General features: G+C 71.8%; 59 protein-coding genes (2 of these 59 running past the window's edge). 38 read left to right on the top strand and 21 right to left on the bottom strand.

Annotation, left to right across the window (positions count from 1 at the left end; genetic code table 11):
• The 3 genes from IAI59_RS17190 to ctrA form a co-directional block, all read left to right on the top strand.
• Positions 1-155, top strand: partial view of an alpha/beta fold hydrolase gene (locus IAI59_RS17190; protein ID WP_237180394.1) — the 3' portion only. The gene continues 844 nt to the left of window position 1, outside the view; 155 of the gene's 999 nt are visible here — the last part of the coding sequence; its start codon lies beyond the left edge, outside the window; the stop codon is at positions 153-155.
• 76 nt (positions 156-231) lie between these two features.
• A complete protein-coding gene (locus IAI59_RS17195) occupies positions 232-1,404 on the top strand; it encodes an acetyl-CoA C-acetyltransferase (protein WP_207414890.1) in 1,173 nt (390 codons plus the stop codon).
• 328 nt (positions 1,405-1,732) lie between these two features.
• Positions 1,733-2,482: a response regulator transcription factor CtrA gene (ctrA, locus tag IAI59_RS17200; protein ID WP_207414889.1), complete on the top strand. Its 750-nt coding sequence runs from the start codon at positions 1,733-1,735 to the stop codon at positions 2,480-2,482.
• Positions 2,483-2,591: 109 nt separating this feature from the next.
• On the opposite strand, the gene IAI59_RS17205 is transcribed toward ctrA, so the two are convergent.
• From IAI59_RS17205 to IAI59_RS17230, 6 genes are all read right to left on the bottom strand, one after another.
• Positions 2,592-3,416 carry a CheR family methyltransferase gene (locus IAI59_RS17205; RefSeq protein ID WP_207414888.1) on the bottom strand — a complete coding sequence of 275 codons (825 nt, stop codon included), beginning with the start codon at positions 3,414-3,416 and terminating at the stop codon, positions 2,592-2,594.
• Complete coding sequence (gene cheB / locus IAI59_RS17210) at positions 3,413-4,519, bottom strand: chemotaxis-specific protein-glutamate methyltransferase CheB (RefSeq protein ID WP_237180344.1); 1,107 nt, start codon at positions 4,517-4,519, stop codon at positions 3,413-3,415. Before cheB ends, IAI59_RS17205 begins: the two co-directional genes overlap by 4 nt.
• A complete protein-coding gene (locus IAI59_RS17215; RefSeq protein ID WP_207414887.1) occupies positions 4,516-4,905 on the bottom strand; it encodes a response regulator in 390 nt (129 codons plus the stop codon). Before IAI59_RS17215 ends, cheB begins: the two co-directional genes overlap by 4 nt.
• Positions 4,906-4,916: 11 nt before the next feature.
• Positions 4,917-5,408, bottom strand: a complete 492-nt coding sequence (locus tag IAI59_RS17220) for a chemotaxis protein CheW (protein ID WP_207414886.1) — start codon at positions 5,406-5,408, stop codon at positions 4,917-4,919.
• Positions 5,409-5,420: 12 nt separating this feature from the next.
• Positions 5,421-8,045 carry a hybrid sensor histidine kinase/response regulator gene (locus IAI59_RS17225; RefSeq protein WP_207414885.1) on the bottom strand — a complete coding sequence of 875 codons (2,625 nt, stop codon included), beginning with the start codon at positions 8,043-8,045 and terminating at the stop codon, positions 5,421-5,423.
• Positions 8,046-8,117: 72 nt separating this feature from the next.
• Entirely contained in the window at positions 8,118-8,711 is a 594-nt protein-coding gene (locus IAI59_RS17230; protein WP_207414884.1) for a histidine phosphotransferase family protein, read from the bottom strand.
• Positions 8,712-8,849: 138 nt separating this feature from the next.
• On the opposite strand from IAI59_RS17230, the gene IAI59_RS17235 reads away from it, so the two are divergent.
• From IAI59_RS17235 to IAI59_RS17265, 7 genes are all read left to right on the top strand, one after another.
• Complete coding sequence (locus IAI59_RS17235; protein WP_207415478.1) at positions 8,850-8,993, top strand: DUF3553 domain-containing protein; 144 nt, start codon at positions 8,850-8,852, stop codon at positions 8,991-8,993.
• A gap of 5 nt (positions 8,994-8,998) precedes the next feature.
• On the top strand, positions 8,999-9,754 hold the full coding sequence (locus tag IAI59_RS17240; RefSeq protein WP_237180343.1) for a sulfite exporter TauE/SafE family protein: 756 nt from the start codon (positions 8,999-9,001) through the stop codon (positions 9,752-9,754).
• Positions 9,755-9,877: 123 nt separating this feature from the next.
• Positions 9,878-10,870 carry a GTP 3',8-cyclase MoaA gene (gene moaA, locus IAI59_RS17245; protein ID WP_207414882.1) on the top strand — a complete coding sequence of 331 codons (993 nt, stop codon included), beginning with the start codon at positions 9,878-9,880 and terminating at the stop codon, positions 10,868-10,870.
• Between the two features lies 1 nt (position 10,871).
• Positions 10,872-11,291: a hypothetical protein gene (locus IAI59_RS17250; protein ID WP_207414881.1), complete on the top strand. Its 420-nt coding sequence runs from the start codon at positions 10,872-10,874 to the stop codon at positions 11,289-11,291.
• 61 nt (positions 11,292-11,352) lie between these two features.
• Positions 11,353-11,826, top strand: a complete 474-nt coding sequence (locus IAI59_RS17255; protein ID WP_207414880.1) for a hypothetical protein — start codon at positions 11,353-11,355, stop codon at positions 11,824-11,826.
• 77 nt (positions 11,827-11,903) lie between these two features.
• The gene (locus IAI59_RS17260) at positions 11,904-13,349 is read left to right on the top strand and encodes an MBOAT family O-acyltransferase (RefSeq protein ID WP_207414879.1); all 1,446 of its coding nucleotides are present in this window, start codon (positions 11,904-11,906) and stop codon (positions 13,347-13,349) included.
• A gap of 2 nt (positions 13,350-13,351) precedes the next feature.
• A complete protein-coding gene (locus IAI59_RS17265) occupies positions 13,352-14,545 on the top strand; it encodes an alginate O-acetyltransferase AlgX-related protein (protein ID WP_207414878.1) in 1,194 nt (397 codons plus the stop codon).
• Positions 14,546-14,580: 35 nt separating this feature from the next.
• Here the strand turns inward: IAI59_RS17265 and IAI59_RS17270 are convergent, their stop codons facing one another.
• The 3 genes from IAI59_RS17270 to IAI59_RS17280 all read right to left on the bottom strand — a co-directional run bounded on the left by IAI59_RS17270 (position 14,581) and on the right by IAI59_RS17280 (position 16,720).
• Complete coding sequence (locus IAI59_RS17270) at positions 14,581-15,210, bottom strand: hypothetical protein (protein ID WP_207414877.1); 630 nt, start codon at positions 15,208-15,210, stop codon at positions 14,581-14,583.
• A 5-nt stretch (positions 15,211-15,215) separates the two neighbouring features.
• Positions 15,216-15,842 carry a YjbE family putative metal transport protein gene (locus IAI59_RS17275; protein WP_207414876.1) on the bottom strand — a complete coding sequence of 209 codons (627 nt, stop codon included), beginning with the start codon at positions 15,840-15,842 and terminating at the stop codon, positions 15,216-15,218.
• Positions 15,843-16,063: 221 nt separating this feature from the next.
• A complete protein-coding gene (locus tag IAI59_RS17280) occupies positions 16,064-16,720 on the bottom strand; it encodes a TerC family protein (RefSeq protein WP_207414875.1) in 657 nt (218 codons plus the stop codon).
• A 125-nt stretch (positions 16,721-16,845) separates the two neighbouring features.
• Between IAI59_RS17280 and purB the strand changes: the two genes are divergently transcribed.
• The 3 genes from purB (at position 16,846) to IAI59_RS17295 (ending at position 19,917) form a co-directional block, all read left to right on the top strand.
• Positions 16,846-18,177: an adenylosuccinate lyase gene (gene purB / locus IAI59_RS17285; protein ID WP_207414874.1), complete on the top strand. Its 1,332-nt coding sequence runs from the start codon at positions 16,846-16,848 to the stop codon at positions 18,175-18,177.
• A 12-nt stretch (positions 18,178-18,189) separates the two neighbouring features.
• Entirely contained in the window at positions 18,190-19,416 is a 1,227-nt protein-coding gene (locus tag IAI59_RS17290) for a DUF2254 domain-containing protein (protein ID WP_207414873.1), read from the top strand.
• A 153-nt stretch (positions 19,417-19,569) separates the two neighbouring features.
• Positions 19,570-19,917, top strand: a complete 348-nt coding sequence (locus tag IAI59_RS17295; RefSeq protein ID WP_207414872.1) for a hypothetical protein — start codon at positions 19,570-19,572, stop codon at positions 19,915-19,917.
• Between the two features lie 49 nt (positions 19,918-19,966).
• Here IAI59_RS17295 and IAI59_RS17300 read toward each other — a convergent pair whose 3' ends face one another.
• Positions 19,967-20,353, bottom strand: a complete 387-nt coding sequence (locus IAI59_RS17300; RefSeq protein ID WP_237180342.1) for an accessory factor UbiK family protein — start codon at positions 20,351-20,353, stop codon at positions 19,967-19,969.
• A 159-nt stretch (positions 20,354-20,512) separates the two neighbouring features.
• On the opposite strand from IAI59_RS17300, the gene rfaD reads away from it, so the two are divergent.
• From rfaD to IAI59_RS17330, 6 genes are all read left to right on the top strand, one after another.
• Positions 20,513-21,505 carry an ADP-glyceromanno-heptose 6-epimerase gene (gene rfaD, locus IAI59_RS17305; RefSeq protein ID WP_207414871.1) on the top strand — a complete coding sequence of 331 codons (993 nt, stop codon included), beginning with the start codon at positions 20,513-20,515 and terminating at the stop codon, positions 21,503-21,505.
• A 10-nt stretch (positions 21,506-21,515) separates the two neighbouring features.
• Positions 21,516-22,316, top strand: a complete 801-nt coding sequence (lgt, locus tag IAI59_RS17310) for a prolipoprotein diacylglyceryl transferase (RefSeq protein WP_207414870.1) — start codon at positions 21,516-21,518, stop codon at positions 22,314-22,316.
• A gap of 201 nt (positions 22,317-22,517) precedes the next feature.
• Positions 22,518-23,486: a class I SAM-dependent methyltransferase gene (locus IAI59_RS17315; RefSeq protein ID WP_237180391.1), complete on the top strand. Its 969-nt coding sequence runs from the start codon at positions 22,518-22,520 to the stop codon at positions 23,484-23,486.
• 2 nt (positions 23,487-23,488) lie between these two features.
• Positions 23,489-24,274 carry a peptidoglycan editing factor PgeF gene (gene pgeF / locus IAI59_RS17320; protein ID WP_207414868.1) on the top strand — a complete coding sequence of 262 codons (786 nt, stop codon included), beginning with the start codon at positions 23,489-23,491 and terminating at the stop codon, positions 24,272-24,274.
• A gap of 67 nt (positions 24,275-24,341) precedes the next feature.
• Positions 24,342-25,343: a hypothetical protein gene (locus IAI59_RS17325; RefSeq protein WP_207414867.1), complete on the top strand. Its 1,002-nt coding sequence runs from the start codon at positions 24,342-24,344 to the stop codon at positions 25,341-25,343.
• Positions 25,344-25,354: 11 nt separating this feature from the next.
• Entirely contained in the window at positions 25,355-26,170 is an 816-nt protein-coding gene (locus IAI59_RS17330) for a shikimate 5-dehydrogenase (protein ID WP_207414866.1), read from the top strand.
• A 1-nt stretch (position 26,171) separates the two neighbouring features.
• On the opposite strand, the gene IAI59_RS17335 is transcribed toward IAI59_RS17330, so the two are convergent.
• Positions 26,172-27,047, bottom strand: coding sequence for an exonuclease domain-containing protein (locus IAI59_RS17335; protein WP_207414865.1), 876 nt, complete (start codon positions 27,045-27,047; stop codon positions 26,172-26,174).
• A gap of 229 nt (positions 27,048-27,276) precedes the next feature.
• On the opposite strand from IAI59_RS17335, the gene IAI59_RS17340 reads away from it, so the two are divergent.
• The 8 genes from IAI59_RS17340 (at position 27,277) to IAI59_RS17375 (ending at position 34,534) form a co-directional block, all read left to right on the top strand.
• Positions 27,277-28,209, top strand: a complete 933-nt coding sequence (locus tag IAI59_RS17340) for a ribose-phosphate pyrophosphokinase (RefSeq protein WP_207414864.1) — start codon at positions 27,277-27,279, stop codon at positions 28,207-28,209.
• 107 nt (positions 28,210-28,316) lie between these two features.
• Positions 28,317-28,940, top strand: a complete 624-nt coding sequence (locus IAI59_RS17345; protein ID WP_207414863.1) for a glutathione S-transferase family protein — start codon at positions 28,317-28,319, stop codon at positions 28,938-28,940.
• A complete protein-coding gene (locus IAI59_RS17350) occupies positions 28,937-29,533 on the top strand; it encodes a histidine phosphatase family protein (protein ID WP_207414862.1) in 597 nt (198 codons plus the stop codon). Before IAI59_RS17345 ends, IAI59_RS17350 begins: the two co-directional genes overlap by 4 nt.
• A 175-nt stretch (positions 29,534-29,708) precedes the next feature.
• Positions 29,709-30,353, top strand: a complete 645-nt coding sequence (locus IAI59_RS17355; protein ID WP_207414861.1) for a 50S ribosomal protein L25/general stress protein Ctc — start codon at positions 29,709-29,711, stop codon at positions 30,351-30,353.
• 13 nt (positions 30,354-30,366) lie between these two features.
• Complete coding sequence (gene pth / locus IAI59_RS17360) at positions 30,367-30,939, top strand: aminoacyl-tRNA hydrolase (protein WP_207414860.1); 573 nt, start codon at positions 30,367-30,369, stop codon at positions 30,937-30,939.
• Between the two features lie 5 nt (positions 30,940-30,944).
• A complete protein-coding gene (locus IAI59_RS17365; RefSeq protein ID WP_207414859.1) occupies positions 30,945-31,364 on the top strand; it encodes a hypothetical protein in 420 nt (139 codons plus the stop codon).
• 60 nt (positions 31,365-31,424) lie between these two features.
• A complete protein-coding gene (ychF, locus tag IAI59_RS17370) occupies positions 31,425-32,519 on the top strand; it encodes a redox-regulated ATPase YchF (RefSeq protein ID WP_207414858.1) in 1,095 nt (364 codons plus the stop codon).
• 119 nt (positions 32,520-32,638) lie between these two features.
• Complete coding sequence (locus IAI59_RS17375; protein WP_207414857.1) at positions 32,639-34,534, top strand: ATP-binding protein; 1,896 nt, start codon at positions 32,639-32,641, stop codon at positions 34,532-34,534.
• Between the two features lie 11 nt (positions 34,535-34,545).
• Here the strand turns inward: IAI59_RS17375 and IAI59_RS17380 are convergent, their stop codons facing one another.
• The gene (locus IAI59_RS17380) at positions 34,546-34,743 is read right to left on the bottom strand and encodes a DUF4169 family protein (protein ID WP_207414856.1); all 198 of its coding nucleotides are present in this window, start codon (positions 34,741-34,743) and stop codon (positions 34,546-34,548) included.
• A 68-nt stretch (positions 34,744-34,811) separates the two neighbouring features.
• Between IAI59_RS17380 and IAI59_RS17385 the strand changes: the two genes are divergently transcribed.
• Both IAI59_RS17385 and IAI59_RS17390 read left to right on the top strand, forming a co-directional pair.
• Positions 34,812-35,474, top strand: a complete 663-nt coding sequence (locus IAI59_RS17385) for a dienelactone hydrolase family protein (protein ID WP_207414855.1) — start codon at positions 34,812-34,814, stop codon at positions 35,472-35,474.
• A complete protein-coding gene (locus IAI59_RS17390; protein WP_207414854.1) occupies positions 35,471-35,632 on the top strand; it encodes a hypothetical protein in 162 nt (53 codons plus the stop codon). The genes IAI59_RS17385 and IAI59_RS17390 overlap by 4 nt, the downstream gene beginning before the upstream one ends.
• 36 nt (positions 35,633-35,668) lie before the next feature.
• On the opposite strand, the gene guaD is transcribed toward IAI59_RS17390, so the two are convergent.
• From guaD to petA, 5 genes are all read right to left on the bottom strand, one after another.
• Positions 35,669-36,976 (bottom strand): guanine deaminase, encoded by a 1,308-nt coding sequence (guaD, locus tag IAI59_RS17395; RefSeq protein WP_207414853.1) that lies wholly within the window; start codon positions 36,974-36,976, stop codon positions 35,669-35,671.
• Between the two features lie 252 nt (positions 36,977-37,228).
• Entirely contained in the window at positions 37,229-38,119 is an 891-nt protein-coding gene (locus tag IAI59_RS17400) for an S-methyl-5'-thioadenosine phosphorylase (RefSeq protein WP_207414852.1), read from the bottom strand.
• A 99-nt stretch (positions 38,120-38,218) separates the two neighbouring features.
• Positions 38,219-38,992 (bottom strand): cytochrome c1, encoded by a 774-nt coding sequence (locus IAI59_RS17405; protein ID WP_207414851.1) that lies wholly within the window; start codon positions 38,990-38,992, stop codon positions 38,219-38,221.
• 1 nt (position 38,993) lies between these two features.
• Entirely contained in the window at positions 38,994-40,262 is a 1,269-nt protein-coding gene (locus IAI59_RS17410) for a cytochrome b (protein WP_207414850.1), read from the bottom strand.
• Between the two features lie 11 nt (positions 40,263-40,273).
• Positions 40,274-40,849: a ubiquinol-cytochrome c reductase iron-sulfur subunit gene (gene petA, locus IAI59_RS17415; RefSeq protein WP_207414849.1), complete on the bottom strand. Its 576-nt coding sequence runs from the start codon at positions 40,847-40,849 to the stop codon at positions 40,274-40,276.
• 235 nt (positions 40,850-41,084) lie between these two features.
• Here petA and hemF point away from each other — a divergent pair, with 235 nt between their 5' ends.
• Positions 41,085-41,966, top strand: a complete 882-nt coding sequence (gene hemF, locus IAI59_RS17420; protein WP_207414848.1) for an oxygen-dependent coproporphyrinogen oxidase — start codon at positions 41,085-41,087, stop codon at positions 41,964-41,966.
• Positions 41,966-42,676: a tyrosine-protein phosphatase gene (locus IAI59_RS17425; protein WP_207414847.1), complete on the top strand. Its 711-nt coding sequence runs from the start codon at positions 41,966-41,968 to the stop codon at positions 42,674-42,676. The genes hemF and IAI59_RS17425 overlap by 1 nt, the downstream gene beginning before the upstream one ends.
• 127 nt (positions 42,677-42,803) lie before the next feature.
• On the opposite strand, the gene IAI59_RS17430 is transcribed toward IAI59_RS17425, so the two are convergent.
• The 3 genes from IAI59_RS17430 to IAI59_RS17440 form a co-directional block, all read right to left on the bottom strand.
• Complete coding sequence (locus tag IAI59_RS17430) at positions 42,804-43,217, bottom strand: lysozyme inhibitor LprI family protein (protein WP_207414846.1); 414 nt, start codon at positions 43,215-43,217, stop codon at positions 42,804-42,806.
• Positions 43,214-44,965 (bottom strand): ABC transporter ATP-binding protein, encoded by a 1,752-nt coding sequence (locus IAI59_RS17435; protein ID WP_207414845.1) that lies wholly within the window; start codon positions 44,963-44,965, stop codon positions 43,214-43,216. Before IAI59_RS17435 ends, IAI59_RS17430 begins: the two co-directional genes overlap by 4 nt.
• Before the next feature lie 184 nt (positions 44,966-45,149).
• On the bottom strand, positions 45,150-46,454 hold the full coding sequence (locus IAI59_RS17440) for an MFS transporter (RefSeq protein WP_207414844.1): 1,305 nt from the start codon (positions 46,452-46,454) through the stop codon (positions 45,150-45,152).
• Between the two features lie 403 nt (positions 46,455-46,857).
• Between IAI59_RS17440 and IAI59_RS17445 the strand changes: the two genes are divergently transcribed.
• The 4 genes from IAI59_RS17445 to IAI59_RS17460 all read left to right on the top strand — a co-directional run bounded on the left by IAI59_RS17445 (position 46,858) and on the right by IAI59_RS17460 (position 50,847).
• Positions 46,858-48,465, top strand: a complete 1,608-nt coding sequence (locus tag IAI59_RS17445; RefSeq protein WP_207414843.1) for an ABC transporter substrate-binding protein — start codon at positions 46,858-46,860, stop codon at positions 48,463-48,465.
• On the top strand, positions 48,462-49,199 hold the full coding sequence (locus tag IAI59_RS17450; RefSeq protein ID WP_207414842.1) for a glycerophosphodiester phosphodiesterase family protein: 738 nt from the start codon (positions 48,462-48,464) through the stop codon (positions 49,197-49,199). Before IAI59_RS17445 ends, IAI59_RS17450 begins: the two co-directional genes overlap by 4 nt.
• Positions 49,200-49,441: 242 nt before the next feature.
• Positions 49,442-50,548, top strand: a complete 1,107-nt coding sequence (locus IAI59_RS17455; protein ID WP_207414841.1) for a DSD1 family PLP-dependent enzyme — start codon at positions 49,442-49,444, stop codon at positions 50,546-50,548.
• Positions 50,549-50,685: 137 nt separating this feature from the next.
• A complete protein-coding gene (locus IAI59_RS17460; protein ID WP_207414840.1) occupies positions 50,686-50,847 on the top strand; it encodes a hypothetical protein in 162 nt (53 codons plus the stop codon).
• 2 nt (positions 50,848-50,849) lie between these two features.
• Here the strand turns inward: IAI59_RS17460 and IAI59_RS17465 are convergent, their stop codons facing one another.
• Positions 50,850-51,914 (bottom strand): AGE family epimerase/isomerase, encoded by a 1,065-nt coding sequence (locus IAI59_RS17465; RefSeq protein ID WP_207414839.1) that lies wholly within the window; start codon positions 51,912-51,914, stop codon positions 50,850-50,852.
• A gap of 145 nt (positions 51,915-52,059) precedes the next feature.
• Between IAI59_RS17465 and hisF the strand changes: the two genes are divergently transcribed.
• The 3 genes in view from hisF to IAI59_RS17480 are tightly spaced (at most 13 nt apart) and all read left to right on the top strand, a layout consistent with a single transcriptional unit that may run on beyond the window.
• The gene (gene hisF, locus IAI59_RS17470; protein WP_207414838.1) at positions 52,060-52,839 is read left to right on the top strand and encodes an imidazole glycerol phosphate synthase subunit HisF; all 780 of its coding nucleotides are present in this window, start codon (positions 52,060-52,062) and stop codon (positions 52,837-52,839) included.
• 2 nt (positions 52,840-52,841) lie between these two features.
• A complete protein-coding gene (locus tag IAI59_RS17475; protein ID WP_237180340.1) occupies positions 52,842-53,426 on the top strand; it encodes a phosphoribosyl-ATP diphosphatase in 585 nt (194 codons plus the stop codon).
• A 13-nt stretch (positions 53,427-53,439) separates the two neighbouring features.
• Positions 53,440-53,665: the 5' portion of a histidine triad nucleotide-binding protein gene (locus IAI59_RS17480; protein ID WP_207414837.1), read on the top strand. Its footprint extends 161 nt past the window's final position; only the first 226 of its 387 coding nucleotides appear in the window; the start codon lies at positions 53,440-53,442; its stop codon lies beyond the right edge, outside the window.

A 53,665-nucleotide genomic window follows, 5' to 3' on the forward strand; every position in this document is an offset into this window, starting at 1 on the left:
TGGCCGCCGCCTTGCCGGAAAAGACGGTGCTGGACGTGCCGGCGGGCCATATCGGCATGGCGGCGGGCAGCGGCGCGCAAGCCGCGCTGTGGCGGCCGCTGCTGGACTGGGCGGCCGGGGTGCCGGCACGCGGCGGCGGCGCGGTCGGGTTGTAGCCCGCGCGGTGCGGAGCGATATTCCCTGGCAGCCGCAGCCAATGCGGGCCGCCAAGATGCAGAGGAATTCCCGGCCATGGACGACATCGTCATCGCTTCCGCCGCCCGCACGCCCGTGGGCGCCTTCAACGGCGCCTTCAGCAACGTGTCCGCCCACGCCCTGGGCGCCGTCGCCATCGAGGCGGCCTTGTCCCGCGCCAAGGTCTCGGCCGAGGAGGTGGACGAGGTCATCCTCGGCCAGGTGCTGACCGCCGGCGCCGGGCAGAACCCGGCCCGCCAGGCCGCCATCCTGGCCGGCATTCCGGTGGAGCGCACCGCCTTCGGCATCAACCAGCTGTGCGGCTCCGGCCTGCGGGCGGTGGCGCTGGCGGCGCAGCAGATCGCCACCGGCGACGCCCGCGTGGTGGTGGCCGGCGGTCAGGAAAGCATGACCCAGGCGCCGCACTGCGCCAACCTGCGCGCCGGCCACAAGATGGGCGACATGGCCTTTATCGACACCATGATCCGCGACGGGCTGTGGGACGCCTTCAACGGCTACCACATGGGCAACACTGCCGAGAACGTGGCCGAGAAGTTCCAGCTGACGCGCGAGCAGCAGGACGAGTTCGCCTATAACTCCCAGCGCAAGGCCGGCGAGGCGCAGGCCGCCGGGCGCTTCCGCGACGAGATCGCGCCCGTGACCGTGAAGGGCCGCAAGGGCGACACGGTGGTGTCGGCCGACGAGTACCCGCGCCCCGACACCAGCCTGGACACGCTGAGCAAGCTGCGCCCCGCCTTCAGCAAGACCGGCACCGTGACGGCGGGCAATGCCAGCGGCATCAACGACGGCGCCGCGGCGGCGGTGGTGATGAGCGGCGCCGAGGCGGCGCGGCGCGGCGTCACGCCCCTGGCGCGCATCGTGTCCTGGGCCACGGCGGGGGTGGACCCCTCCATCATGGGCACCGGCCCCATCCCGGCCAGCCGCAAGGCGCTGCAGAAGGCGGGCTGGACGATCGGCGACCTGGACCTGATCGAGGCCAACGAGGCCTTCGCGGCACAGGCCTGCGCGGTGAACAAGGACATGGGCTGGGACCCGTCCATCGTGAACGTCAACGGCGGCGCCATCGCGCTCGGCCATCCGATCGGCGCCTCGGGCGCGCGGGTCCTGGCCACGCTGCTGCACGAGATGCAGCGCCGCGGCGCCAAGAAGGGGCTGGCCACGCTGTGCATCGGTGGCGGCATGGGCGTGGCGCTGTGCGTCGAGCGCTGAACACACGCAGCGGTTGAGCCAGACGGGGCCGGGCAGCTTGCGCTGCCCGGCCTTTTTCATGCCCGCACGGCGCCGTCGTGTCCCATGCCACGGGATTGTCCTCAGATTCGCGCAGCATCTCCGGAACGCCATCGCCCCCTCAAGCAGAGCGCGCATTTTTCCTTTCGGGATTAGGCTCATTAACCCTTTGACTTTGCTACCTCGCCGGTAAGGTTCCTCACTTTTCCGCGAATTGTCTCTTTCTTAAAACGTCTCAAAGATGAAAAACATCTTTGCAGTTCGCCTCATGGTGGTATCAATACAATCACTGGTTGAGGGGAACAGCGAAATGCGCACACTTCTGGTTGAAGACGATCTGACCACCGCCCGCGGGGTCACCATGATGCTCAAGGCCGCGTCCATGATGGTCGACGTCGCCACCACCGGCGAGGAAGCGCTCGAACTCGCCGCCCTGTATGACTACGACATCGTCATCCTGGACCTGATGCTGCCGGACATGGAGGGCTACGAGGTGGTCCGCCGCCTGCGTGGCAACCGGGTGGAGACGCCGGTGCTGATCTTGTCCGGCCTGTCCCGGCCGCAGGCCAAGGTGAAGGGCTTCGGCATGGGCGCCGACGACTTCATCACCAAGCCCTTCGACCAGCAGGAGCTGCTGGCGCGCATCCAGGCCATCGTCCGCCGCGCCAAGGGCTTCAGCCAGCCGACGCTGACGGTCGGCCCGCTGACGCTGAACCTCGGCTCCCGCGAAGTGCGGATCGACGGGCGCGACGTGCACCTGACCGGCAAGGAATACGCCATCCTGGAGCTGCTGACCCTGCGCAAGGGGCTGGTGCTGACCAAGGAGGTGTTCCTGAACCACCTCTACGGCGGCATCGACGAGCCGGAAGCCAAGATCATCGACGTCTTCATCTGCAAGCTGCGCAAGAAGCTGGCCCAGGCCGGCGCCGGCGAGCTGATCGGCACCGTGTGGGGCCGCGGCTACGTGCTGCGCGACCCGAACACCCTGGCCAGCCGCTTCGCCCTGCCGGAGCTGCCGGTGCCGGCGGCCAGCACCGTGGCGCTGCACGCGGTGGCCTGACACCGCCGCGCGGCGGCATGGCCGCGGGCTGGCCCGGGGAATCCGGGCCGGCCCGCGGCACGTCGTCGTTTCCGCGCTGCCCCGGGCCGCTTCCCCTCCGGCCCGGGCGTCAGCCGGCCAGCCGCACCGGCGCCACGGCGGCCGTCAACCCATAGGCACCGCGCTCGCCGGGCACCGCCATCAGCCGGTCGGTCAGTCCCAGCACCGTTTCCGCGCCGCCCAGATACATCACGCCATCCGGCGCCATCTGCGCCGCGAGCGCGTTGAGCACCCGCCCCTTGGTTTGCGGGTCGAAATAGATCAGCACGTTGCGGCAGAACACCACGTCGAACCGCCCCAGAGGCCGGTGGTCGCCCAGCAGGTTGCGCTCCTCGAACCGCGCCATCTCGCGCAGCGCCGGCTGCACCCTCCACTTGCCGGCTTCCTGGCGGAAATGCTTCACCAGCATCTGCACCGGCAGGCCGCGCTGCACCTCGAACTGCGTGTACAGCCCGTCCCGCGCGCGCCCCACCACCTCGGCCGACAGGTCGGTGCCCAGGATCTCGGCGCCGCGGATGCCCATCTCCTGCAGGACCATCGCCACCGAATAGGCTTCCTGCCCGGTGGAGCAGGCGGCCGACCAGATGCGCAGCCGGTGCCCCGGCGGGCGCGCCGCCAGCAGCCGGGGCAAGAGGCGCTTAAGGTGGTCGAACGGCTTGCCATCGCGAAAGAAGCTGCTCTCGTTGGTGGTCAGCGCCTCCGTCACCGCCTTGGCCAGCACTTCGGCGCGCGGGTCGCGCAGCTTCAGCGCCAGCGCGTCCAGGCTGGGGATGGCGTGCTGCTTCAGCAGCCCGGCCAGCCGGGTTTCCAGCATGTATTCCTTGTCCGGCGTCAGCACGATGCCCGACCGCGCCTTGATCAGCGCCGCGATCGCGGCAAACCCCTCGGCATTCATGCCGCCCCTCCCATTGCCTTGAATTGCGCCATCACCCGTTCCGCCAGCTGGTCCGGCGGCAGTAGCAGTTGCGCCAGCCCGGCCTTGGCCACCGCGCCCGGCATGCCCCAGACGACGCTGGAAGCCTCGTCCTGCGCCAGCACCGTGCCGCCCGCCGCCGCCACCGCCTTGCAGCCCAGCATCCCATCCGAGCCCATGCCGGTCAGGATCACGGCGGTGATGCGGCCCTCGCAGGCGGCCACCAGGCTGCGCAGCATCGGGTCCACCGCGGGGCGGCAGAAATTCTCCGGCGGGCCGGAGGTCAGGCGCGCCACCAGCGCGCCGCCGCTGGCCTCGATCAGCAGGTGCCGGTCCCCCGGCGCCAGGTAGATGCGGCCGGGCTTCAGCGTCTCGCCCTCCTGCGCCTCGGCCGCCGGCGCGCCGCCCAGCCGGGACAGGTGGTCCGCCAGCATGGCCGTGAAGCCCGCCGGCATGTGCTGCACCATCACCACCGGCACCGGCGGCACCCCCAGGGCGCGCACAAAGGCGGCCAGCGCCTGCGGCCCGCCGGTGGAGGAGCCGACCGCGATCACCTTCGGCCGCGGCACCATGCCGGGGCGCGGCGCCAGCCCGGGCGCCGCCGCCGCCACCGGGCGTGGCGCGATGCGGAACGGCGCGGGCGCGGGCGCGGCCGGCGCACGCATCCGTGCCCAGCCCTTCACCTTGGCCAGCAGCTCCGCCTGGAACCCCGGGTCGCGCACGCCGCCGCCGGCGGCGGTGGGCTTGGGCAGGTAATCAGCCGCCCCCGCGCGCATCGCCGCCATGCTGGCCTCGGCGCCCTTCTGCGTCAGGGCGCTGGCCACGATCACGGCCAGCCGCGGCTGCGCCTTCAGCAGCAGCGGCAGCACCGTCATGCCGTCCATCACCGGCATCTCGAGGTCCAGCAGCATCACGTCAGGCCGCTCGGCCGCCGGCAGCGCGCCGAGCATCTCCAGCGCCTGCCGGCCATCGCCGGCGCGGGCCACCACCCGCACCTGCGGGTCGGCCTCCAGCACCCGGCCCATGGCGGTGCGCGCGGTCGGGCTGTCGTCACACAGCATCACGCGCACGGAGCCCGCGGTCATGCGTCCGATTCTTCCGGCACCAGCCCCAACTGCACCAGCTTGCCGGTCAGGATGGCGTCGTCGAACGGCTTCATGATGTATTCCTGCGCGCCGGCCTCCAGCGCCATCACGATCCGCTCGAACTCGCTTTCCGTCGTGCAGAGCATGATCAGCGGCTCCGCCGGCCCGAACTCGGCCCGCGCCGCCTTGAGGAATTCCAGCCCGTTCATCACGGGCATGTTCCAGTCCAGCAGCACCAGGCGCGGCAGCGCCTCGCGGCAGGCTTCCAGCGCCAGCGCGCCGTCCGCCGCCTCGCGCACGTTGCAGCCGTGCCGCTCCAGGATGCGGCGCGCGGCCTTGCGCACCACGCGGCTGTCATCGACCACCAGGCATTCGATCGCGGTCATCGCGTCCTCCCTCAACCGATCGCCAGGATGCGGTCGACATCCAGCATGATGAGCAGCCCGTCGCCGCGCCGGTGCACCCCGCGCGACACGTCGCGCCACACGCTGTCCAGCGTCGGCGGGTTGCCGGCGAAGCCTTCGGGCGGCAGCGCCACCACCTCGCCCACCCCGTCGGACAGCAGGCTGTAGAGCTCGCCGCCCTGCTCCACCACCACGCTCATGGGCGGCGCGCTACCAGGCTCGCGCGGCGCCAGCCCCAGGCGGCGGCGCAGGTCGATGGCGGTGACGATGCGGCCGCGGAGGTTCAGGCTGCCCGCCACCTCGGGCGGTGCCAGCGGCACGCGGGTGATGGCCTGGGCGGCCAGGATGTCCCGCACCGCCAGCACCGGCACGCCGCAGAGCTGCCCCGCCACGGTCAGGGTCAGCACCATCTCGGCCGCGGCATCCACCACCGGTGGCAGTCCGCCCGGCAACCGGCCGGGCGCGTCTTGCGCTTGGGTCTGCATCGGTCCTGCTCCTCAAAAGCCCGCGGGAATGCTGAGGCTGTCGCGCAGCGCCGACAGCAGCGCCTCGCGGTCGGATTTTCCCACATCGGTGGTAAAGCCCGCGTTACGGCAGCGCTGCCCGTGGCCCGGCTCGGCGTGCGAGCTCATGGCGATCATCGGCAGCTCCTGCCACAGCCCGCCTTCCCGCACCGCCCGCGCCAGCCCGAAGCCGTCCAGGTCCGGCATCTCGATGTCGGAAACGATGACGTCGAACATCGCGCCCTGCTCGCGCAGCCGCAGCGCCTGGGCGCCGGTATCGACCGCCGTCACCTCGTAGCCGGCGGCCGTCAGCCCCGGCACCAGCAGGTGGCGGAAGAAGGCGCTGTCCTCTACCAGCAGCACGCGCTTGCCGGGGCTGGTCGCGGTGCTGGTCGGCTTGAACCAGTCGTCGCCCGCCTGGCGCAGCCACCAGGCGCAGTCCATCACATCCGTCACCTTGCCGCAGATCACGGCATTGCCCAGAAAGCCCGGGCGGTCCTGCGCGCCCTCGATCGCCAGCTGCTCCTCGACCACGTCCAGGATGCTGTCCACCATCAGGCCCATGGCGCGCTGCTCGTCGCTGAACACCAGCACCGCCTGGCGCGTGCCGGGGGCGGGCGGCATCCAGTGGCCGGACATCGGCACCAGTGGCATCAGCTTGCCGCGGTACTGCACCAGCGGCTGGCCGCCCGACACCTCGATGCTGTCGGCCGGCAGGTCCTCCAGCCGCGACACCAGGCCGAGCGGCACGGCCTTGGGCGTGTCGTCGCCGGCGCGGAACAGCAATAGCGCGGTGCGCTCGGTGGAGCGGCTGCCGGCGAAGCCGCTGTCGCGCGCGGCATCCTCGGCCGGTCCGTCGGCGCCGACGCCTGTGGCGCGGGCGATGCCGTTGGGGTCCAGGATCATGATCACGCTGCCATCGCCCAGGATGGTGTTGCCGCTGAACATGCTGACGTGACGCAGGATGGGCGCCACCGGCTTGACCACGATCTCCTCCGTGTCGAACACCTTGTCGACGATAATGCCGAAGACATTGGGCCCGACCTGCGTGACGACCACGAAGCCACCATCCTCCTCGCCGGGCGCGGGCACTTCGTCCAATCGCAGCAGGCGCGACAGCGACACCAGCGGCAAGAGCCGGTCGCGCAGCCGCATCACGGGCGTCTGGTCGATCCGCTCGATGGTGCTGCCGCCGCCGCCGGCCCGCACCAGCTCCACCACGCCGATCTGCGGAATGGCGAAGCGCTCGCCGCCCGCCTCCACGATCAGCGCCGAGACGATGGCCAGCGTCAGCGGGATCTTGATGAAGAAGGTGGTGCCCTTGCCTTCCACCGAGCGCAGCTCGATGGTGCCGCCGATCTTCTCGACATTGGTCTTGACCACGTCCATGCCGACGCCGCGCCCGGACACGGAGGTGACGGCGGCGGCGGTGGAGAAGCCGGCGCGGAAGATGAAGTGCTGCACCTCCCGCTCGCTCATGCCGGCCAGCTCGGCTTCCGTGGTCAGCCCCTGGCCCAGCACCTTGGCCTTGATCTTCTCGACCGACAGGCCGCGCCCGTCGTCGCCGATCTCGATGATGATGTGGCCGCCTTCGTGATAGGCGTTCAGCGTGATGCGCCCGAGCTCGGGCTTGCCCGCCGCGCGGCGCTGCTCGGGCGTCTCCAGCCCGTGGTCGCCGCTGTTGCGCACCATGTGCGTCAGCGGGTCCTTGATCAGCTCCAGCACCTGGCGGTCGAGCTCCGTTTCCGCCCCCTTCATCACCAGCTCGATCTTCTTGTTCAGCTCGTTGGCAAGGTCGCGCACGATGCGCGGCAGCTTCTGCCAAGCGTTGCCGATCGGCTGCATGCGCGTCTTCATGACGCCTTCCTGCAGCTCGGAGGTGATGTGCGACAGGCGCTGCAGCGGCACGGTCAGCCCGGCGTCGCTGCGCGCGCGCACCAGCTGCAAAAGCTGGTTGCGCGTCAGCACCAGCTCGCTGACCAGGGTCATCAGGTCTTCCAGCACGTCCACGGACACGCGGATGGTCTGCGTCTGCGCCACCGGCCCGCCCCCGCCGGCGGGGGCCGCCGCCACGGCGGGCTCGGCCGGGGCAGCGGCGGGCGGCGGGGGCGCCGGCTCGGGCACCGGGGCCTCGGCGGCCGGTGCTTCGGGCACCACGGCCACCTCGAAGGGGTCGATAAAGGGTTCCGGCTCGGCCGGCGCGGCGGCGGGGGCGGCGGCCGGGACCGCTCCGCCGATCGGCTCGCCGCGCCAGGCGGCGTCCAGCTGCGCGATCAGCGCGCCGTCCTGCCCCGGCGGCTCGCTGCCGGTGGCTTCCAGCGCCGCCACGATCACCTTCAGCGCGTCGATCGCCGACAGGATCAAGGTGATGCCTTCCGGCGTGACGCGCAGCGAGCCGTCGCGATACCGGCCGAGCACGTTCTCGGCGGCATGCGCCACCTTTTCCAGCCGCGACAGGCCGAGAAAGCCGCAGGTGCCCTTGATGGTGTGCACGCTGCGGAAGATTTCCGACAGGGTGGGCCGGTCGTCCGGCGCCTTTTCCAGCTTCAGCAGCGCCACGTCGAGCGCGCCGAGGCCTTCATTGGTTTCGGTCAGGAAGTCAGCGAGAAGGTCGTCCATGGCATCCCCGACGGGCTGGGTTCCCCCCCAACCTGCCCGCCGGATGCAAAGAAAGAATGAAGCCTGTGCCTGTCACGCGGGCCGGAGCAGCAGCGCCTCGCCCAGCAGCGCCGCCCGCCACCCGGCCGCCGCCGCCAGCCGCGCCAGCATGGGCGCCAGCACCGCGCGCGGCCCCTCGGCCGGCTGGCCCGCCAGGCTGGCGGCCAGGGCGGCGGGCCAGGCCACCACGCGCCCTTCCGGCCGCACCGCCACGCCGCCACCCTCGGGCTCCAGCCGCACGATGCCGCCGCGCGGCAGCGCCTCGCCCGCCAGCATGGCCGCCACCAGCAGCAGCTGCGCGGCCGGCGCCTCGAAGCTGTGCCCGGGCGGCAGCGAATCGACCTGCGCGGTGGCGCGGCCGCCGGCCAGGGTGCCGTCCAGCAGCTCCGCCATCTCGGCCGGGCGCATGGGGCCGGTGCCGGCGCCGCAGGCCGCGCGCCACAGCTGCAGCTTGCCGCGCAGGCTGGCGGTGGCCTCGCGCGCCAGCTCGGCGGCCTCGGGGTCGTCGCCCACCATCTCCACCGCGCCTGCCATGGTGCCGAGCGGCCCCACCAGGTCGTGGCACAGCCGGGCGCACAGGTCCTGCGCCAGGGCCACGTCGCCAAACAACACACCGGGTTCCGCCATGGTCCTCGCCTTTTCCCGCAGCACCGGGCTGCATGCCGGAAAACCCTTAACATCACGTGACCGTGATCGGAACCGGCGCTGGCCGTGGCGGGCGGCGGGCGTCATCGTGCCCCCGTGACCATACCTCTCGAGCCCGGCATGCGCGTGCGCCACCCCGCCCACCCCGAATGGGGCGAGGGGCAGATCCAGTCCGTCGTGCAGGACAGGGTGACAGTAAATTTCGAGCACATGGGCAAGGTGCTGATCAACGCGCAGCACGTTGCGCTCGACGTGCTCGACTAGGCGTGATGGCCGACCTCTGGCCGCAGGCCGTGGCGCTGGTCTGGGACTGGCGCTTCCTGGTCGCCGCGCTGTGCACCGCCGTGGCGGGGGTGATGCGCGGCTATTCCGGCTTCGGCACCGCCATCCTGCTGGCGCCGGTGTATTCCACGCTGTGGAGCCCGCGCACCGGCGTGCCGGTGGTGCTGCTGATGGAGCTGTTCGTTTCCGCCTACCTGCTGCCGCGCGCCTTTGCCTTCGCCAACAAGCGGCTGATCGGCCCCATCTGCGCCGCCGCCGTGCTGGCCATGCCCTTTGGCGCCGTGGTGCTGCTGCATGCGGACGGCGCCCTGCTGCGGCGGGTGATCGGCGCCTTTGTGCTGGTGTTCGGCCTGCTGATGAGCTCCTCCTGGCGCTACCACGGCACCCGGCCGCTTTCGCTGAACATCGCGGTGGGGCTGGTGTCGGGGCTGCTCAAGGGTGCCACCGGCATGGCCGGGCCGCCGGTCATCCTGTACCTGCTGGCCGGCAAGGAGGAGGCGGCGCAGCACCGCGCCAACCTGATCCTGTATTTCGGCGTGCTTGGCGTCGCCGCCGTGCTGCCGCCGCTGTGGGCCGGGCTGATCGGCCTGCCGGCACTGCTGATGACCGCGCTGATGCTGCCGGTGATGCTGGTGTCCGTGCCGGTCGGCGCGCGGCTGTTCCACGTCATCCCGCTGCGCTGGTACCGGCGCCTGGCCCTGCTGCTGCTGGTGGGCGCCGGGCTGTTCGCCTTGCTGGGATGACCGGCCGGCGGGCAACCGGGCATGGCTGCCCGTCGTTGCCTGTCTGCGCGCGGCCCTTGCGGCGGCGCACCCCGGCGGCCCAAATAAGGGGCCCCTCCCGCTGACCCGAGGAACCCGCCCGACATGATCGACCCGTTTGGCCGGGCCATCAGCTACCTCCGCGTTTCCGTGACCGACCGCTGCGACCTGCGCTGCGTGTACTGCATGGCGGAGGACATGACCTTTCTGCCCAAGGCGGAGATCCTGTCGCTGGAGGAGCTGGACCGCCTGTGCGGCGCCTTTATCGGCCTGGGCGTGCAGCGCATCCGCCTGACGGGCGGCGAGCCGCTGGTGCGCAAGGACGTGATGCGCCTGTTCCAGAGCCTGGGCGCGCGGCTGGGCGAAGGCGGGCTCAAGGAGCTGACGGTCACCACCAACGGCACGCAGCTCACCAAGCATGCCGAGGCGCTGTATGCCGCCGGCGTGCGCCGCATCAATGTGTCGCTGGATTCGCTGGACCCGGGCACTTTCAAGGCGCTGACGCGCTGGGGCAAGCTGGAGCAGACGCTGGACGGCGTCTTCGCCGCCAAGGCCGCCGGGCTGCAGGTGAAGATCAACGCGGTGGCCATGAAGGGCGTCAACGAGCAGGAGTTCGACCGGCTGATCGCCTGGTGCGGCGAGCACGGCTTCGACCTGACGCTGATCGAGACCATGCCGATGGGCGACATCACCGGCGACCGCACGGACCAGTACCTGCCGCTGTCCCAGGTGCGCGCCGACCTGCGCCGCCGCTGGACGCTGCAGGACACCGACTACAGCACCGGCGGCCCCGCACGGTACTACACCGTGGCGGAAACCGGCCAGCGCCTGGGCCTGATCACGCCCATGACCCACAACTTCTGCGAAAGCTGCAACCGGGTGCGGCTGACCTGCACCGGCACGCTCTACATGTGCCTGGGCCAGGACGACGCGGCCGACCTGCGCGCCGTGCTGCGCGACCCCTCGGTGGACGAGGCCGGGCTCAGGCAGGCGATCACGGATGCCATCGCCCGCAAGCCCAAGGGGCATGACTTCGTCATCGACCGCCGCCGGCCGGCGGCGGCGGTGCAGCGGCACATGAGCGTCACGGGGGGCTGAGATGGACAGCATGCGCGGCGTCGCCACCACCCTGGCCATTCCGGGCATGCCGGAATGGACCGGCCTGCTGATCCTGGTGGTGGGGCTGCTGTGCGCCGCCGCCTTTCTGCTGATGCCCTTCAGCGTCTTCGGCGTGAAGGCGCGGCTGGAAGCGATCGAGGTGCAGCTGGACGAGATCCAGGCCGAGATCCGCAGCCTGGCCATCCAACTGTCCGAGCCCGAGATGCCCGCCCGCGCGCCGATCAGCGAGGACTGGGTGGAACCCCCGGGCAGCTACGGCAGCAACACCCGCGCCATGGCCGAGCGTGACCGCGCGCCCGCCTCCTACGCCCCGCCGGTGCCGCCGCCGGCCGAATGGCCGGACCAGCGCCCCGCCCGCGGCACCCGCGCCGACCCGCGCCTGGACTGGCCGCGGCGCTAGCCCCGGCAACCACCCCCGCGGCGGCGGAGTTCCGCCTGGGAACCGCTCGGGGCGAACCGCGATGCTTGCTTCCTTTCTGATGGGCCTGGTCGGCGGACAGCGCGCCATGACGCCGCTGGCCGCCGTCTCGGTCGCCGCCGCGACCGGCACGCTGCCGGCCGACAACGGCGCGCCGCCGCTGCTGGCGCATCCGCTGGTGGCCTCCGCCACCGTGGCGCTGGCCGCCGCCGAGATGGCCGGCGACAAGATGAAGACCGCGCCCGACCGCATCGTGCCTATCGGCCTGCTGGCGCGCTTCATTACCAATGCCATCGCCGGTGCCTGCCTGGCCCCCCGGCGGGACCGCTGGCTGGGGGCGGCGCTGGGCGGCACGACGGCGGTGGCCGCCTCCTATCCCGGCTGGCGCGCCCGCATGGCCGTCATCCCCCGCCACGGGCAAACGCCGACCGGGCTGGTCGAGGACGCGGCGGTGCTGGCCGGCGCGGTCGCCATCGTCGGGCTGCTGGGCCATTTCGCACGGGATGGCGGCCGGTAGCGCCGCCGCTGGCCCCCGGCCCCGCCCCGGGCTAGACAGGCCGCAACATTGCGCCGGCAGCGCAGCGGAGCGGCGGCGTGGCGTTCAGTTCGATCATCTTCCTGTTCTACTTCCTGCCGCTGTTCCTGCTGGCCTACCTGGCGCTGCCGGCGGCGCGCATGTGGGTCATCATCGCCGGCAGCGTGCTGTTCTACGCCTGGGGCGAGCCCTTCTACCTGGGGCTGCTGCTGCTGTTCATCGTCATGAACTGGTGGCTGGGGCTGCGGCTGGAACGCGCCCCCCCGGCGCTCGCCCGCGCGCTGCTGGTGCTGGGCGTCGGCGCCAACCTCCTGCTGCTGGGCGGCTTCAAGTACACCGGCTTCCTGCTGACGCAGCTCGACGCCCTGCTGCACGGCCTCGGCTTGCCGGCGCTGCCGGTCCCCAGCATCCCGCTGCCGCTCGGCATCTCCTTCTTCGCCTTCCAGGGCATCTCCTACCTGATGGACATCCGGCGGCGGGAGGTGGCGGCGCAGCCCAGCCTCGCCAAGTTCGCGATGTACAAGACCATGTTCCCGCAGCTCATCGCCGGTCCCATCCTGCGCTACCGGCAGATCGCGCACGAGATCGGCGACCGGCGCATCGACCCCGCCCGCTTCCGCCTGGGCATCGAGTTGTTCATCGCCGGGCTGGCGCAGAAGGTGCTGATCGCCAACACCGTGGCGCTGCCGGCGGACCAGGTCTTCGCGCTGCCGCCCGGCTCGCTCACCGCCGCCACCGCCTGGCTCGGCGCCGTCTGCTACACGGTGCAGATCTTCTTCGACTTTTCCGGCTACACCACCATGGCCATCGGGCTCGGCCACATGCTGGGCTTCAGCCTGCCGCCCAACTTCAACCGGCCCTACGCGGCGCGCTCCGTCACCGACTTCTGGCGCCGCTGGCACATGTCGCTGTCGTCCTGGTTCCGCGACTACCTCTACATTCCGCTCGGCGGCAACCGGCACGGGCCGTGGCGCACCTACGCCAACCTGCTGGCGGTCTTCGCGCTGTGCGGGCTGTGGCACGGCGCGGCCTGGACCTTTCTGGCCTGGGGCCTGTACCACGGACTGTTCCTGATCCTGGAGCGCGCCGCCGGCCACAGGCCCGCGCTGGCCGCCTGGGGCGCGTGGGTGCCGCTGCCGTTGCGCCACGCCTACCTGCTGCTGGTGGTACTGGCCGGCTGGGTGCTGTTCCGCGCCGACACGCTGGGCCATGCCGGGCAGGTCTTCGCCGCCATGGCGGGCTTCGGCACCGGCGGGGCCGATACGCTGCCGGTGGCCTTCTACGCCCCGGCCTCCGTTTGGACGGCACTGGGGGCCGCGGTGCTGATGGTGCTGTGGAAGCGCGACCCCGCCCGCTGGACCGCCGCCGCCGCCGGTACCCCCCGCTCCGAACGCGGCGACCGCCGCCTGGCCCTGCGCTTCGCGGGCGGCGCCGTGCTGCTGGTGGTTTCGGCGGCCGTGCTGGCGGCCGGCACCCACAACCCCTTCATCTATTTCAGGTTCTGACCATGCGGTCCTGGCGCGGCCCGAAGCTGGAACGGCTGTTGATCGGCATATTCCTGGTGCTGCTGTGCCTGCCGGTCTTCGCGCAGCTCACCAAGTGGCGGCCCGGCGGCTCCTTCTACGAGAACCGCCCGCCCGCCTCCGCCCCCGGCTGGCCGCGGAGCTGGGCGGAGGTGGAGCGGGCACCCGCCCGCCTCGCCGCCGCCGCCAACGACCGCTTCGGCCTGCGCGCCGCGCTGCTGCGGCTGAACGGCAAGCTGCGCTACGCCGCCTTCGGCGAGCTGCCGTCCGAGCAACTCACCCCCGGGCGGAACGGGCGCATCTTCTTCAACAGCCACCACGCCGGGCAGGCGCTCAGCCTGATCCGCGAAAGCTGCGGCATCGGCCTGACCCCCGCCGATCTGGACCAGGGCGCGGACGGCATCGCGGAAATGCTCCAGGCATTCGGCGCCGTGGCGCCGCGCGTGCTCTACATGGGCATCCCCACGGCGGCGGTGCTGTACCGCGATGCCCTGCCCGCCTGGCTGGAACACCGCTGTGCCACCGCGCAGCCCCTGGCGGAGGCGCTGCGCGGGCGCTTCGCCGCCCGCTGGCCCGCGCTGCTGCCACAGGTCGTGGTGCCCACCGCGGCATTGCTGGAGATGGGCCGGGACGGCGGCGACCCCGCCATCCCGCCCGACAACTTCCATTGGGAAGGTCAGGCCGGGCAGCGCATGGCGGCCCTGGCGGCCGCGCGCCTCGGCCTGCCGGCGCTGGGGCCCCTGCCCGCCCGCAGGGTGTCGCGAATCACGGACCTGGAGCAGTTCCTGCCCGGCCTGCCGTTCCGCCACCCCGCCCTGGTGCCGGACCCGGCCGGGGGCGGCCTGGAGTTCTGCCAGAACAGGCCCTGCCTGCCGGCGCTGGCCCCGGTGCAGCCGGCCATCAACGAGATGACGGTGGCCGAGCGCCGGTCCGGCGAAGGGCCGCGCGTGCTGCTCCTGTCCGATTCCTTCGGCCTGCGCATGGCGGATTTCATGGGTGCCTATGCCGGCCGGCTGCTGCACCTGAACTTCGCCTATGACCGCATGACGCCGGAGCGGCTGCGGCTGGCGCGGCGTGTCCTGATCGAGGAGTTCCGGCCGGACGTCATCCTGGTGGTGCAGCACGACGGCGGCATGCGCGGGGCCGCCAGCTTTTCGCGGCAGCTGCTGGGGCCGTGAGGCCCGGGGGCGGCGCGCCCCCGGTCGCCCGCCCGCTACCGCGCCACGGCGGCCACGGCCGGCCGCGCGGCGCCGCGCAGCGCTTCCGCCACCGCGCGGGTGAAGGCGTCGGCGTCCGCCACCTCGTTGTTGCGGCGGGACATGGTCACGTGCACCCGCAGAAAGCGGCCGGCGGCGGTGCCGGCGCAGACCTGCTGCTCCACCGCCGTGCGGCCGAAGGAGCCCGACAGGTCCGCGCAGGTCATGCTGCCGCCATCGGCCAGCACCAGCGTGCGGCGCCCCGTCTCGGCCAGGGTGCGGCCGGGCGGCAGTTCCGTCGCCTCACGCACCGCCTCGTCCAGCCGCGGCGTCACCACGGCGGCGGGGGCGCTGTTGGCCAGCGGCGGCTGGCCGAGGTCGTAGAGCAGGACGGACGCCACGGCGGCACGCGCCGGCACGTTGCCGGCGGGCGGCGTGGTGTATTCCACCGCGCTGCCGTAGCCGGGGCGCTGGGCCTCGAAGTCGGTGGTGGCGCCGCGCTCGAAGCCCGCCACCCATTCGGGCAGCCGGGTCAGGACCTCGGTCATCGGCGGGCGGGCCGGGGCGGCGCGCTGCGCCGCCTCCTGCCCCGGGTTGGCACAGCCGGCCAGCAGGGCCAGCGCAAGCGCCGGCCCGAACCGCAGCATGTCCCTCAATGCGTCACTCCCGGCAACGGCAGCCCGAGCTGCAGCGCGGCATTGGCCATGATCAGTCCCTCCCACAAAAGCTGTGCGCCGATCCAGACGATCAGCGCCACGCCGATGTAGGCAATGAACTTGAAGCGTTCCAGCAGCTTGGCCAACAACCCGCCCAGCAGGCCCATCATCACGATGGAGACAGCGAGGCCGATGATCAGCAGCGTCAGGTTGGCGCGCGCCACGGCGGCCACGGCCAGCACGTTGTCCAGGCTCATGGACACGTCGGCCAGCACGATCTGCCACAGCGCCTGGCCGAGCGACTTTTCCTGCACCGGAGCGTCGCCCGCTTCCTCGTGCTTGTCCTGGCGCAGCTCGCGGAAGAAGGTGAAGGCGATGTAGAGCAGCGCCAGGCCGCCGACGATGTCGATCCACCACAGCGACAGCAGCAGCGTCGCGAAGATGGAGAAGATGATGCGCAGCACGGCGGCGGCGATGATGCCGAACAGCACGGCGCGGCCGCGCTGGTGCGCCGGCAGGCCGGCGGCGGCGAGGCCGATCACCACTGCGTTGTCGCCGGACAGGATGATGTTGAGCCAGATGATCTCGGCAAGGCCAGACAGCATGCCGCTATACGCTTCCATGAAGGATTCCTCAGGTCGTGTGGCAGATCCGGAGCGGGATCGCCCGGCACGACACCCCCACGGAAAGCGGGCGGACGGTAACGGCTGGGGCGGTGGAGGGAAAGTTACCGCCCCGCCATGTGTCGATTTCCTGTCCTTTCGCCCATCCGCCGCCCCCAAACGACGATGGGCCGCCCCCCGGCCCGGGGAGCGGCCCATCCATCATGCGGCGGGTGCCGCGCTCAGGGCGCCGGCGTGGCCGGGGTCGCGGCCGGCGTGCCGGTCAGGTAGGGCAGCACCTCGCCGCCGCCGGTCCACATCATCTGCACGGCGACATACAGGATGACCAGCAGGCCCACCCAGGCGATCCAGCGGTGCCGCTCCAGCAGCCGCGCGATGAAGGTGGCGGCGACGCCCATCAGCACCACGGAGATACCGAGGCCGACGACCAGCACCCACAGGTGCTCCTTGGCGGCGCCCGCCACGGCCAGCACGTTGTCCAGGCTCATGGACACGTCGGCCACCAGGATCTGGATGATGGCGCCCTTCAGCGTCTTGCGCTCGCCCGGCGCCTGGGCCGCCAGCTCCGCCTCGCTCATTTCCGGCTGGTGGCCGCGCTGCAACTCGCGGAACATCTTGTAGCAGACCCACAGCAGCAGCACGCCGCCCGCCAGCGTCAGGCCGACGATCGCGAGAAGCTGGGTGGTGATGGCGGCAAAGCCGATCCGCATGATGGTGGCGGCGGCGATGCCCCAGAAGATCGCCTTGCGGCGCTGGTCGGCCGGCAGGCCGGCGGCGGCCATGCCGACGACGATGGCATTGTCGCCCGCGAGCACGAGGTCGATCAGGAGCACCTGCCCGAGCGCGATCAGCTCAGGCATCCAGGCGGAGAGATCCATGGGTCAGCTTTCCAGGCGTTAATGTCTGCGCCATGGCTCGGCAACCCCGGGCTTGTCAACCGCTGCCTGAGGCGCCACACCCGGCCGCCCAGGACATCGCCCCCCGCCAGCTAAGGATCGCCGCCATGGTTCCCCGTTATTCCCGCCCCGAGATGGTCGCGATCTGGGCCCCCGAGTCCCGCTACCGCATCTGGTTCGAGATCGAGGCCCTGGCGGCGGAGGCGATGGGCCAGCTCGGCACCATCCCGGCCGAGGCGGCGCGCACCATCCGCGACAAGGGCGGCCCGCGCGCCGCGGCCATGGGGGCCGCCGACATCGCCCGCATCGACGAGATCGAGAGCGTGACGCGCCACGACGTCATCGCCTTTCTGACCTGGATGGCGGAGGGCATCGGCGAGGACGCCCGCTTCATGCACCAGGGCATGACCTCGTCGGACGTGCTGGACACCTGCCTGTCCGTGCAGCTCACCCGCGCCGCCGACCTCTTGATCGCCGACCTCGACCGCGTGCTGGCGGCGCTGAAGGCGCGCGCCATCGAGCACAAGTTCACGCCGACCATCGGCCGCTCCCACGGCATCCATGCCGAGCCCACCACCTTTGGCCTGAAGCTCGCCGGCCACTACGCCGAGTTCGCCCGCTGCCGCGCCCGCATGGTCACGGCCCGCGCCGAGGTCGCCACCTGCGCCATCTCCGGCCCCGTCGGCACTTTTGCGAGTGTCGACCCGAAGGTGGAGGCCTTCGTGGCGGAGAAGCTCGGCCTCGCGGTCGACCCCGTCTCCACCCAGGTGATCCCGCGCGACCGCCACGCCGCCTTCTTCTGCACCCTGGCCGTGGTCGCCTCGGCGATCGAGCGGCTGGCGACCGAGGTCCGGCACCTGCAGCGCTCCGAGGTGCGCGAGGCGGAGGAATACTTCCACCCGGGCCAGAAGGGCTCGTCCGCCATGCCGCACAAGCGCAACCCGGTGCTGTCCGAGAACCTCACCGGCCTCGCGCGCATCGTGCGCGGCTACGCCGTGCCGGCGCTGGAAAACGTGGCGCTGTGGCATGAGCGCGACATCAGCCACAGCAGCGTGGAACGCGTGATCGGCCCCGATGCCACCATCACGCTGGACTTCGCCCTCGCGCGCCTGGCCGGCATGATGGAAAAGCTGACCGTCTACCCGGCGCGCATGGAAGCCAACCTGGAAAGCCTCGGCGGCGTGGTGCACAGCCAGAAGGTCTTGCTGGCGCTGACCCAGGCGGGGCTGTCGCGCGAAGGCGCCTACGCCGCCGTGCAGCGCGCCGCCATGGCCACCTGGACCAAGCTGGCCGAGCCGGACGGCCGCTCCTTCCGCGACAACCTGCTGGCCGACCCGGAGGTGGCCGGCAAGATGGACGCGGCCGCGCTGGACACCGCGATCGACCCGCAGCGCGACTTCCGCCACGTCGAGACCATCTTCGCCCGCGTCTTCGCCTGAGGCGCGGCGGCGGTGTCCCGCTGGCGGCTGTTGCTGAGCCGGCTGCTGAAGCAGAGTTGGGTGCTTTGCTCGGCCTACGGCATCGCGGGCATCGCCGTTGCCTCGCTGGCGGCGGAGTTCCAGTGGCTGGTGCCGGAGGACTTCGCCTACCGCGTGGGCGCGGATGCCGCCGGCAACGTGCTGGGCATCCTCGCCTCCTCCATGCTGTCGGTCACCACCTTCTCGCTGACCATCCTGGTGTCGGCGCTGGCCTCGGCCTCCTCCGGCGCCAGCCCGCGCGCCACGGCCCTGGTGGTGGAGGACCGCACCACCCGCAACGCGCTGGCCACATTCATCGGCGCCTTCATCTTCTCCATCGTCGGCATCATCGCGCTGGCTTCCGGGCTGTATGGCCGCGGCGGCCGGCTGCTGCTGCTGGCGGCCACCGTGGCGGTGATCGCCATCATCATCGTCACGCTGCTGCGCTGGATGCAGCACCTGTCCCGCATGGGGCGCGTCGGCGAAACGGTAGACCGGATCGAGGCGGCCGCGCTGGAAGCCACGCGCCAGCGGCTGGCCGCGCCGCTGCTGGGCGGCGCCCCCCGCACCCCCGGGCGGCGGGAAGCGGTGCCGCTCTACCCCACCGCCATCGGCTACGTGCAGCACATCGACATGGGCGCGCTGGATGCCGCGCTGGACGGCCGCGCCATGGACGTCGACTCGCTGCCCGGGCGCTTTGTGCACCCCGCGCGGCCGCTGGCCTTCGTGCCGGCCGGGCTGGAAGCCGACCGGCTGCAACGGCTGCGCCGCGCCTTTCTGATTGGCAACGACCGCAGCTTCGAGCAGGACCCGCGCTTCGGCCTGGTGGTGCTGGGCGAAACCGCGGCCAAGGCGCTGTCCGCCGCCATCAACGACAGCGGCACCGTGATCGACGTGATCCACACCACCACCCGGGTCCTGGCCGCCTGGGCGGAACAGCCCCCGTCGCCACCGGACACCCCCTACCCCAACATCCGCGTCCCCGCCCTGGACCCGGACGACCTGCTGGAAGACGCCTTCGGCCCCGTGGCGCGGCTTGGCGCCGGCAGCCTGGAGATCGGCATCCACCTGCAAAAGGCGCTGGGCGCGCTGGCAGCCATCGCCCCCACCCTGTTCGCGACCGGCGCCCGGAGGCAATCGGCCGAGGCGCTGGCGCGCGCCGCCGAGGCGTTGACCCTGCCGGAAGACGTGGCGCGGGTGCGGGCGGCGGCGATGCGCTGAAGGGCGCGCGGCGAAACCGGGGCGGGAATTCCCCGCCCCCCACAACCCGTCACGGGTTCGTGTCCTTTGGCCATGCCGCCGCCCACGCGCCGCCACGGTTCTGCCCCAGCCGCCCCCGATATCTGGGGCACTGACACAGGGAGAGCCGAGGCGATGTCTGGTTCCGAAGCTGGCATTCTGAAGGGGTTGCGCCGCTGGGCGTCCCGCCTGGCGCTGGCCGGGCTGGTGGCGGGCGGCCTGGGTGCCGCCGCCGCCGCGCCGGCCGCCGCCGCGCCGGTCCTGCCCGGCATCGCGGCGCCGGCCGCCGACGTGGTGCAGGCGCAGTACTACCGCCACCGCGGCCCGCCGCCGGGCTATTACCGTGGCCCGCCGCCGCGCGCCTATTACGGCCCGCCGCGCGGCTATTACCGCCCCGGCTACTACGGCCCGCCGCGGGGCTACCACCGGCCGCCGCCGCCGCATTGGCGCCACCGCCCGCCGCCGGGCTACTACCGCTACTGAACGGAAAAGGGCCGGGGGATCGCTTCCCCGGCCCTTCTGTTGTTCTGCCTCAGGACAGGCTGGCCGGGTCCGTCGGGTCTTCCTTGGGGTTCGGGTCCACCGCCTCGGGCTCCACCGAGGAAGAGCCCTCGGCCTTGCTCGCCGGCTGGCCCTCGCCGCCGCCGAGCTTGGCTTCCAGCGCCGCCACCCGCAGCGACAGGGCCGAGGCCTCCTCGCGCGCCCGGCGGGCCACTTCCAGCGCCGCGTCCAGGTCCTCGCGCCGCACCAGCTCCAGCTTCTGCGCCACGATCTCGACCTGCGCCTTGACCGCCGCCTCGATCTCGGCGCGCGCGCCGGCCATCACCGAGAAGGCGCCGCCGGCCATGCCGGCCAGGTCGTCGAAAAAGCGGCCGCGCTTGTTCGGGCCGCCCATGCCGTCGTTCATGGTATCCGTCATCCCAATCTCCCTGCCGCGCCGGGGTGGTCCCGCGCGGTCGCCCTCGTCCCACAGGCCATCGGCGCTTGCCGCTGGCGCGAAGCGGCGCCTATACCCGGCGCGTCCCGGGCGGCAACCCGCCGTCCTCAACGCCGCTCAGACGCCAATGGATCTCGCTGCATGTATCTAGTGACCGGGGGCGCAGGTTTCATCGGCTCCAACCTCGTCGCCGCCCTTTGCGCGCGGGGCGAGGAAGTGCTGGTGGTGGACCGCCTGCGGGCCGGCGACGCCGGGCGCGAGAAGTGGCGCAACCTGGCGCATCACGGCATCGCCGGCATCCTGGACCCCGACCGGCTGTGGGACTACTTGGCCGACGCGCCCCGCCCGCAGGCCATCCTGCACCTCGGCGCCGTCAGCGACACCACGGTGCGCGACGGCGACCTTGTGGCCGAAAACAACCTGTCCCTGACCCTGCGGCTGTGGAGCTGGTGCGCCGAGCACGGCGTGCCGCTGGTCTACGCCTCCTCGGCCGCCACCTACGGCGCCGGCGAGCATGGCTTCGACGACGACGCCAGCCCTGAAGCCCTGGCGCGGCTGCGGCCGCTGAACCTGTATGGCTGGTCCAAGCACGCCACCGACCGGCGCATCGCCGACCTGCTGGCGCGCGGCCGCGCGGCGCCGCCGCAATGGGCCGGGCTGAAGTTCTTCAACGTCTACGGCCCCAACGAATTCCACAAGGGCCGCATGGCCAGCGTGGTGCTGCACAAGTTCCGCCAGATCACCGCCGGCGCCCCCGCCACCCTGTTCAAGAGCGACCGCGCCGGCATCGAGGATGGAGAGCAGCTGCGCGACTTCGTGCATGTGGACGACTGCGTGGCCGCCATGCTGTGGCTCTTGGACAATCCTGGGGTGTCCGGCCTGTTCAACGTCGGCACCGGCACCGCGCGCTCGTTCCTGGACCTGACGCGCGCCATCTACGCGGCGCTGGGCAAGGCGCCCGACATCCACTTCATCGACATGCCGGCCGACCTGGAAGGCAAGTACCAGTCCTACACCCAGGCCCGCATGGACCGGCTGCGGCTGGCCGGCTTCAGCCACCCGCCCACGGCGCTGGAGGAGGGCGTCGCCCGCTACGTGCGGAACGTCCTGCTGCAGCCCGACCCCTACATCTGAGGCCGGCTCCATGCTCCCCGTGATCGCCTTCCCCAACATCGACCCGGTGCTGGTGCAGTTCGGCCCGCTGGCCATCCGCTGGTACGCGCTGGCCTATATCGCCGGCATCGTCATCGGCTGGCAGTGGATGAAGCGGCTGGTGCGCCTCGGCCCCGCCGTCGCCACGCGCGAGCAGGTGGACGACTTCGTCACCTGGGCGGTGCTGGGCGTCATCCTGGGCGGCCGGCTCGGCTACACCCTGTTCTACGGCTTCGAGCGGTATCTGCACGCGCCGTGGGAGATCCTCTACGTGTGGCAGGGCGGCATGTCCTTCCACGGTGGTGCCGCGGGCGTGATCCTGGCGATCATCCTGTATTGCCGGCAGCAGAAGATCAGCATCCTCGGCTTCGGCGACCGCATCTGCGCCGTGGTGCCGGTGGGGCTGTTCTTCGGGCGGCTGGCCAACTTCATCAACGGCGAGCTGTGGGGCCGGGTGTCGGACGTGCCCTGGGCCATGGTGTTTCCGAACGGCGGCCCCCTGCCGCGCCACCCCAGCCAGCTCTACCAGGCGCTGATGGAAGGGCTGATCCTGCTGGTGATCGTGCAGATGCTGATCAGCATCCCGGCCATCCGCGCCCGCCTCGGCTTCACCGCCGGCGCGTTCCTGGCCGGCTACGGCGTGGCGCGCATGGTGGGCGAATTGTTCCGCCAGCCCGATGCGCAGCTTGGCTTCCTGTTCGCCGGCGTCACCATGGGGCAGCTGCTGTCGGTGCCCATGGTGCTGGTGGGGCTGTGGCTGATGCTGCGCGCGAAGCCGGTGGCGGCGGTCTGAGGAAAAGGTCGGGGGAAGGAATTCCCCCGAGCCCCCATCTTCTTTCTGTCTGCTTCTGGTTTCGGCCGTGGTGACACGGTCCCATCCACGACCATGAACCAGAAAAAAGATGGGGTTCGGGGAATTCCTTCCCCGACCTTTGCTTGCTTACCCCCCCAAGGACGAAAACCCGTGCCAGACCCCGAGCGCCTCGACCATTTCATGGCCCGCGCCGCCGCCGCCTACTACGCCGGCCGGGACCCCTTCGGCGCGCGGGGCGACTTCATCACGGCGCCCGAGATCAGCCAGGCCTTCGGCGAATGCCTGGGGCTGTGGGCCGCCGTGGTGTGGCAGCAGATGGGCGCGCCCGCCGTGGTGCACCTGGCCGAATGCGGCCCCGGGCGCGGCACGCTGATGGCCGACGCGCTGCGCGCCATCGGCGGCGTGATGCCGGAATTCCGCGCCGCGCTGCGGCTGCACCTGGTGGAAACCTCGCCCGCCCTGCGCGATGCGCAGCGCGCCGCCCTGGGCGAGGCCACCTGGCACGACACCCTCGCCACCCTGCCGGACGGCCCGCTGATCCTGTTGGGCAACGAGTTCCTGGACGCGCTGCCGATCCGCCAGTTCATCCGCCGCGGCACCGGGTGGATGGAGCGCTTTGTCCGGGACGGCGGCTTCGTGGAGCAGCCGGCCGGGGCCCCCGCCCTGCCCGCCACGGCGCCGGAGGGCGAGATCCGCGAATGGGGCGAGGCGGCGGAGGCGCTGGTCGCGGCCCTCGCCGCCCGGCTGGCCACGCAAGGCGGCGCCGCGCTGTTTCTGGACTACGGCCCGGCCGCAAGCGGCCCCGGCGACAGCCTGCAGGCGCTGTCCCGCCACGGCGCCGCCGACCCGCTGGGCCCGCCGGGCGAGGCCGACATCACCGCGCATGTGGACTTCGCGGCCCTGGCGCGCGCCGCGGGGGCGCAGGGGGCCACCGCGCATGGTCCGGTGCCGCAGGGGCTGTTCCTGCAATCGCTCGGGCTGGTGTCGCGGGCTGCCATGCTGGCGCGCGCCGCGCCGCGCACGGCGGGCCTGCAGCTGTCCGCCGCCCAGCGGCTGGTCGCGCCGGAAGGCATGGGGCGGCTGTTCAAGGCGCTGGCGCTGTGCCACCCAGGGCAACCCGTCCCGCCCGGCTTCGAGGGAAACGCCTGAGCATGACCGCTGAATTCCTGTCCGACCCGGCGCTGGCCGGGCTGCCGCACGGCTTCTTCACCCGCAACGGCGGCGTGTCCGAAGGCCGCTTCGCGTCGCTGAACTGCTCCCTGTCCGGCCGTGACGATGCCGCGGCGGTGGCCGAGAACCGCGCCCGCGCGATGGCCGCGCTGGGCCTGCGGGCGGACAGCCTCAGCGGCCTGTTCCAGGTGCACGGCCCGGCGGTGGCGCATGTCCGCAGCCCCATCCCGCTGGACGCCCGGCCCCAGGCCGACGCCATGGTCACCGACCGCCCCGGCATCACGCTCGGCATCGTCACCGCCGACTGCGCGCCCGTGCTGTTCGCCGACGCCGCGGCCGGCGTGGTCGGCGCCGCCCATGCCGGCTGGCGCGGCGCGGTGGGCGGCGTGCTGGAAGCGACGCTGGACGCCATGGAGGAGCTGGGCGCCACGCGCGGCCGCGTTGTCGCCGTGGTCGGCCCCTGCATCCGCCAGCCGTCCTACGAGGTCGCGCCCGACATGCGAAACGCGGCCCTGGCCGCCAGCGCCGGCGCCGCCCGCTTTTTCGCGCCCGGCGCGCGGCCCGACCGCTGGATGTTCGACCTCGCCGGCTATTGCGCCGCGCGGCTGCGCGACGCGGGCGCCGCCGGCGTTTCCGTGGTGGCCGCCGACACGCTGGCCGAGGAAGACCGCTTCTTCTCCTACCGCCGCAACACGCTGCAGGCCGGCGGCGGGCCGATCGGCCACCAACTTTCGGCCATCGCCCTCCCCGCGCCGGCCCTGGGCTGAGGCGGCGACATGCCCTATCTGCTGCTGTTCGGCGTCCTGCTGCTTCTCACCATGATGGTTTCCTGCATTGCCCTGGTTTAACCGACGCCACCTCGCGCTGGTCCTGCTGCTGCTGGGCACCGCCTGCGGCGACCTCAGGCCCTATGCCGGCAATGCCGGCGTCAACGCCGCGCGCCTGGCGCTGCCGCCGGCCTATCGCATCGCCGTGCCGCCGCCCACCGACGTGCTGCTGACCGACGAGGCCACGCGCGACCTGGCGGAAGCCATGGCGCTGGCGCTGCGCGACGCCGAGGTGCCCGCCGCCGTGACGACGCCGCAGCCGCTGGACCTGCAGCTCAACATCGTGGCCAGCAGCCCGCGCGACAACCGCGGCGTGGTGGTGCCGCGCTACACGCTGAACACCGCCGACGGCGCCTCGCTGGCCAGCAACACCGGCGCGCCCGTGCCGCTCGCCACCTGGGCGACGGAGGCCCCCGCGCTGTTCAAGCGGCTGGGCGAGCGCGACGCCCCCGGCATCGCCAGCCTGCTGGCGGGCATCGAGGCCGCGCGCAAGGCCAACCTGCCCGATGCCCTGACCGGCAAGGGCCCGCCCCGCCTGCGCCTGGTGCCCGTGACCGGCGCCCCCGGCGACGGCAACACCGCGCTGACCACCCGCATGCAGGAATTCCTGACCCGCCGCGGCGTGGTGCCGCAGAACAACGCCGAGGGTGCCGACTTCGCCGTGGAAGGCCATGTCACCATGGTCGATTCCGCGCCCGGCAAGCAGCGCGTGGAAGTGCTTTGGACCGTGACGCGGCGCGACGGCATCGAGCTCGGCCGCGTGCTGCAGATGAACGAGGTGCCCAAGGGCACGCTCAACCGCTTCTGGGCCGACGTCGCCTATGTGGTGGCCGAGGAAGCCTCGGGCGGCATTCGCGACGTGCTGGCCAACGCGGGCGCGCCGCCGGGGCCGCAAAGCGCGCCGGAAGCGCCGCCGCGCGGCGGCGCCACCCCCCCGCCCGTGCCCGCCGCCGCCACGGGCGCCCCGCCCGCCGCCATTCCCGCGGCGGCGCCCCCCGCGCGCCGCTGAAGGAGCCCGCCATGCCCCGCCCGCCGGTCGGCCGCGACACCACGCTGTGCATGTCCCTGTCCGGCCGCCCCGGCAACTTCGGGTCGCGCTTCCACAACCACCTGTACGAGGCGATGGGGCTGGACTTTCTGTACAAGGCCTTCACCACGCGCGACCTTTCGGCGGCGGTGGGCGGCGTGCGGGCGCTGGGCATCCGCGGCTGCGCCGTGTCCATGCCGTTCAAGGAAGCCTGCATCCCGCTGCTGGACGGCCTTGCCCCCTCGGCGGCGGCGATCGAATCCGTCAACACCATCGTCAACGACGATGGCCGGCTGACCGGGCACAACACCGACTACGCGGCCATCGCGCCGCTGTTGCGCCGGCATGGCGTGGCGCCGGGCACGCCATTCGTCGCGCGCGGCTCCGGCGGCATGGCCAAGGCGGTGGTCTCGGCCCTGCGCGACGAGGGCTTTCGCCACGGCACCGTGGTGTCGCGCAACGAGGCGGCGGGGCGCCGGCTGGCGGAAGCCTGCGGCTTTCGCTGGCAAGCGGAGGCGACGGGCGCGCCGCTCCTGGTCAACATCACCCCCATCGGCATGCAGGGCGGCCCCGAGGCGGAGGAGCTGAGCTTCCCCGAGGCGCTGGTCGCCGGGGCGCAGGCGGTGTTCGACGTGGTGCTGCTGCCTTCGGAAACGCCTCTGATCCGCTGCGCCCGCGCGCTGGGCAAGACCGTGATCACCGGCATGGAGGTGGCGGTGCTGCAGGCGGTGGAGCAGTTCCGGCTCTACACCGGCCTGTCGCCCAGCGAGGCGCAGATCGCGGCGGCGGCGGCATACGCGCGCAGCTAGCTCACGCCCCCACGCTTTCGGCCAGCCGCAGGAACGTGGCTTCCGCCAGCACCTGCGGCCGCCCGCCCGCCGCCTGCTGCAGCGCGCGCACGGCGCGCAGCTTGGCGGGGCCGGGTGCTGCGCCCACCACCACGTAGTCCGTCAGGCGGTTGGGCACCGATTGCCGCCGGGCGCCGCAGCGCGCCAGCACGGCGGCGGCCTCGTCGCGCCCCATGCTGTCCAGCTCGCCGGTCAGCACCACGCGCTTGCCGGCCAGGGTCAGCACGGCGGCGTCGGCCCCGGCGGGCTCCGGCCGGGCGGACCGCTCGTTGCCGGGCGGGATCAGCGGGCCGCAGGCCCCGTGCGGCCGGCCGTCCAGCCAGCGCAGCACGCTGGCGGCCAGCACCGCATCCTCGAAGGCACCGTGCACCCGCCCCTGCCGCCGCAGCCCCAGATGGGCGATGGCGCTGTCCAGCCCGCCCGACCGGCCGCCGGACCGCGCGCGCCATTCCCGCATGGTGCAGCGCGTGCCGGCGAGCCGCGCCAGCGGCGGCGCGCCGTGCAGCGACAGCTCGCGGTCCAGCATGCGGGTGTCGAAGTCCAGGTTGTGCGCGGCCAGCGCGGCGCCGTCAAAGAAGCCCCGCACCTCCGCCAGATGCTCGCCGAAGCGGGGCTGCACGGCGAGGTAGCCAGCGGACAGGCCGTGCACGCGCTCGGCCGCCCAGTGGCTGTCGCGGCCGGGGTTGAACACCAGGTGCAGGCTGGCCCGCAGCTCCAGCGCCGGGCACAGCCGCACGGCGCCGAGCGACACCACGCGGTCCCCGGCGCCGACGCCGGTGGTTTCCGTGTCGAACACGACGATGTCGCGGCTGTCGGGGCGGGGCGCTTGGGGCGGCATGGCGGCCACTCTAGGTCGGGCGGAGACGGTGCCGCAATCCGGGCTCATTGCGCGAAACATCGCCCGGCCGCCATGCCGTTGTCGCGGCGGATTGATCGTGGCATGCGCATGGCGCGCATGCGGGGCGTGGCTCGGCAATGGACAGACCCCCGCCACGTTGCTACCACGCGCCCGCCCTCGCCGGGTCGGCTTCCCGCCGGCCGGACCCGCTTCGGAGAAGCCAGTTCCGATGAAGATCATCGCCTGCAACAGCAACCGCCCGCTCGCCGAGGCGGTCGCCGCGGCCCTCAACCTGCCGCTGACGCAGGCCTCCGTGCGCCGCTTCGCCGACATGGAGATTTTCGTTGAGATCAACGAGAACGTCCGCGGCGAGGACGTGTTCGTCATCCAGTCGACGAGCTACCCGGCCAACGACAACCTGATGGAGCTGCTGATCATGCTGGACGCGCTGCGGCGCTCCAGCGCCAAGCGCATCACGGCGGTCATCCCCTACTTCGGCTACGCGCGGCAGGACCGGAAGTCCGGCTCCCGCACGCCGATCAGCGCCAAGCTGGTGGCCAACCTGATCGTGGAAGCCGGCGCCGACCGCGTGCTGACGCTGGACCTGCACGCCGGCCAGATCCAGGGCTTCTTCGACATCCCCGTCGACAACCTGTTCGCGGCACCGCTTTTCGCGCGCGACATCCTGGAGCGCTACAAGGGGCGCGACCTGATGGTCGTCAGCCCGGATGTCGGCGGCGTGGTGCGCGCCCGCGCCATCGCGGCGCGGCTGCACACCGACCTCGCCATCGTCGACAAGCGCCGCCCGCGCGCCGGCGTGTCCGAGGTGATGAACGTGATCGGCGAGGTGGACGGCCGCGACTGCATCATCGTGGACGACATCATCGACAGCGGCGGCACGCATTGCAACGCGGCCGAGGCGCTGATCAAGATGGGCGCCAAGTCGGTCAGCGTCTACGTGACGCACGGCGTGTTCTCCGGCGGCGCGGTGGCCCGCGTCGGCGCCGCGCCGATCGAGGCCATGGTGGTGACCGACAGCATCCAGGCGACGGAAGCGGTGCGCGTGTCGTCCAACATCCGCCAGCTCACCATCGCGCCGCTGCTGGCCGAGGCGATGCGCCGCATTTCCGAGGAAAGCTCGGTCTCCACCCTGTTCAACTGAACGGGTCTGCACGGCCCGGGCGGCGCGTCCCGCGCGCCGCCCCCCCCTTGTGGCCGGGCGCGCGCCCGCCGATGCTGCGCCGCGTCTGAGACAAGGGATCGCCCTCGATGAAGCTGTTCTATTCGCCCGGCGCCTGCTCCGTGGGCATCCACATCGTGCTGGAGGAGATCGGCAAGCCGTTCTCGCTGGAGCTGGTGTCGCTCAAGGAGCAGGCGCAGAACACGCCGCAGTTCCGGGCGCTGAACCCCAAGGGCAAGATCCCGCTGCTCCAGCGCGACGATGGCAGCCTCCTCGGGCAATACACCGCCATCGCCTTCTGGCTGGCGGCCAGCAACCCCGAGGCCGGGCTGTGGCCCACCGGGCTGGAAGCGCAGACCCGCGCGCTGGAATTCGTCGACTACATCACCGGCACGGTGCACCCGCAGGGCTTCACCCGGCAGTTCCGCGCCGGCATGTTCACCCCCAGCGAGGCCGACCAGCCCAAGGTGGTGGAGCAGGGCAAGGCCCTGGCCGCCAAGTGCTTCGAGGTGATCGACAGCCAGTGGCGCGGCGACACCTGGGTGATGCCGGAAGGCTACGGGCTGGCCGATTCCGCGATGTTCTTCGTGTCCTTCTGGGCGATCAAGCGGGTCGGCATGCCGGTGCCCGCGCGCATCACGGCGCATTACCAGGCCATGCTGGGCCGCCCCGCCGTGCAGCGCGCGCTCGCCGCTTCCGGCATGGCGGCATGAGCCTGTCCCTGCCCCGCGCCACGCCCTTCTGGTTTCTGCGCCACGGCGAAACCGACTGGAACGCCCGCGGCCTCAGCCAGGGCAACGTGGACATCCCGCTGAACGCCGTGGGCCACGCGCAGGCCGAGCGCGCGGCGGTGGCCCTGGCCGCGGCCAGGGGCACGCCGCGCGCCATCGCCAGCATCGTCTGCTCGCCCCTCGGCCGCGCGCGGGACACCGCCGCGGTGGCGGCGTCCCTGCTGGGCCTTCCGGTGGAGATCGAGGACGACCTGCGGGAAGTCTCCTTCGGCGTGCAGGAAGGCCAGGAGATGGGCGGCTGGTTCGACGACTGGGTGGAAGGCCGCTTCACGCCGGAAGGCGCGGAAAGCTTCGCCCAGCTGCGCGAACGCACCGTCGCGGTGCTGGACCGCTGCCTGGCCCGCCCGGGTCCGGTGCTGGTGGTGGCGCATGGCGCGCTGTGGCGGGCCTTCCGCCAGGCGGCGGGGCTGCCGGCCAATGTGCGCACCCCCAACGCCCTGCCGCTCTGGGTGACGCCGCCGGCGCCGGGCGAGACGGCCTGGCAGTTCGAGCCCGCCGCCCTGCCGGATCTCTAGGCCACATCCCGGCACATCGCATTGTGCCGGGCCGCGCCGTCTGCTAGACCCCGCGCCGCGCGCTGGCACCCCTGGAGGCCGGCGCGTTCGTCCGTGGGCAATCCTGCCCGGGGCGTTTGGCAAGGCGCCCCGGCATCGGCCGGCGCGGCGCCTCTGATGAGCGGAGCACGGATTTATGGTCCAAACCATTCGGATCGAGGCCGAGGCGCGCGAGTTGGCCGGTAAGGGGGCGGCGCGCGCGACTCGGAAGCAGGGCATGGTCCCCGCGGTCATCTACGGTGCCAAGGAGGAGGCGATCCTGATCGCCCTCGACCCGCGCGACGTGATGAAGGAAATGCACAAGGGCGGCTGGCAGTCGCACCTGTACGAAGTGGCGGTCAAGGGCGGCAGCACCACCCGCACCCTGATGCGCGACGTGCAGTTCCACCCGCTGAAGGACACGCCCCTGCACGTGGACTTCCAGCGCCTGGCCCCCGGCCAGCTGATCCGCGTCAAGGTGCCCGTCGTGTTCACCGGCGAGGACACCAACACCGGCGTCAAGGAAGGCGGCGTGGTCAACGCCGTGTACCGCGAGCTGGAAGTGATGACCGACCCCGACAAGGTGCCGGACAACTTCACCATCGACCTGGGCGACCACCCGATCGGCCATTCCTTCCACTGGTCGGACGTCAAGGACCAGGCCGGCGCCAAGCCCGTGCTGGCCGGCGACTTCGTGATGGCCTCCATCGCGCCGCCCAAGGTGGTCGAGGAAGAGGTGATCGTCGCCCCCGTGGTGACCGCCGCCCCCGCCAAGGGCAAGGCCGCCAAGGGCAAGAAGTAAGGGCTGACCGCCGGTGCTGCTCTGGGTCGGTCTCGGCAATCCGGAGCCGGGCCAGGCGCGGCACCGGCACAACATCGGCTTCATGGCGCTCGACGCCATCGCGCGCCGCCACGGCTTCACGCCGTGGCGGCAACGTTTCAAGGGCCTGGTGGCCGAGGGCACCGTCGGCGGCGTGAAGGTGCTGGCGCTGAAGCCGCAGACCTACATGAACCTGTCCGGCGAATCGGTGCAGCCGGCCGCCGGCTTCCACAAGATCCCGCCCGAGGGCATCACCGCCTTCCATGACGAGCTGGACCTCGCGCCCGGCCGCATCCGCATCAAGCGCGGCGGCGGTGCCGCCGGCCACAACGGGCTGCGCGACATGGACCGCCGGCTCGGCACGCCGGAATACTGGCGCGTGCGGCTCGGCATCGGCCACCCCGGCCACAAGGACAAGGTGACCGGCCACGTGCTGGGCAACTTCGCCAAGGTGGACACCTGGCTGGAGCCCATGCTGGATGCGGTGGCCGATGCGGCGCCGCTGCTGGCCAAGGGCGAGCGGGAAGCCTTCATGACCCGCGTCGCGCTGCTGACACAGGAGAGCTGAACACCATGGCCATCGAAGACGCCGCCGCAGACCTCGCCGCCGAGTTCGGCGGCCCGGGCCCCGAGGACATGGCCAACGGCGTGGCCGTGCTGGCCGCGGCCCTGCTGGCGCAGGCGCATACCCTTGCCTCCACCGCCAGCGCGCTGCGCAAAAGCGACACGGACCACGAGGGCGCCATCGAGGCCGCCGCCGCGCGCGGCGCCCTGGCGCTGGCCATGGCGCAGGTGGTGAGCGAGGCCGCCTCCCCCGCCGCCCGCCCCAACCTGATCCGCGCCGCGGCCGAGGCGCTGGACGTCTCGATCCCCGGCGCCGTCACGCAGCTGCGCGCCGCGGCGCTCGCGCTGCCGACCGACGATGCCTCCGCCCGCATCGCCGCCGCGCAGATCGCGCAGGAGATCGCGCACCGGCTGGGCCAGGACGCCTGACCCTTTCCGGGCGCCGGACCACGGCGCCCGGCCCTTTCTTTGTCTGAGGACTTCGCTGTCATGGGTTTCAACTGCGGCATCGTCGGCCTGCCGAACGTCGGCAAGTCCACCCTGTTCAACGCGCTGACGCAGACCGCCGCCGCCCAGGCGGCGAACTACCCGTTCTGCACGATCGAGCCGAATGTCGGCCGCGTCGCCGTGCCGGACCCGCGCCTAGAGATGCTGACCAAGATCGGCAAAAGCCAGAAGACCGTGCCGACCAGCCTGGAATTCGTGGACATCGCCGGGCTGGTGCGCGGCGCCAGCAAGGGCGAGGGTCTGGGCAACCAGTTTCTGGCCAACATCCGCGAAACGGATGCCATCGTGCACGTGCTGCGCTGCTTCGAGGACGGCGACGTCACCCATGTGGAAGGCAGCGTCGACCCGCTGCGCGACGCCGACATCATCGAAACCGAGCTGATGCTGGCCGACATGGAGAGCCTGGAAAAGCGGCTCTACAACCTGCAGAAGCGCGCCCGCGGCGGCGACCGCGAATCCGCCGCCCAGGTGGCGCTGATCGAGCCGATCCTGGCCGCGCTGCAGAACGGCCAGCCCGCCCGCGCCGTGATCCCGAAAGGCCAGGAGGAAGCGGTCAAGCGCCTGCAGCTGCTGACCAGCAAGCCGGTGCTGTATGTCTGCAACGTCGAGGAAGGCGCCGCCGGCGAGGGCAACGCCCATTCCGCCAAGGTGTTCGAGCGCGCCAAGGCCGAGGGCGCCAAGGCCGTCGTGGTGTCCGCCGCCATCGAGGCGGAGATCAGCCAGATGGACGCCGCCGACCGCGGCGAGTTCCTGGAAGGCCTCGGCCTGTCCGACAGCGGGCTCGACCGCGTGATCGCCGCCGGATACGGCCTGCTCGGCCTGATCACCTACTTCACCGTGGGGCCCAAGGAGGCCCGCGCCTGGACCATCATCAAGGGCATGAAGGCGCCGCAGGCGGCCGGCGTGATCCATGGCGACTTCGAGCGCGGCTTCATCGCGGCGGAAACCACCGGCTACGACGACTACGTGGCGCTGGGCGGCGAGCAGGGTGCCAAGGAAGCCGGCAAGACCAAAGTGGAAGGCAAGGAATACGTGGTGAAGGACGGCGACATCATGCTGTTCCGCTTCAATGTCTGACACAGTCTGACAAAATAATGCTCACGTTTCCGCGAGCATGAGGGCATACATGAAACCCGCATAGTCCTGCTATGCGGGTTTCTGTTTTCCTCTCCCTCGCTCGGTGCAGGACGGCGACTTTGCAGTTTCACACCCCCACGCTCCTGATCGTCAGCACCTTGCTCGCGGCAGTGCTCGGGCTGATGTGGCTGGGGCTCGCGTGGCACGGCTCGCGCGTGCGGGGCGTGGGCTACTGGGGGTCGGCGAACCTGCTGTTCGCGGTGGGCGCGGCGCTCGGCGGCGCGCGCGACATGCTGCCCGACTTTCTGTCCATCGACCTGTCCAACGCCCTGATGCTGGTCGCCACCGGCGCCTGCTGGACCGCCGCCCGCCGCTTCGACGACCGGCCCGCCCGGCTGGGCTGGGCGCTGGCCGGCGCCGCGCTGTGGCTGCTGCTGCGCCGCCTGCCGGAACTGACCGAGACGGTGGAGGCGCGCATCGTCATCGCCTCCTCCACGGCCGGCCTCTACATCCTGCTCACCGGCTGGGAATTCAGCCGCCGCCGCGCCGACATGATGCTGTTTCGCGGCATCGTGGTCGCCTCCTTCCTGTTGCACGGCACGCTGGTGATGATCCGCGCGCTGTCGCCGCTGGGCCAGCAGCACTGGACGGTCACCTCCGCCCTGCCGTCCGGCGGCTGGTTCGGCATCGCGGTGGTGGAGGCGATGCTGCACGTGGTGCTCACCTCCTTCGCCCTGCTGGCGATGATCCGCGAGCGCGAGCAGCAGCGGGCGGTCGCCGAGATCGCCGCCTCGCGCGATGCCGCCGACCGCGCCAATGCCGCCAAGTCGCGCTTTCTGGCGCGCATGAGCCACGAGCTGCGCACCCCGCTGAACGGCGTGCTGGGCCTGGCGCAGATCCTCGCCGCCGACCGCGGCCTGCCGGCCGGAACCCGCGACCATGGCAGCATGATCGAGCGCGCGGGGCGCCACCTGCTGGCGCTGGTCAACGACGTGCTGGACCTGTCGCAGGTGGAGGCCGGCAAGCTGGCCTTCGACGAGCAGCCGGTGCCGCTGGCCCGGCTGCTGGACAGCGCCGCAGTGCTGCTGAACCCGGAGGCGGCGCGCAAGCGCATCCACCTGGAGGTGGCGCTGGCGCCGCTCTGCCCGCAGGTGGTGCTGGGCGACGAGCTGCGGCTGCGCCAGGTGCTGCTGAACCTGCTGGGCAACGCCGTGAAGTTCACCCCCGAAGGCGGCGCCGTGCGGCTGGAGCTGATGCCGCTGGCCCCCCACGGCGTGCGCGTCGAGGTGACGGACACCGGGCCGGGCATCCCGCGCGACCAGCGCAGCCTGCTGTTCCGCGATTTCAGCCGCATGCCCAAGGCCGGCGGCGGCGAGCCGATGCGCGAAGGCAACGGGCTCGGCCTCGCCATCTCGGCCGGGCTGGTGGAAGGCATGGGCGGGCAGATCGGCATGGCGCCCGGCCCCGGCGGGCGCGGCAGCCTGTTCTGGGCGGAGCTGCCGCTGCGCGAGGTGGTGCCGCCGGCAGCGGCCCGCCCGGTGCCACGATCACAGGCATCATCACAGGCACCATCCCAGGCGGCGCCCCCGGTGGCGCCGCGCGGCCGCCGCATCCTGGTGGTGGACGACGTGGCGCTGAACCGGCTGGTGGTGCAGGCGCTGCTGGAACCCGCCGCCTTTGACGTGGTGATGGCGGGCAGCGGCCAGGAGGCGATCGACCTGCTGGCGCTCGACGCCTTCGACCTGGTGCTGATGGACGTGCAGATGCCGGGGATGGACGGGCTGGAAGCCACGCGCCGCATCCGCGCCGCCGAGCAGGCCCGGCCCGGCGACCACCGCATCGCCATCGTGGCGCTGACCGGCGAGGACATGGTGGAGCAGGTGCAGGCCTGCTTCGCCGCCGGCATGGACGCGCACCTGGCCAAGCCGGTGGACCGCGCGGGGCTGCTGGCCACGGTGCGGCGGATGCTGCTGGCCGGCGAGGAAGCGCCCGCGTCCCTGAGCGGTGCCGCCTGAGCGGCGCGGCCTCAGCCCCCGCCGGGCGGCGGGTCCCGGTCCAGCCGGGCGCCGTCCAGCAGCGCGCGGCGGCGGGCTTCCGCCTCGGCGTCGCGCAGCCGGGTGGGAAGGTCGCGGCCGAACTTGGCGCGGTTCGCCTCCGCCTGCCGCTCCTGCTGCGCGCGGGCGGCCTGCTTGCGGTGACGGTTCAGGTTGACGATCTCGGCCATGGGCCCACGATAGGGCGACCGGCCCGCCGCCGCCATGGCGTCGCCCCCGCCCGCACAGGATGCCCCGCATGCAGATCGAACTCACCGCCTCCGACGGCCACCGCTTTTCCGCCTGGCAGGACGGTCCGGCCGATGCCACCAGGGGGCTGGTCATCGTGCAGGAAATCTTCGGCGTGAACAGCCACATGCGCCACGTCTGCGACAGCTATGCCCGCCAGGGCTTCGCGGTGGTCAGCCCCGCGCTGTTCGACCGGGCGGAGCGCGGCGTCGAGCTCGGCTACAAGCCTGAGGACGTGCAGCGCGGCCTGGCGCTGCGCGGCCAGATCTCCGACGACGCGGTGATGCGCGACATCGAGGCCGCCGCCGCCGCCCTGCCCGCCAGCGCGGCGCGTGGCATCATCGGCTATTGCTGGGGCGGCACCATCGCATGGTGGGGCGCCACCCGCAGCGGCAGCTTCAAGGCGGCCATCGGCTACTACGGCGGCGGCATCGCCGGCACGCGCGGGGAAACGCCGCGCTGCCCCGTGCAACTGCATTTCGGCGAAGCCGACACTGGCATCCCGCAATCCGACGTGGAAGCCATCCGCGCGGCGCAGCCCGGGGTCGAGATCCACACCTATCCCGGCGCGCAGCACGGCTTCTCCTGCGAGGAACGCGGCTCCTACAGCCCGGCCGACTCGGCGCTGGCCGAGCAGCGCAGCCTGGCTTTTCTGGGCAAGCACCTCGGATGATGCTGTTTCTGGTCACCTCCGCCGTGCTGCTGGGGCTGCTGGTGGGCATCCCGCTGTGGTCCGGGCAGGGCTTCGACAACATGCCCTTTCTGATGATCGCGGGGCTGGGCGTGGCGGTGCTGGTGTCGGCGGTATGGGGAAGGACGCGGCCGGACTGACCGGCGGCGGGCGCGGGCCGCACGGCCCGGGCGGGGTCAGGCGTCCCGGTCGTGCTGCAGGCGGCCGGCCACCCAGGTGGCCCGCACCGCCCGGTCGTCGCCCAGCGTCATCAGCGCGAACAGCCGCTCCGGCCAGGTTCCGGCATGGCGCAGGCGGAAGTCCAGCAGCGGCGTGGCCTTGAGGTCCAGCACGACGATGTCGGCTTCCGCCCCCGGGGCAATGCGGCCGATGCGGCCGGACAGGTCCAGCGCCTCGGCGCCGCCTTCGGTGGCCAGCCAAAAGCCATGCGCCGCCGTCAGCGCCTGCCCCAGCCCCTGCGCCACCTTGTAGCCGTCGCCCAGCGTCTGGAGTTGCGAGAAGGAGGTTCCGGCGCCGAGGTCGGTGCCGAGCCCGACGCAAACCGGCCGGTCCCGCCGCTTCGCCGCGAAGGCACGAAAGGCGCCGCTGCCGAGAAACAGGTTGGAGCTGGGGCAATGCGCCAGCGCCGAGCCGGTGGCGTGGCAGCAGGCGAACTCCGCTTCGGACAAGTGCACGGCATGGCCGAAGATGGCCCGCCGCCCGGTCAGCCCCGCCCGGTGATACACGTCCAGGTAATCGCGCGCCTCGGGGAACAGCGCCTTCACCCAGGCGATCTCGGCCAGGTTCTCCGACAGGTGGGTTTGCAGATAGGTGCCGGGATGCGCGCGCCACAGCCGCGCGGCGGCATCGAGCTGCGCCGGGCTGGAAGTGGGCGCGAAGCGCGGCGTGACGGCGTAAAGCTGGCGGCCCGTGCCATGCCAGCGGCGGATCAGAGCCTCGGACTCGTTATGGCCCCGCTCCGGCGTGTCCAGCAGCTCCGCCGGCGCGTTGCGGTCCATCAGCACCTTGCCGGCGATCATGCGGGTGTTCAGCCGGTGCGATTCCGCGAAAAAGGCCTCCACCGACTGCGGGTGCACGGTGCAGAACACGGCCGCCGTGGTGGTGCCGTTGCGCAGCAGCTCGCGCAGAAACAGCCGCGCCACCACCTCCGCGTGGTGCGGGTCGGCGAAGGCCTGCTCGGCGGGAAAGGTGTAGCGGTCCAGCCAGTCCAGCAGCTGCGCGCCCTGGGCACCGATCATCTGCGTCTGCGGGTAGTGCACGTGGCAGTCGATGAAGCCGGGGCACAGCAGCGCCTGCGGGTAGTGGTGCACGGCCAGCCCCGCCGCGCGCGCGGCCGACCAGGGCGTGACCTCCGCCACATGGCCGTCCTCGATCACCACCAGCGCGTCCTCCTGCACGTGCAGGGTGGCGTCGGGGCGGTCGGTCAGAAAAGGGTCGCCGGTGAAGCCGAGGATGGCGCCGCGCAGGGCGTGGCGGGTGGTCATGCGGTGGCACCCGGGAGGGGCGCTGCCCCTCCCGGACCCGCCCCGCCAGGGGCCTGAGGCCCCTGGACCCCCGTTCGTGTCAGAATGCGCGTGTGGATGGGTAGAACCCTGTTAAAGTATTGTCTTATATCAACACAATAAGCGCACCATGGATCGCCACAGCACCAAACTCATCGCGGGTGCAGGGGATCGCATCCCCTGCCGGGGGCGTTTGAGGGGGCAGCGCCCCCTCAAGGGCCACCAGCGACCCCCTCAACCCGCCCGGTTCAGCACCCGGCCGGCCACGGCATCCAGCTTCGCCAGCAGCGCCGGGTCGCGCTTGTCCGGCGCGGTGACCAGCGCGTATTCCAGCGCGCGGTCGCAGCCGGCCGGGCACGGGCCGCGCCGCTGGCCCAGCATCGGCACCACGGCCTTGACCAGCGCCTTGGCGCGGTCGGCATTGGCCAGCAGCACCTTCACCACGGCATCGACCGTCACGGCGTCGTGGTCCGGGTGCCAGCAGTCGAAATCGGTGACCATGGCGACGGTCGCGTAGCAAATCTCGGCCTCGCGGGCGAGCTTGGCTTCCGGCATGTTGGTCATGCCGATCACGTCGCAGCCCCAGGCGCGGTACAGCTCGCTTTCCGCCTTGGTGGAGAACTGCGGGCCTTCCATCGTCAGGTAGGTACCGCCGCGCTTGTGGTTCAGCCCGATGTCGCGCGCCGCCTGCTCCACCGCGTCGCCGATGCGCGGGCACACCGGGTGGGCGACCGAGACATGCGCCACGCAGCCGCTTTCGAAGAACGACTTCTGGCGGGCGAAGGTGCGGTCGATGAACTGGTCGACGATGACGAACTTGCCCGGCTCCAGGTCGCCGTTCAGCGAGCCGACGGCGGACAGCGACAGGATGTCCGTGACGCCCGCGCGCTTCATGGCGTCGATGTTGGCGCGGTAGTTGAGGTCGGAGGGCGTCAGCGGGTGGCCGCGGCCGTGGCGGGGCAGGAACACGCAGCGCACGCCGGACAGGCGGCCGAACAGCAGCTGGTCGGAGGGCTTGCCCCAGGGGCTCTCGACGTCGCGCCATTCGCGCTCCTCCAGCCCGTCGATGTCGTACAGGCCGGAGCCGCCCAGCAGGCCGATGACGGGTTCGAAGCTGTCGCTCATGGATCGGTTCTCCAGAAGGGGGATCGACGGGGCCGGACATGGAAAGGGCCGCCCGGTGGCGGGCGGCCCTTGTGGCATGGCGGCGTGGCAGGAAGGCCTTTAGTGGACGTCCGCCCAGATCTTGCGCTTCACGGCATAGGTGATGCCGCCCAGGATGGCGAGGAACAGGATCACCCGCACGCCCATGGCGCGACGGCTTTCCAGCTCGGGCTCGGCCGCCCAGGTCAGGAAGGTCGCCACATCCTTGGCCATCTGGTCGACCGTGGCGTTGGTGCCGTCGGCGAAGGTGAGCTGGCCGTCCTGGGTGAGCGGCGGCGCCATCGCGATCTGATGGCCGGCGAAGTACTTGTTGTAGTGCATGCCCTCCATCACGGTCACGCCCTCGGGCGGCTCGCCATAGCCGACCAGCAGCGCGTGCACGTAGTCCGCGCCGCCCTCGCGGGCCTTGGTGATGACCGAGAAGTCGGGCGGCAGCGCGCCGTTGTTGGCGGCGCGCGCGGCGGCGGCATTGGCGAAGGGGCTGCGGAAGCGGTCGGACGCGCGGCCCGGGCGCTCGAACATCTCGCCGTTGTCGTTGGGCCCGTCCTGGATCTGCACGGAAGCGGCGACGGCCGCCACCTCCTCGGCGTTCAGGCCAATCTCCTGCAGGTTGCGGTAGGACAGCAGGTGCATCGAATGGCAGGCCGAGCAGACCTCCTTGTACACCTGAAAGCCGCGCTGCAGCGACGCACGGTCATAGGTGCCGAACACGCCCTCGAAGGAGAACTTGGTGTCCGGCAGGTGGATCTCGCCTTCCGCCGCCATGGCCCCGCCCATCAGGCCGAGGCTGAGGGCGGCGCCGAGCGCCGCCCGTTTCATCAAACGCAGCGCCATGTCACGCCTTCTCCATCGGCTTGGCCATCGCGCCGGCGGGCAGCGGCCCGCCCCCACGCAGCACGGGGCGGCTGATGCTCTCGGGCAGCGGCAGCGGCCGCTCGATCCGGCCCAGCAGGGGCAGGAGCACCAGGAAATACGCGAAGTAATAGGCCGTCGACAGGCGGGCGATCAGCACGTAGGTGCCCTCGGCCGGCTTGCCGCCCGCCCACATCAGCACGAAGAAATTGACCGTCCACAGCAGGAACAGCCACTTCGCGATGGGGCGGAAGCGCATGGAGCGCACCGGCGAGCTGTCCAGCCAGGGCAGCACGAACAGCAGCAGGATGGAGCCGAACATCGCCAGCACGCCGAACAGCTTGTCCGGCACCGCGCGCAGGATGGCGTAGAAGGGCAGGAAGTACCATTCCGGCACGATGTGCGCGGGCGTGGAAAGCGGGTTGGCCGGGATATAGTTGTCCGGGTGCCCCAGGTAGTTGGGCACAAAGAACACCAGCGCCGCGAAGACCATCAGGTAGACGACAATGCCGACGCTGTCCTTGGAGGTGTAGTAGGGGTGGAACGGCAGGGTGTCTTGCGGCCCCTTGGGCTCGATGCCCAGCGGGTTGTTGGACCCCGTGATGTGCAGCGCCGCCACGTGCAGGAACACCACGCCCGTGATCACGAAGGGCAGCAGGTAGTGCAGCGAGAAGAAGCGGTTCAGCGTCGGGTTGTCGACGGAGAAGCCGCCCCACAGCAGCGTCACGATGCTGTTGCCGACCAGCGGGATGGCCGAGAACAGGTTGGTGATGACGGTGGCGCCCCAGAAGGACATCTGGCCCCAGGGCAGCACGTAGCCCATGAAGGCGGTGGCCATCATCAGCAGGTAGATGGTGACGCCCAGCATCCAGAGCAGCTCGCGCGGCGCCTTGTAGGAGCCGTAGTACATGCCGCGCCACACGTGCACGAGCACCACGATAAAGAACATCGAGGCGCCGTTCATGTGCACGTAGCGGATCAGCCAGCCGTAGTTCACGTCGCGCATGATGCGCTCGACGCTGTCGAAGGCCAGGCTGGTATGGGCGGTGTAGTTCATCGCCAGAAAGATGCCGGTGGCGATCATGATCATCAGGTTGATCATGGCCAGCGCGCCGAAATTCCAGAAGTAGTTGAAATTCCGGGGAGTCGGGAAGGTCCCGTACTCCTTTTGCATCATGGTGAACACCGGCATGCGCTGGTCGATCCAGCGCACCACGGGGTTCGAGAACTCGCTGTTGTGGAGGCCTGCCATTCTGGTCGTCCTCAGCCGATGCGAATCTGGGTGTCGGACCGGAAGGCGTATTCCGGAACGGCGAGGTTCAGCGGCGCGGGGCCGCGGCGGATGCGGCCGGCGGTGTCATAGGCGCTGCCGTGGCACGGGCAGAACCAGCCGCCGAACTCGCCCCGGGGGTCGGTCGGCTTCTGGCCCAGCGGCACGCAGCCCAGGTGGGTGCAGATGCCCACCACCACCAGCCAGGGCTCGCGCTGCACGCGCGCTTGGTCGGTCTGCGGGTCACGCAGCTCAGACACGTTGACGGCCTTGGCTTCCTCGATCTCCTTGGCCGTGCGGTGGCGCACGAAGACCGGCTTGCCGCGCCACATGACCGTGACGGCCTGGCCTTCGGCCACATGCGTCACGTCCACGTCCACGCTGGCCAGGGCCAGCACGTCCTTGGCCGGGTTCATGGAAGCGATGAACGGCCACACGATGGCACCCACACCGACCGCCGCGAAGGAGCCCGCAACCAGTTTCAGGAAATCCCGTTTCGTCCCATCGGCCGGGGGGTGCTGGTCCCCGGTGCCGTGGGGGCTGCTGCTCGGCGCAAGCGTATCGGCCATGCCTCATCGTCCCTGTTGGCGGCCACCCTTCATACCGGCAGGCGGGCAGCCGCTGATCCCATCCGCATGCAACTTGCGGGACCGACCGGGCAGGCGTGACGCCACGCTGCCGGACTCGCGTCACCGGTCATATAAAGCCAGCCCCCCAGGGGTGGCAATCGCCGCCGGGGGCCGAAAGCGCCGGCCGGGTCGCCCGGGGGTTGAATACGGCGCCCCCCGGTTCCAAGACGCTGCCATGCCCGGAACCGCGCCCCCCATGACAGAACGCAGCCACCCCCTCGCCGCCCCCGCCCGCGCCTGGTTCGAATCCCTGCGCGACCGCATCTGCGCCGCCTTTGAGCAGATCGAGGCCGAGCAGGGCAGCGCCGCCCGCTTCCAGCGCACCGCCTGGGACCGCCCCGGCGGCGGCGGCGGCGTGATGAGCGTGATGCGCGGCCAGGTGTTCGAGAAGGTGGGCGTCAACGTCTCCACCGTGCATGGCGAGTTCAGCCCGGAGTTCGCCCGCCAGATCCCGGGCGCGGAGGCCGACCCGCGCTTTCTGGCCACGGGCGTCTCGCTGGTGGCGCACATGCGCTCGCCCCGCGTGCCGGCGGTGCACATGAACACCCGCTTCATCGCCACCACCCGCGCCTGGTTCGGCGGCGGCGGCGACCTGACGCCAATGAAGCTGGACGCCCCCGAGTCGCTAGAGGACGCCGCCCTGTTCCACGCCGCCTTCCAGGCGGCCTGCGACCGGCACGACCCGGACTACTACCCGCGCTTCAAGACGTGGTGCGACGAGTACTTCTTTCTGCCCCACCGCAACGAGCCGCGCGGCCTGGGCGGCATCTTCTACGACTGGCTGGGCCGCGACGAGGCGGACGGCGCCGGGCTGGACGACCATTTCAGCTTCACCCGCGACGTGGGCGAGGCGTTTCTGGCCACCTATCCCGCCATCGTGCGCTCGCGCATGAACGAGCCCTTCACGCCCGAGGAGCGGCAGCACCAGCTGGTCCGCCGCGGCCGCTACGTGGAGTTCAACCTGTTGCACGACCGGGGCACGCTGTTCGGCCTGCGCACCGGCGGCAACACCGAGGCGATCCTGATGTCCATGCCGCCCGAGGTCGCCTGGCCCTGATGCCGCTTGCCCCGGGGCGGGCCCGACCCCATACCGCCCCGGTGGCGCAAGATCTCTCATCCCCCCCCGGGCGGCGCGCCGCCTGGATCAACAGCCTGTTCGTGGACCACGCGGCGCTGCGCCTGCTGTGGCGCAACTGGGGCGTGGTGGCGCCGGGGCGGCTGTACCGCTCCAACCACCCCTCGCCCCGCCAGCTGCGCGCCGCCGCCGGGCGGCTCGGCATCCGCACCGTGCTGAACCTGCGCGGCCACCGCGACACCTGCGGCTCCGACGCCCTGGGGCGCGAGGCCGCCGCCGAGCTGGGCCTGCGCCAGGTGGACGCACCGCTGGAAAGCCGCGGCGCGCCCCACAAGGACCGCGTGCTGCGCCTGGCCAAGCTGTTCCGCGAGATGCCGGAGCCGGTGCTGCTGCATTGCAAGTCCGGCGCCGACCGCACTGGCCTCGCCGCCGGCATCTGGCTGCTCCTGCAGGGCGAGCCGGTGGAAGTCGCCATGCGCCAGCTGTCCTGGCGCCACGGCCACGTGGCCGCCAGCAAGACCGGCATCCTGGACGCCTTTTTCCGCGAATACGCCGCCTTCCAGAAGGCCCACGGCCCCAAGCCGTTCCTGGACTGGGTGGAACAGGACTACGACGAGCACGCGCTGCGCGCCGCCTTCAAGTCACGCCCCTGGGCCGACCGGCTGGTGGATGGCGTGCTGCGGCGGGAATAGCCGGGGAAAGGCCGGGGGAAAGAATTCCTCCGATCTCCCATCTCTTTTTGTCGGTTGATGTCTGGCCGCAAGCACCAGAAGTCAGAACGAAAGAAGCGGTCCGGGGAATGCCTTTCCCGGCCTTCCGCTACCGCCCCGCCGGCACCGGGCAATCCATTTCGCCTTCCCCACAGGACAGGTAGTCCTGCAGTTGCTGGAGCCGCGCCTCGGTCATCCGCGTCTGGCAGCGCGCGTCCAGGAACGGGGCCACGCTGCCGCCCCGGGCGTTGACGGTGGCAAAGGCGCATTCGCCGTCACGAAAGCGGATCCAGGCCCGTTGCGCTTCCAGCAGGGCGGCACGCGCCTCGGGCTCGGCCTTCAGGCGGCCGACCACCTGGTTGTAGGTGGCGTTCAGCCGGGCATCGGCCGCGGCCAGCTCGCGCGCCGCGCAGGCATTGGCGGCGCCCTGGGTGCTGGCGTCGGCGCAGTTGCCGGCCGCCAGGGCGGGGCCGGCGGCCAGCAGGGCCAGGGCGGCCAGGGTCATCATTCGGATCATGCTCATTCCACCGCAAAGGCCTGGGTGCGCACCATCCTGGCATACAGCCCGTCCGCCGCCACCAGGGCGGCATGCCGCCCCTGCTCCACCGCGCGGCCGTCCTGCATCACCACGATGCGGTCGGCCGCCTGAACGGTGGCCAGGCGGTGGGCGATCACCAGGGTGGTGCGGCCGGCGCGCAGCGTTTCCAGCGCGCGGCCGACCAGGGCCTCGTTCTCGGCGTCCAGCGCGCTGGTCGCCTCGTCCAGCAGCAGCACGCGGGGGTTGCGCAGCAGCGCGCGGGCCAGCGCCACGCGCTGCCGCTGCCCGCCCGACAGGCGCGAACCGCCGGAGCCGAGCGGCGTGTCGTAGCCGGCCGGCAGCGCCGCCAAGAAGTCGTGCGCCGCGGCGGCGCGGGCGGCGGCCTCCACCTCGGCGCGGGTCGCGCCGGGGCGGCCGTTGCTGATGTTGGCCAGCGCCGTGTCGTCGAAGATCACGGCGTCCTGCCCCACATAGGCGATGGCGGCGCGCAGGCTGTCCAGCGTCACGGCGGTGCTGGGGATGCCGTCCAGCAGGATTTCGCCCGCCGTGGCGTCGTACAGCCGGGGCAGCAGCGCCAGCGCGGTGGACTTGCCGGCACCGGACGGGCCGACCAGCGCCACCGTCTCGCCCGGCTCGGCGAGGAAGGACAGGTCGTTCAACACGCTGGCGCCGTCGCCGTAGCGGAAGCCGACGGCGCGGAACTCCACCCGCCCCGGGCCGTCCGACAAGGCCACCGCGCCGGCGGGGGCGGCGATGGCGGGCCTGCGGTCCATCTCGGAAAACACCCGCACCAGCCCGCCGAAGCCCTCCTGCAGCGCGGCGTTCAGCGAGCCCAGCGCGCGCATCGGCTGGGTGGCGACCAGCAGGGCGGCGACAAAGCCGGTGAATTCGCCCACCGTGCCCCGCCCGGTGGACACCTTCCAGCCGACGAAGCAGAGCACGCCGGCCACCGCGAGGCCGCCCAGCGCCTCCAGGATCGGGTCCAGTTTGGAGCGGGTGCGGGCGATGTGCAGCAGCGCGTCCCGCAACCGGGCGAAGGCGTCGCGGGCCCGCCCCTCCTCCTGCGCCTCCAGCCCATAGGCGCGCACCACGCGGGCGCTGGCGAAGCTCTCGGTCAGCATGGCCGCCGCCTCGCCCACCCGCTCCTGCATGCCGCCGGAGGCGCGGCGGATGCGCTTGCCCAGCCGCAGCACCGGCACGATCGCCACCGGGTACAGCACCACCAGGATCAGGCTCATCTGCCAGTCCAGGTAGATCATCGAGGCCACCAGCCCGATGACGGTCAGCCCGTTGGCCAGGCCGTTGATCGCCTTGGTCAGCGCCTCGCGGATCGCCTGGGCGTCGGCGGTGAAGCGCGCGGCGTGGCGGGCCGGCGCCTCGCGCGACAGGGAAGCGAGGTCGGCGCGCGTCAGGGCGCGGAACAGGTCGTTCTGCAGGCTCTCGATCACCCGCAGCACCACCGCCTGGACAGAAACCGCCTGCCCGTACTGCGCCAGCGCCTTGCAGGCCGTCAGCACGACGATGGTGGGCGGGATCAGCCAGACGATGCGGGAATCACCGCGCGTGAACAGGTCGAAGGCCTGCTGGATGACCAGCGGGTAGAGCGCCGTGAAGCCCGCCAGTGCCAGCGTGCAGAACAAGGCGAGCACGATGCCGGCGCGGTGGTGGCGCATGTAGTCCCGCCACAGGCGGAGCGTCAGGGCGCGGGTGGTTTCGGGCGGGGGAAGTGCCATGGGCGGGGCGCTTAGCATGAAGCGAGGCGGTGGAAGGACGGTCAGGGGAATGAATCCCCTGAAACCCCTTCTTTTTTTCGTTCTGATTTCGCGTGCGCCCATCGCGGCCGGAGCGCCCCGGCTCCAGGGCCGGCAGCATAAAAAAAGACGGGGGTCCGGGGGAATTCCTTCCCCCGGCCTTTTGCTACGCCGCCGCCAGCGCCGCCGCCCGCACGCGGCGCGAACGCGCGAGCGTCAGCATGGTCGCCAGGAACACCACCACCACGAAGGCCACGTAATGCGCCGGCCCCAGCGGGTCGGCCGCCACCAGCAGCGACACCAGCAGCGGCGTGACGCCGCCGAAGATGGCGTAGGCCAGGTTGTAGGAGAAGGACACGCCGGTGAAGCGCACGCCGGGCGGAAAGGCATTGACCATCACGAAGGGCACCACGTTGATCACGCCCACCGTGGCGCCCGCCACGGCGTAAAGCGGCAGCAGCCATTCCGGGTGCGTGTCGGCGCCGATGTAGAGCGCGTAGGTGGAGGCGATCAGCAGCACGCCACCGATCAGCCCGACCTTGACGGCGCCGAAGCGGTCCAGCGCCAGGCCGCTGAGCATGGCGCAGACGGTCAGCAGGAAGGTGGCCGCCAGGTTGGCCTGCAACGTCACCACCGGCGAGAAGCCGTGCAGCTTCTGCATCAGCGCGGGCGTCATCAGGATCACCACCACCACGGCGGCGGTCAGCATCCAGGTCACCAGCATGGACAGCACCACGCCACGGCCATGGCTGCGCAGCACCTGCTTGATCGGCAGCTCCTGCGTCGCGGCGCTGGCGCGCATCGCCTCGAACACCGGGGTCTCGTGCAGGAAGCGGCGCAGGTACATGGCCACGAAGCCCGACAGCCCGCCCACCAGGAAGGGGATGCGCCAGGCATAGGCACCGACCTCGGCGGGGGTGAACACGCTGTTGATGCCCGTGGCCATCAGCGAGCCCAGCATGATGCCGCCCGTCAGCCCGCCGGTCAGCAGCCCGCAGGCCAGCCCGACATGCCGCGCCGGCACATGCTCGGCCACGAACACCCAGGCCCCCGGGCCCTCGCCGCCGATGGCGGCGCCCTGCATCATGCGGAACACCAGCAGCAGCACCGGCGCCGCGTAGCCGATGGTCTCGTAGGTCGGCATCAGGCCGATCAGCAGCGTCGGCACCGCCATCAGGAACACCGACAGGGTGAACATCCGCTTGCGGCCCACCTTGTCGCCGAAATGCGCCATGACGATGCCGCCCAGCGGCCGCGCCAGATAGCCGGCGGCGAAGATGCCGAAGGTCTGCACCTGCTGCAGCCAGCCCGGCATGTCGGCCGGAAAGAACAGGTGGCTGATGGCCGCCGCGAAGAACACGTAGATGATGAAGTCATAGAACTCGAGCGCGCCGCCCAGCGAGGCCAGCGCCAGGGTGCGGACGTCCTGCCGGTTCAAGGGACGGGATGGAGGGGCGCCGCGCTCGGCCATGGTGATGGAACCTTATCGACAAAAGACAATCTCGTGCGCCACGGGTGGGCTGCCGCGCAACTTTAGCGAATGCGAAGGCCGCATGACATTCCGCTTTGGCGGATGCTGCGTTGCGGTGATCGCGGGGCTTCACGCAATGCGGCAGAAAGGTCAGGGGAATGGATTCCCCTGAAACACCTTCTTTTTTTCAATCTGTTTTCGGGGTGGCTGGGGCCTCGGGGGCGCTCTGACCGAACAGGCGGCCACGCAAGCCAGCAAAAAGAAGATGGGGGCTCAGAGGAATTCCTTCCCCCGCCCTGCCTCGATGCCCGCAACCCTGTCGCCCACCTGACACGCAAGCGTCATCCGCACGTCACGCGCCCGCCCTAGGACGCCCCAGCACCCCATCGCCGGAGTTTCCGCCATGCTGCGCCGCCGCCCCTTTCTGCTGTCCGCCGGCGCCGCGCTCGCCCTGCCGAGCGTGGCGCGCGCCCAGGGCGGCCCGCGCCCCTCCGTCACGGTGGCGGTGCAGAAGATCGCCAACAGCAACACGCTGGAGCCGCTGCGCGAGTCCTCCAACGTCAGCACCCGGCTGATGGCCTCCTATGCCGAAACCCTGTTGATGACCGACTGGCTGGGCGACCTGTCGCTGCAGCCCGGCCTCGCCACCGCCGCCCGCCGGGTGGACGACCGCACGCTGGAGGTGACGCTGCGCGACGGCGTGCGCTTCCACGACGGCCGGACCATGACGGCCGAGGACGTCGCCTTTTCCTTCGGCCCCGAGCGCATGGGGGCGCGGGCCGGTGAGGCCGCGGCGCTGTTCGGCAGCGTGCCCACCAACCGCCAGGACCGCGCGGCGCCGCCCGAGGTCGCGGCCATCGCGCGCCGCGCCTTCCAGGGGCTGGCCAGGGTGGAGGTGGTGGATGCCCGCACCGTGCGCTTCGTGCACGACCGCCCGACGCCGGCCATCGAGGGCCGCTTCGCGCAGCTCGCCGGCATGGTTGTTTCCCGCGCCGCCTTTGAGGCCGCGCCGTCCTGGCTGGACTGGGCGCGCAAGCCGGTTTCCACTGGCCCCTATGCCATCGAGGAATTCCGCCCCGACCGCTCGCTGACGCTGGTGGCACACGATGCCTACTGGGGCGGGCGGCCGCCGCTGGCGCGCATCCGCTTCGTGGAGGTGCCGGAGGTGTCCTCGCGCCTCAACATGCTGGCCTCCGGCGAGGCCGACTTCGCATGCGACGTGCCGCCCGACCTGATCGCCCAGGTGGATGCCAGCCCGCGCCACCACGTGGTCGGCGGGCTGATCATGAACATGCGGCTTTCGGTGTTCGACAAGAGCAACCCGGTGCTGGCCGACGCCCGTGTCCGCCGCGCGCTCACCCACAGCATCGACCGCCAGAGCATCGTCGATGCCCTGTGGGACAACCGCACCGAGGTGCCGCGCGGCGAGCAGTTCCCCTTCTACGGCGCCATGTACCAGCCCGACTGGCAGGCGCCGCGCTTCGACTTGGCCGAGGCCCGCCGGCTGCTCAAGGAAGCCGGCTACAAAGGCGAGCCCATCCCCTACCGGCTGCTGAACAACTACTACACCGGCCAGGTCGCCACCGCGCAGATCCTGGTGGAAGGCTGGCGGCAGGCCGGGCTGAACGTGGCGATCGAGACGCGCGAGAACTTCCCGCAGGTGCTGGCCAAGGACAGCCCGCGCGGCGTCTGGGACTGGTCCAACAGCGCCTCCTTCAACGACCCGCTGTCCTCCATGCCCACCGCGCACGGGCCGGAAGGGCAGCAGTGGCAGGTCGGCGCCTGGCGCAACGAGGAGTTCGGCACGCTGTGCGGCATCCTCGCCGGCAGCATCGACCACGACACCCGTGCCCGCGCCTTCCGCCGCATGCTGGAGATCGCGGAGCGCGAGGACCCCGCCTACACCGTCCTGCACCGCACGGTGAACTTCACCGCCAAGCGGCGCGACCTGCCCTGGAAGCCCGGCCAGTCCTTCGGCATGGACTTCCGCGCGCGGAACTGGGCGGCATGAGCACGCTGGTCGCGGCGCATCGCGGCGGCGCCATCCTGTGGCCCGAGAACAGCCCCACCGCCTTTCGCGAAGCCGCCCGCCTGCCGGTGGAACAGGTGGAGTTCGACGTCCACCTGTCCGCCGACGGCGAGGTGGTGGTGATCCATGACGCGACCCTGGACCGCACCACGGAAGCGCGGGGCCCCGTCGCCGCCCGCACGCTGGCCGAGCTACGCGCCATCCGCCTGAAGGGCACCGCCGGCGAAACTATCCCGACGCTGCGCGAGGTCGCCGCCATCCTGGCCCCCACGCCGATCGCCCCGCGCATGGAGCTGAAGACCGGCGCGAACGACGCCCGCTACCCCGGCCTGCTGCCCAAGTCGCTCGCGGTGCTGGACGCCGCCGGCCTCTTGCCCCGCACCACCGTCACCTGCTTCCGCCTGGCGCTCGCCGCCGAGGCGATGCGCGACCCGCGCCTGCAAGGCCGCGCCATCTGGCTGGTGGCGCGCGGCGTGGTACAGGACGCGGGCGTGCCCGGCGCCATCGCCGCCGCCCGGGCGGCCGGCGTGCCCATGCTCGGCCTCAACGCCGCCGATTGCGACGAGAGCGCCATCGCCACCTGCCGCGAGGCCGGAATGCGGGTGGGCGCCTGGGCGGTGAACGACGCCGCGACCATCGCCCGCGTGCTGGCGCTGGGGGTGGAGGTCTTCACCACGGATGACCCGGTGACGGCGCTGCGGCTGCGGGGGGCGTGAAGGCCGGGGGAATGAATTCCCCCGGACCCCCATCTTTTTTCTGATCCATGGCGCCCGTGGGCCGGTTGCGCCCCGATGGCGGCCGGAGGGCTTGCTGGCAACAAGCGCGACTCTTTCAGTGAAAAAAGAAAAGAAGAGGGGGTCCGGGGGAGAATTCATTCTCCCCCGGTTCCGCCCCCTGGCCTGAAGGCCCCACCCCCGGCAGCATGGCCTCCACCGCCACCGATCCGGAAGCAGCCCCCATGCCCCAGCACCCCCCCGCCGAGCCCGGCATGCCCGAGGACGAGATCGACACCCCCGCCCTGGTGCTCGACCTCGATGCCTTTGAGCACAACCTGGACAGCATGGCCGCGCTGCTGGCGCCGACCGGGGCGAAGCTCCGCGCCCATGCCAAGACCCACAAATCCCCCGTCATCGCCTTGCAGCAGATGCGTCGCGGCGCGGTGGGGCAATGCGTGCAGAAGGTGGCGGAAGCCGAGGCCCTGGCCTGGGGCGGCGTGCCGGACATCCTGGTGAGCAACGAGGTGGTGGCACCGCGCAAGCTGGCACGGCTGCTGGCGCTGTCCGGCATCAGCCGCGTGGCGATGTGCGTGGATGGCGAGGCGGGCGTGGCGCTGGCGGAGCAGGCGGCCGGGGCGGCGGGCCGGCGGCTGCGCCTGCTGGTGGAGATCGATGCCGGGGCCGGGCGCTGCGGCGTCCAGCCGGGGCCGGAGGCGGTGGCGCTCGCGCGGCGCATCGCCGGCAGCCCGCATCTCGAATTCGCCGGGCTGCAGGCCTATCACGGCCGCGCCCAGCACCAGCGGCGGCCGGAAGAGCGGGCGGCGAGCATCGCCTCCGCCGTGGAGCACACGCGGCGCACGGTGGAGCAGCTGCGCCAGCAGGGGCTGGATTGCCCCATCGTCGGCGGCGGCGGCACCGGCACCTTTTTGCACGAGGCGTCGAGCGGCGTGTTCACGGAGATCCAGGCCGGCTCCTACGCCTTCATGGATGCCGACTACGCGGCCAACCACGACGCCCCGCCCTTCCGGCAGGCGCTGTTTCTGCTGACCCAGGTGATGAGCACGCCGCGCGCGGGGCTGGTGGTGGTGGATGCCGGCCACAAGGCGGCGCCCACCGATTCCGGCTTTCCCCAGGTCTGGCAACGGCCGGGCCTGCGCTACGCCGGCGCCTCGGACGAGCACGGCAACATCGCCGTGGAAGGCGGCGCGGCGCCCAAGCTCGGCGAAACCCTGCGGCTGGTGCCCGGGCACTGCGACCCGACGGTGGACCGCTTCGACTGGTATGTGGGGGTGCGCCGGGGGCGCGTGGAATGCCTGTGGCCGGTGGCGGCGCGCGGCGGCATGGCGTGACCGGGGAAAAACCGAAGGCCCGCACCGCCCCACCCTGCCCTGGCCGGCGCAACGAAGCCGTGAATCACGGCGTTGAGAATTGCATGAATCGCAACGTGAGGCGAAACCGCCCACCACTGCTCCAGGAAACCGCCGTCATGCCCGACGCCCCCTCGCCCCCCGCCAGCCTCCCCGATGCCGCCGAGGTGCTGCGCCTCGGCGCGCGGGAAGCCGCCCGCCAGGCGGCGCTGCTGCGCATGCCCGGCGCCGGGCAGCCGGTCACGGACCCGCAGCCGGCCGTGGCCGGCCGCGCCGCCTGACCTCAGGCGGCGGCTTCCAGGATGCCGCAGGTCAGGTGGTACAGGCTGCTGGCCGGCGCCGCTTCTAGGCTGAGGCGGCCATCCGGAAGCCGCCGCTCGTGCCACAGGCCGTCCGGCCGCAGATAGGCGGCCAGGGCGGCGCGGGCGTCCGGCGCCGCCGGGTCGCGCAGCGCATCGGCCTTGAGGCGTTCGGTTTGCGGCCACAGCCGGGCCCCGGGCGCCGCCACCGCGCCGCCGGGCAGCACGCCATCCACCAGCCCGCCCCAGGGGCCGGCGCCGTGGCGGTCCACAAAGCGGCGCAGGGCTTCCGCCTCGGGCGGCACCGCGACGCCGCGCAGGCGCGCGTGGCGGTGCAGCAGCCACACCCACTCGCAATGGTGCCCGGGCTCGGCCACGGCCGGCGCCACCGGGTCCCAGGTCTCGCCAAAGAATTCGATCAGTTGCAGCGCTTCGGGCTCCGCCGCCGGGGCGCAGAAGCGCTGCCGGAACAAGGCCACCAGACGGTCCGCGCCTTCCAAGAAGCGTGGCTCGCCGAAGCTTTCGGCGGCGGCCAGCCGGGCTTCCAGCAGGTGCATGTGCGGGTTCTGCCGGCGCGGCAGCGCGGGCGGCAGGCTTTCCCGGTAGCCGCCCGCCGGATGCGCCATGGCAGCGTCGATGAAGCCGTCCAGCGCCAGCGCCAGCGGCCGCAGCACCCCCGCCGGCAGCACCGCCGTGGCCGCCGACAGCGCCAGCAGCACGAAGGCCTGGTCGTACAGGTCCACGCGCCCGTCCGTGACCCGCCCGTCCAGGTCGAAGCGCCAGGCATAGCCGCCACCGGGCAGCGCCGCGCGGCGGCGCAGGAAGTCGATGCCGAGCTCCACCGCCTCGGCCGCGCGCGGCAGCCCGTGCCGGTGCGCCTGCGAGAACACGTAGACCTGCCGCGCCGCCACGCGCAGGCGGCGCAGCGGCGCGTCGCAGCGCAGCCCGTCCAGCGTCAGTTCTTCGTGAAAGCCGCCGCGCCGCCAGTCCACGCCATGCGCCAGCCACAGCGGCCACGCACGCCCGGACAGCCACTGGAGCAGATCCATCCCCCGCCTCCCGGCCATCATCCCCGGCCGGGGTTAGGCTTGTCCCGCCGCAGAAGTCAAAGGGGCGATCCGCTCTTGACCGCGCGGCCGCGCTGCCGCATCGCGGAAGCGTCGTTCCCCTCAACCGAAAGTTGCCGCCCCTCCGATGCTGGCCCTGCGCGTGATCCCCTGCCTGGACGTCAAGGACGGCCGCGTCGTCAAGGGCGTGAACTTCGTGGCGCTGCGCGATGCCGGCGACCCGGTGGAACAGGCCCGCACCTATGACCGCGAGGGCGCCGACGAGATCACCTTTCTCGACATCGGCGCGACGCACGAGAACCGCGACACCATCTACGACGTGGTGTCCCGCACGGCCGAGCAGGTGTTCATCCCGCTCACCGTCGGCGGCGGCGTGCGCAGCGTGGAGGACGTGCGCCGGCTGCTGCTGGCCGGCGCCGACAAGGCCAGCATCAACTCCGCCGCCGTGTCCGACCCCGAGCTGGTGCGCCGCGCGGCCGAGGCCTTCGGCTCCCAGGCCATCGTGGTGGCGATCGACGCCCGCACGGTGGCGCCCGGCCGGTGGGAGGTGTTCACCCATGGCGGTCGCAAGGGCACCGGCATCGACGCGCTGGACTGGGCGCGGCAGGTGGCATCCCTCGGCGCCGGCGAGCTGCTGGTGACGTCGATGGACCGCGACGGCACCAAGTCGGGCTTCGACCTCGACCTCCTGCGGGCGCTGCGGGCGGCGGTCAGGCTGCCGCTGGTGGCGTCCGGCGGCGTCGGCACGGCGCAGCACTTCGTGGACGGCGCCGCCGCCGGCGCCACCGGCCTGCTGGCCGCCAGCGTGTTCCATTACGGCGAGATGCGGATCGCCGACGCCAAGGCGGCGCTGGCCGCCGCCGGGCTGCCCGTCCGCCCCCTCCCCCCTTCCACGAAAGCGGCATAGCCATGGCCAAGGACAGCAAGCAGAAGAAAGCCCCGGCCAAGGCGGCGGTGAAGGCCGCGCCGAAAAAGGCCGCCGCCAAGAAGGCCACGGCCGCCAAGAAGACCGTGAGCCGCGAGAAGCTGCCGCTGCCCGCCGCGCTGATGCCGCCGCCGACGCTGCGCAAGCCCTCCAAGGCGCTGCGCAACGCCGAGTCGCGCCACCTGGCACCGCTGGACGTGCCGGCCAGCGGCGACATCCAGGTGCTGGCCCGGCTGTGGAACACCATCGAGGGCCGCCGCACGGCGGGCGACACCACCATCTCCCATTCCGCCCGCCTGCTGGCGCGCGGCACCGCCAAGGTGGCGCAGAAGCTGGGCGAGGAAGCGGTGGAATGCGTGATCGAGGCGACGCAGGGCAACCGCGCCGCCACCGTACTGGAAAGCGCCGACCTGGTGTACCACCTGCTGGTGCTGTGGGTGGATGCCGGCATCCGCCCCGAGGAGGTGTGGGCCGAGCTGGTGCGCCGCGAAGGCATCTCCGGCATCGCCGAAAAGGCGGCGCGTCCCAAGGGCATCGTCCGCGCCGCGCAAACCACCAAGCTGCCCTGAGGAGCTTCCTGCCATGTCCGTGAACGGCCTGCCGCCCTATGACGAGGGCAACATCTTCGCCCGCATCCTGCGCGGCGAGATTCCGGCCCGCAAGGTGCTGGAAAACGATCACGCGCTGGCCTTCCACGACATCGCGCCCCAGGCGCCGGTGCATGTGCTGGTGATCCCCAAGGGACCCTACGTGTCCGTGTCCGACTTTTCCGAGAAGGCGGCGCCGGAGGCCGTGGCCGGCTTCTGGC

Origin of the sequence: Roseomonas haemaphysalidis (assembly GCF_017355405.1) — a bacterium.
In the GTDB taxonomy this organism is placed as follows: Bacteria; Pseudomonadota; Alphaproteobacteria; order Acetobacterales; family Acetobacteraceae; genus Pseudoroseomonas; species Pseudoroseomonas haemaphysalidis.

Coding starts and splice junctions, on each gene's coding strand:
- IAI59_RS17195 (WP_207414890.1), top strand. CDS start 232: ATGGACGACATCGTCATCGCTTCCGCCGCCCGCACGCCCGTGGGCGCC.
- ctrA (WP_207414889.1), top strand. CDS start 1,733: ATGCGCACACTTCTGGTTGAAGACGATCTGACCACCGCCCGCGGGGTC.
- IAI59_RS17205 (WP_207414888.1), bottom strand. CDS start 3,416: ATGAATGCCGAGGGGTTTGCCGCGATCGCGGCGCTGATCAAGGCGCGG.
- cheB (WP_237180344.1), bottom strand. CDS start 4,519: ATGACCGCGGGCTCCGTGCGCGTGATGCTGTGTGACGACAGCCCGACC.
- IAI59_RS17215 (WP_207414887.1), bottom strand. CDS start 4,905: ATGACCGCGATCGAATGCCTGGTGGTCGATGACAGCCGCGTGGTGCGC.
- IAI59_RS17220 (WP_207414886.1), bottom strand. CDS start 5,408: ATGCAGACCCAAGCGCAAGACGCGCCCGGCCGGTTGCCGGGCGGACTG.
- IAI59_RS17225 (WP_207414885.1), bottom strand. CDS start 8,045: ATGGACGACCTTCTCGCTGACTTCCTGACCGAAACCAATGAAGGCCTC.
- IAI59_RS17230 (WP_207414884.1), bottom strand. CDS start 8,711: ATGGCGGAACCCGGTGTGTTGTTTGGCGACGTGGCCCTGGCGCAGGAC.
- IAI59_RS17235 (WP_207415478.1), top strand. CDS start 8,850: ATGCGCGTGCGCCACCCCGCCCACCCCGAATGGGGCGAGGGGCAGATC.
- IAI59_RS17240 (WP_237180343.1), top strand. CDS start 8,999: ATGGCCGACCTCTGGCCGCAGGCCGTGGCGCTGGTCTGGGACTGGCGC.
- moaA (WP_207414882.1), top strand. CDS start 9,878: ATGATCGACCCGTTTGGCCGGGCCATCAGCTACCTCCGCGTTTCCGTG.
- IAI59_RS17250 (WP_207414881.1), top strand. CDS start 10,872: ATGGACAGCATGCGCGGCGTCGCCACCACCCTGGCCATTCCGGGCATG.
- IAI59_RS17255 (WP_207414880.1), top strand. CDS start 11,353: ATGCTTGCTTCCTTTCTGATGGGCCTGGTCGGCGGACAGCGCGCCATG.
- IAI59_RS17265 (WP_207414878.1), top strand. CDS start 13,352: ATGCGGTCCTGGCGCGGCCCGAAGCTGGAACGGCTGTTGATCGGCATA.
- IAI59_RS17270 (WP_207414877.1), bottom strand. CDS start 15,210: ATGCTGCGGTTCGGGCCGGCGCTTGCGCTGGCCCTGCTGGCCGGCTGT.
- IAI59_RS17275 (WP_207414876.1), bottom strand. CDS start 15,842: ATGGAAGCGTATAGCGGCATGCTGTCTGGCCTTGCCGAGATCATCTGG.
- IAI59_RS17280 (WP_207414875.1), bottom strand. CDS start 16,720: ATGGATCTCTCCGCCTGGATGCCTGAGCTGATCGCGCTCGGGCAGGTG.
- purB (WP_207414874.1), top strand. CDS start 16,846: ATGGTTCCCCGTTATTCCCGCCCCGAGATGGTCGCGATCTGGGCCCCC.
- IAI59_RS17295 (WP_207414872.1), top strand. CDS start 19,570: ATGTCTGGTTCCGAAGCTGGCATTCTGAAGGGGTTGCGCCGCTGGGCG.
- IAI59_RS17300 (WP_237180342.1), bottom strand. CDS start 20,353: ATGACGGATACCATGAACGACGGCATGGGCGGCCCGAACAAGCGCGGC.
- rfaD (WP_207414871.1), top strand. CDS start 20,513: ATGTATCTAGTGACCGGGGGCGCAGGTTTCATCGGCTCCAACCTCGTC.
- lgt (WP_207414870.1), top strand. CDS start 21,516: ATGCTCCCCGTGATCGCCTTCCCCAACATCGACCCGGTGCTGGTGCAG.
- IAI59_RS17315 (WP_237180391.1), top strand. CDS start 22,518: ATGGCCCGCGCCGCCGCCGCCTACTACGCCGGCCGGGACCCCTTCGGC.
- pgeF (WP_207414868.1), top strand. CDS start 23,489: ATGACCGCTGAATTCCTGTCCGACCCGGCGCTGGCCGGGCTGCCGCAC.
- IAI59_RS17330 (WP_207414866.1), top strand. CDS start 25,355: ATGCCCCGCCCGCCGGTCGGCCGCGACACCACGCTGTGCATGTCCCTG.
- IAI59_RS17335 (WP_207414865.1), bottom strand. CDS start 27,047: ATGCCGCCCCAAGCGCCCCGCCCCGACAGCCGCGACATCGTCGTGTTC.
- IAI59_RS17340 (WP_207414864.1), top strand. CDS start 27,277: ATGAAGATCATCGCCTGCAACAGCAACCGCCCGCTCGCCGAGGCGGTC.
- IAI59_RS17345 (WP_207414863.1), top strand. CDS start 28,317: ATGAAGCTGTTCTATTCGCCCGGCGCCTGCTCCGTGGGCATCCACATC.
- IAI59_RS17350 (WP_207414862.1), top strand. CDS start 28,937: ATGAGCCTGTCCCTGCCCCGCGCCACGCCCTTCTGGTTTCTGCGCCAC.
- IAI59_RS17355 (WP_207414861.1), top strand. CDS start 29,709: ATGGTCCAAACCATTCGGATCGAGGCCGAGGCGCGCGAGTTGGCCGGT.
- IAI59_RS17365 (WP_207414859.1), top strand. CDS start 30,945: ATGGCCATCGAAGACGCCGCCGCAGACCTCGCCGCCGAGTTCGGCGGC.
- ychF (WP_207414858.1), top strand. CDS start 31,425: ATGGGTTTCAACTGCGGCATCGTCGGCCTGCCGAACGTCGGCAAGTCC.
- IAI59_RS17380 (WP_207414856.1), bottom strand. CDS start 34,743: ATGGCCGAGATCGTCAACCTGAACCGTCACCGCAAGCAGGCCGCCCGC.
- IAI59_RS17385 (WP_207414855.1), top strand. CDS start 34,812: ATGCAGATCGAACTCACCGCCTCCGACGGCCACCGCTTTTCCGCCTGG.
- IAI59_RS17390 (WP_207414854.1), top strand. CDS start 35,471: ATGATGCTGTTTCTGGTCACCTCCGCCGTGCTGCTGGGGCTGCTGGTG.
- guaD (WP_207414853.1), bottom strand. CDS start 36,976: ATGACCACCCGCCACGCCCTGCGCGGCGCCATCCTCGGCTTCACCGGC.
- IAI59_RS17400 (WP_207414852.1), bottom strand. CDS start 38,119: ATGAGCGACAGCTTCGAACCCGTCATCGGCCTGCTGGGCGGCTCCGGC.
- IAI59_RS17405 (WP_207414851.1), bottom strand. CDS start 38,992: ATGGCGCTGCGTTTGATGAAACGGGCGGCGCTCGGCGCCGCCCTCAGC.
- IAI59_RS17410 (WP_207414850.1), bottom strand. CDS start 40,262: ATGGCAGGCCTCCACAACAGCGAGTTCTCGAACCCCGTGGTGCGCTGG.
- petA (WP_207414849.1), bottom strand. CDS start 40,849: ATGGCCGATACGCTTGCGCCGAGCAGCAGCCCCCACGGCACCGGGGAC.
- hemF (WP_207414848.1), top strand. CDS start 41,085: ATGCCCGGAACCGCGCCCCCCATGACAGAACGCAGCCACCCCCTCGCC.
- IAI59_RS17425 (WP_207414847.1), top strand. CDS start 41,966: ATGCCGCTTGCCCCGGGGCGGGCCCGACCCCATACCGCCCCGGTGGCG.
- IAI59_RS17430 (WP_207414846.1), bottom strand. CDS start 43,217: ATGAGCATGATCCGAATGATGACCCTGGCCGCCCTGGCCCTGCTGGCC.
- IAI59_RS17435 (WP_207414845.1), bottom strand. CDS start 44,965: ATGGCACTTCCCCCGCCCGAAACCACCCGCGCCCTGACGCTCCGCCTG.
- IAI59_RS17440 (WP_207414844.1), bottom strand. CDS start 46,454: ATGGCCGAGCGCGGCGCCCCTCCATCCCGTCCCTTGAACCGGCAGGAC.
- IAI59_RS17445 (WP_207414843.1), top strand. CDS start 46,858: ATGCTGCGCCGCCGCCCCTTTCTGCTGTCCGCCGGCGCCGCGCTCGCC.
- IAI59_RS17450 (WP_207414842.1), top strand. CDS start 48,462: ATGAGCACGCTGGTCGCGGCGCATCGCGGCGGCGCCATCCTGTGGCCC.
- IAI59_RS17455 (WP_207414841.1), top strand. CDS start 49,442: ATGCCCCAGCACCCCCCCGCCGAGCCCGGCATGCCCGAGGACGAGATC.
- IAI59_RS17460 (WP_207414840.1), top strand. CDS start 50,686: ATGCCCGACGCCCCCTCGCCCCCCGCCAGCCTCCCCGATGCCGCCGAG.
- IAI59_RS17465 (WP_207414839.1), bottom strand. CDS start 51,914: ATGGATCTGCTCCAGTGGCTGTCCGGGCGTGCGTGGCCGCTGTGGCTG.
- hisF (WP_207414838.1), top strand. CDS start 52,060: ATGCTGGCCCTGCGCGTGATCCCCTGCCTGGACGTCAAGGACGGCCGC.
- IAI59_RS17475 (WP_237180340.1), top strand. CDS start 52,842: ATGGCCAAGGACAGCAAGCAGAAGAAAGCCCCGGCCAAGGCGGCGGTG.